The sequence below is a fragment of the Pseudaeromonas paramecii genome (assembly GCF_039540575.1).
Classification (GTDB): Bacteria; Pseudomonadota; Gammaproteobacteria; order Enterobacterales; family Aeromonadaceae; genus Pseudaeromonas; species Pseudaeromonas paramecii.
Window position 1 is genome coordinate 1 of the sequence record NZ_BAABFC010000017.1, and the last position, 56,527, is coordinate 56,527.

A 56,527-nucleotide genomic window follows, 5' to 3' on the forward strand; every position below is an offset into this window, starting at 1 on the left:
GGTAGATCAACCTGGCGCCAGCGAATATGCTGGCATTTTAAGGCCCCAATAGGCGCCGGTTATCTAAACGTTGTGCGGTGTTCAAGCAATAGTGGTTGTAGTGGCAAAAGCGGTTGCGATAGCAGGCAATATTGAATCCTGCTGGCCTTCAAGCTCGGTCGTTCGGGTTGGTTGAATCAGCCAAACCAATTCGTTACCCCCGGCATCTTGGTGGTTTATTTGAGTTCAGTTTGAATGGCAGCATTGGCGCTGTTCTCTTCTGTGGTGTTAGCGGTCCAGGTTAAACGTCGGCATCAGCGCCCTGCTCTTCTTAGTTCCAATTAGGGCCGTGAACCATGCCCACATTAGCGGCGGTTCTTTGCTTTATCAGGTTGGTCAGGTTCGGGTAAATCAGCGTTCTATTCTTCGTGACGCTGTTCAGGCCAATCCGTTTCGGCGGCTTTATTTCGTTGTTGCCCAAGAGGCTGGCGTTGCTGGTTCATCGCAACGGCACAACAAAAGTTTAAACACCGGACTGGCTATACGCAGCCGCTCCTTATTCAACACCGGTTTCAGCCAGCCGGTTAAACAGACGTTGTGCGGTGTTCAAGCAATAAAGGTTGTAGTGGCAAGAGCGGTTTAGATAGCAGGCAATATTGAATCCTGCAGGTCTTCGAGCTCGGTCGTTGGGGTTGGGTGAATCATCCAAACCAATGCGTTGTCAGCAGCATCTTGGCGGCCGATTTAAGTTCAGTTTGAATACCAGCAATGGCGCTGTTTTCTTCTGTGGTGTTAGCGGTCCAGGTTAAACATCAGCATCAGCGCCCTGCTCTTCTTTGTTCCAAATAAATCCGATAACCATGCCTGCATCAGCGGCAGTTCTTTGTGTTATCAGGTTCGCTTGGATTTGGTAAATCAGCGTTCTATTCTTCGTGACGCTGTTCAGGCCAATCTGTTTCATCGGCTTAATTTCGTTGTTGCCCAAGCGGCTGGCGTCGCTGGTTTCATCGCAACGGCACAACAAAAGTTTAAACTCCGGACTGGCTATACGCAGCCGCTCCTTATTCAACACCGGTTGCTGCCAGCCGGTTAAACAGACGTTATACGAAACCAATATGAAAGAATGGTGTGATGTAAAAAAAGATTTTGAGCCGGAAGGCTCGTTGAGAGATATCTATATTGAGGATATCAATGAGTCAGTCTGGAACCTGTTTTTAAGCGACCTGCTTGATTCGGGTTATAAGATATGTTTTACACATGGTCAGCAAGTTGTAGCTTTGCCAGAGTCCTTTGCCGAAATTAAGAAGCTACAAGAAACTGAACCAACAACGCTTGGAATTGCTATAGAAAATGGCATTTGGATAAATTGCCATTTTTTCATAGAATCGGAAATAGAGTTAGATCTATCACCGAAAGATATTGATACTGAAAGCAAATTTAAAAACCTTGTTGGCTTTTTGCACTGGCTGCATTTAGCTCTACGCAAACCTGTAAAACTAACTCACGAAAATTCTCAAACAGAGGTTATTCTATATTTAAGCTAAAATCGTATAACAAACCGCTGCACACCGACACATACTGCTACGCTCGTTTTTGTGTGTCGCTGCGCGCCACTTTACACAAAAACGCGCTCCGCAGTATGTGCGGGTGAGCGGGGCGTTATGTCTTGCAACTTGCAGCACCAAGGTTACAGCAAAAATGATTAAGTTAAATTTTATTTTTTACTTCGTAGGTGTTGTAGCATTCGCGATAGTTTATGAGCCAGTAAAACAATCCTTAGGTGGCGGGTCATTGTTTTATATTTCAGCCATAGCATACCTGTTCTCCCTAAGAGCTCTTGGATACCTATTGACAAATAGGTTTAATTAACCGGAAGGCATGAGCAATAAATGAAATATGCGATTGTTATTATTTCATGCTCCATTTGGTTGTTGGTTTTTAAACTCTCAGGGTGTGAACTACTTGATTCGCCGTTTGGTTTTGTTTCTGGGTGCAAGAATCATGGAGTGAATTGGAACTCATTTTTAGCACCAAGTGGCTTCATCCTTTTGATTATTATGCCAATGGCTCTTATCCATTTTGTGGTGACAGTAATTAGTGTGTTAATTAGTTACATCAAATCCATCATCAAAAAACAGAAAACATAACAAATAGTTTAAGTCGTTCGCTTCGCTCACTGGGACGCGCAAAAAGCCGCGCGCCCCATAACTAAAATGTTATAAGAACCAGAGTAATGAACAGACTCCGAGAATTGCCACTCCATGATGCATTACTTCACCAGATTAATATTGACTGGAAGAACCACATAACAACATTCGATCTTTCAGTATTCATGCATAACGGCAAAAGTGCAGAGCCTTGCACGTTGACCTTTTCTGGTGTTTCCAATGTCTCCGTACCCCATAATAATGTTTGGGGTGAATCACTATTCATCAACGAGGTGAACGTCATTGATGATGCGGTTGAAATTCATATGCAAAGTGGCGACACCATCAAGATATCTGCCGTGTCTTTCACTTTTGAAACAACCACCACTTATAACAAATAGTTTAAGTCGTTCGCTTCGCTCACGGGGACGCGCATAAAGCCGCGCGCCCCATAACTAAAATGTTATGCATCAGGAGAGTTTTGTGCAGAATCCAGACGACAAATTCTATGAACGAGCTGATGCACACATTCATCTCTCGAACGACCAGATTTCTGAGGTTGCCACAAAGGGAAAAGTCAGTGCATCTATGATGTACGCCACCGCAAGATTTAACTCTTGGGTGAGCGCATGCGGTTGGAGCAGCGCAGAGGAAATGGCATCGGCAAAAGAAGAAACGATCGAGTATTTCGTGGCGGAATATCGAAAGATGCTCGATGAAAACATGGATGACTACATCAATAACTTCCAGTCATATATGCAAGTGGGTCAAGATGCATAACCCGGCACTCAACCTCGCTCCTTTCAGTCGCTCGACGCTGCGCGATAAAGCCGCGCAGCGCCGGTTAGCTACACGTTAGAAGGCATAATGAGAAACCTCTACTTTATCTTTATTGTTATTTTTTTAGCTTCATGCGCTAGCGCTATCCCTCCCGGGGTTTATCAAAGAAGTGCAGATGGCATCACAGATAAGCTTTATGTGAATTCAGAAGGTCATGAATGCTTCTACGTTGTTGAATATCCAGTCGATGCGTTTGGAAGTGCCTGCCATTTGATTTCCAACGGAAATAAGATGTACAAAATGTTTGTTTTCGATATAACGAATGAAAGCTCCGAAGAAGTATACATTTTTGATATAACATACTTAGGTCAATCCCTAGTGCTTAATGAACACCAAAACATTAATGAACGCCCCATTACATTAAAATATGTTTTTGATTCATCTAACAAATAGTTTAAGTCGTTCGCTTCGCTCTCTGGGACGCGCATAAAAGCCGCGCGCCCCATAACTAAAATGTTATGTATCACAAGGGGGTTGATTTGGACTTGTTATTGCTGCTTGCCTTGCTCCTGTTTTTCATATCAGCATTACTTTCCGTTGTAATGGTGAGCCGCCTTAAAATAGCGCTTAAAAATCACTCTCAGTCAGAACTTCAAAAATTTGGTTTAGACACAACATCACAGCTCAGCTTTAAAAGCGGCATAAGGAATAAGCGAAAAGCTGAAGGTTTTATTTTTGGTGGCTATAAGAATCATCCCGATCCAACTATTGCTAAGTTAGGGAAGCAGGTGTTTATTGTTACGCTTGTGTTCTACACATCAATACTGCTATTTGCCATCTTAGCCTTCGTTGGTAGAAGCACATAACAAGTTGCTCAAGTTTAATGCGCCAGCTAAAGCTGGCACCGTGGGACCGCTACTGCGTAGCGGCCCCTTAGCAAAACGTTATACGTCAAATAAGAGTATTAGATGTGCCAGAGGTTAAAGATAAAGAAATTTCATTGCCCACGAACGACGAGAAAATGGTTCTTTCGCTAGAATGTACTTTTTATGTGGATGGATATTTCACATTTAGTGTAAAGATGTAGTCTGCCAAGTTCCGGGGAGATTCGTGCCTTTGTGTTAATACTGAGCAGCTAAACAACTTCATTGGCAGTCTAATTGAAATGGGAGATGCTTTGGACGGGGAAGCTAAATTATCGGATAACGATTCGGACGGTTATTTGTTATTCGCGCGTGTAGATCACGGACATGTCGAAGTCGGTGGTCAGGTCGGAGGTTCACACCAGGACGAGTTTGCGAAAATCATGTTCAAAACTGATCAAACGTGCCTTTTCCCATTCGCCAATCAATTATCAAATTTGGTTCGGCGATATGACGTATAACAAACACTTCAACTTCGTTCCCTCTGGTCGCCGGACGCTCCTGCCGTCGCGCCGGTTAAGTGGGTGTTATAAGGCAAACACATGAATCTTAGCGATCTCGAAGAATCGCATTTGCTGTCCCTTACTTATGACCACAATGGGTTATTTATTGAGTTTATCTTACTATCTAGTAAAGACATGAATGTAAAATTATTTGCACATAATAAAGACACCTCGCCGATTACCGTGAAATTTATTGGGTTAAATATTAGATCCAATTTCACAACTCCAAGTGGAGTTGCATCACTAGGTGAAGTCGAAGCTGTTCAGACCTCCAAAAATGGCTTCGACTTAGAAGGTGACATGGGCTTTATTCAAGTGGTAGCTGACACACTCATGATCAATGACATCTTATAAAAAATAGTTTAAGTCGTTTGCTTCGCTCACTGGGACGCGCATCAAGCCGCGCGCCCCATAATTAAAATGTTACACAGGAAGGTGATTTATATGTCTCTCATAACAGAACTAACAAAAGGATTCATGTGGGGAATTGGACTCTCTATAGCATTACTCAGTTCTGTAACAGCTTATGTGATGCATGTTTATGCTAATGCTGAGGTAACATTTAGGGATACCATAGGCCAGATCTATGAAGAACGAAGCACAATTCTTAGTCAGGAACTTCAAGCTGAAGTCATGAAATCGGAAGTCAAAGGAAATGAAATATTAATTTTCAGTAGGTACAAAAACATTAAGGTGCATTCTGCCGCAATATTAGGAATGAAAGTCAAATTCACAGTGTTTGATGCAGCAAACCGAGATGGTGCCCCGATTGCAATATGCAGTCAAGCAATTGCCAATGAAGAGTCTGAGTCTGTTTTTATATATGGGATTACGTCATGCAAAACAATGTTTGGTCAAAGTGCAGATGCAGTTGATGTAACAACCTCTATAGTCCGCTAATCATGTGTAGCAAATGGCTTAAAGATGTTCGCTTCGCTCACTTGTCCGTCCCGCCTTCGGCGGGCCGCCTTTTAACGAAATGTTAATTGTTTTTCTATGGCTAATGTTTACGAAAAATTAGCGATTATCTTGGCGGTGATTATGTGCTTGCCAGTTTGTGTTGCTATTTCAGGGGGTGTTGCTTTCCTCGATAAAAGTAATCCAGTTTATTATGAGGGACTACATGTGGTCGGTTACATGGTTATTTTATCCTCAGTAATTTGGATTCCGTATCTCATATTGAGTGCATTAAAGTGGAAAAAAATAAGTAGTAAAGTTCAGGCAGTAACATTTATACCTATTGGCTCAATGTTATCTTTAGCTCTTGTAGCTGAAATTAATGGTGTACCGTGGTAAAAACAATTAACAAACGCAGGCCCCCGAACCCTGCAAGCATTGGTCTTAGAACGCAGGCCAATGAACGCTTGCGTGTCCGGTGCTACGGGCGTTATGTTTCCGAGCGAATATGGACTCACATAAAGATAAAGCAATGAAGAAAAAATATTCTTCGGCATTAATGTCAAATCATAAGTGGCGTAAACTATTTACTGTTATGGCAGAGCATGGCTCGGACTTCTCAGGAATCGAGTACCATTTTACAGATACAGATAATGCATTCTACGGTCATGCTCCATCTTATGAGCAGGTTTGGGAAACAGCTATTGATGATCCTGTGAAAGGTGCAGGCGGGCCAGTCGAGTACAAACATATCGAATCGATATTGATCCCATATGTGTACTCATATCGTGCATATCAGAATGCACCTTTGTCAGAGCGGCCATTAAACATCGACGTGTTTCTGGCAGCGCTGGAAAAAGTAGGTTGTTTCCCAATAACTAAAACTAACAAAGGCATCATTTTCCATGGGTACAAAAAATAACAAACAGTTCAAGAGGAACATTTTCACGTCGCTTCATTGTGCGCTCAAATAGCACAAAATAAACCACTTCAAAAATGCCCCTTAGCTGGGCGTTATGAGTAAAAAGGAAAATCATGACTAATGAAGTTTCACCAGAATTCTGGCAAAGAGCTGATGAAATTATTGCTTTAGCAAATAAACAGGCGAAAGAGTGTGATGTTGGTAAAGTAAGCTCATCAACTTTATACGCTGCGGCCAGATACAATGCGTTTAATGTGATCGCTTCGGCAAACGACGTCGAAGAAATGAAAAATGACAAAGAAGAAGCGATTGGATATTTCGTGGATCAATATCAAAAAATGCTAACTGAAAACCTCGATGAATACATTAAAACCTACGTGAAATATAAACCTCATGCTAAGTAACAAAAATACTCATAACAAGTGCCTCAAGCGGACTCTGGAGCTGCCCCGCAAAAGTTGTCGCGCTTTTTTCTTTGGCAAAAAGGCACGCCAAATTTGCTCCACCGTATAGTCAGGCGTTATGCAATATTGAACATATGCAGATGCTGAAGAAAATTGTGTTGAGCTTGATTGTATTTGTCATAATGGCTATAGCTTTGTCCTGGCTTCTAGGCGAATTGGCCGTTGTTTACGAAATGTGGGCGACCGGGACGAAAGACAGGATCGAATTGGCGAATGACTTTGGTCTTGGAATGATCGGAATACTTATCGTATTGCCACTCGCATTTATAGGTGCATTGATCTCGGTTGTATTCGTCTGGCGAATTTCTGGCAAATGGTTTTTCAATGCAAACTGTTTGCATATCAAATAGTTTAAATCGTGCGCTTTGCTCACTGGGACGCGCATTAAAGCCGGCGCTCCATAACTAAAAGGTAAGGCCATGAGTGAACTATGTCTTCAAGTATGGAGCTCTTTGCAACACGCCTCGTTGAGCAAGTACTGCGGAGGTATGGCTCACAAGCGACAGGTGAGCGTGAAGAGGGTTTCTGAAATAACGATCCCTCATTTGTTAGAAGGCGCCTTTGGCGCCTTCTTGCTTTTGGGCGCAAGACAGTTGTCTTGCGCAATCCGGCGCTGATATTTGCGTTACCAAGCGGTGTGTTCTGGTGCCTTGCCCCATGCGGGCTTGGCTGCCCTGGCTGGCTAGGTGCAGATGGGTGTCAGTGGCATGCTTGACATTCCCACGATGGTAAGGTTTACGCTTGCAGCATCGCCTATCGCAACAACGAGACATCACCATGAGCATGCCAAGCACAACAGATAATCCTTTGGCCAACATCAGTCTGCCCATCGCGGGGATGTCCTGCGCCAGCTGTGTGGGGCGGGTCGAGGCGGCGCTGGCCAAGGTCGAGGGGGTCGGGCATGTGTCCGTCAACCTGGCTACCGAACGGGCGGAGATCTCGCCCTCCGGCCCCGTTGACCGGCTGGCGCTGATCCAGGCGGTGGAACAGGCGGGCTATCAGGTACCTGTCGGGACCATTGAGCTCATGGTCGAGGGCATGAGCTGTGCCTCCTGCGTAGGGCGGGTGGAGCGGGCGCTCAAGGCGGTGCCCGGGGTCTCGACGGCAACCGTGAACCTGGCCACCGAGCGGGCCACTGTGTCGGGGGTGGCTGGGCAGGAGGCCCTGGTGGCCGCCGTTGCCAAGGTGGGCTATGTGGCGCGGCCGCTGGCGCCGGTGGCCCGACGCGACGAGGAGGCGGAGGCCAACAAGGATGCGGAGCGGCTGGTTCTGAAACGAGACCTGCTGTTGGCATCTGTGCTGGCGCTGCCGCTGCTGGTGGTGGAGATGGGCTCGCACCTGATCCCCGGCCTGCATGAGTGGGTGATGTCGACCCTCGGCATGTCCTTAAGCTGGCAGTTGCAATGTGTGCTGGCCAGCCTGGTGCTGGCGATCCCGGGCCGGCGCTTTTACCTCAAGGGGCTGCCGGCCCTGGTGCGCCTGGCGCCGGACATGAACTCGCTGGTGGCGGTGGGCACGGCGGCGGCCTACGGCTATTCGGTGGTGGCCACCTTCGCCCCCGGCCTGCTGCCTGCCGGCACGGTGAATGTCTACTACGAGGCGGCGGCCGTGATAGTGGCGCTGATCCTGCTGGGTCGCTTTCTGGAGGCCCGGGCCAAGGGCCGCACCTCCGTGGCCATCAAGCGCCTGGTGGGCTTGCAGGCCAAGGTGGCCCACGTCTGGCGCGATGGCCGCCTCCTGGACATTCCGCTGGATGAGGTGCGACTGGACGATTCGGTGCTGGTGCGGCCGGGCGAGCGGGTGCCGGTGGACGGCGAGGTGACTGAGGGCCACAGCTTCGTGGACGAGTCGATGATCACCGGCGAGCCGATCCCGGTGGAGAAGACCGCCGGCAGCACTGTGGTGGGGGCCACCGTCAACCAGCAGGGAGCCTTGACGCTGCGGGCCACGGCGGTGGGCGGCCAGACCATGCTGGCCCAGATCATCCGGCTGGTGGAGCAGGCCCAGGGCGCCAAGCTGCCGATCCAGGCGGTGGTGGACAAGGTGACCCTGTGGTTTGTGCCGGCGGTGATGCTGGCGGCGGCCCTGACCTTCCTGATCTGGCTCATCCTGGGGCCGTCACCGGCGCTGACCTTTGCCCTGGTGAACGCAGTGGCCGTGCTCATCATCGCCTGTCCTTGTGCCATGGGGCTGGCGACACCCACCGCCATCATGGTGGGCACAGGTCGGGGCGCCGAGATCGGGGTGCTGTTTCGCAAGGGGGAGGCACTGCAGTTGCTCAAGGATGCCCGGGTGGTGGCGCTGGACAAGACCGGCACCCTGACCGAGGGCCGCCCTGTGCTGACCGATCTGGAGATTGTCGCCGGCTTGGCGCGCAATCAGGTGCTGGCCCAGATTGCGGCGGTGGAGTCCCATTCCGAGCATCCCATCGCCCGGGCCCTGGTCGCGTCGGCCGAGGAAGCGGGCATTGCGCTGCCGGAGATGACAGCGTTCGAGTCGGTCACCGGCATGGGCGTGCGGGCCAAGGTGGCCGGGGTTCGCGTGGCGGTGGGGGCCGAGCGCTTTATGGCGCAACTGGGTCTGGCGGTCGACGGCTTTGCCGACACGGCAGCACGCCTGGGGGACGAGGGTAAGTCGCCCCTGTATGCGGCCATCGATGGCCGGCTGGCCGCCATCATGGCGGTCGCCGATCCCATCAAGCCCAGCACCCCCGCCGCCATTGCCGCGCTGCATCGACTGGGCCTCAAGGTGGCCATGATCACCGGCGACAACGCCCGAACCGCCCAGGCTATCGCCAGGCAGCTGGGCATCGATGAGGTGGTGGCCGAGGTGCTGCCGGCGGGCAAGGTGGCGGCGGTGCGCCGGCTCAAGGCGACCCATGGCCAGCTGGCCTTTGTGGGGGACGGCATCAATGACGCCCCGGCGCTGGCCGAGGCCGACGTGGGGCTGGCCATCGGCACCGGCACCGAGGTGGCGATGGAGTCGGCCGAGGTGGTGCTGATGTCCGGCAACCTGCAGGGGGTGCCCAATGCCATCGCCCTGTCCAAGGCCACCCTGGGCAACATTCACCAGAACCTGTTTTGGGCCTTCGCCTACAACACGGCGCTGATCCCGGTGGCCGCCGGGGTTCTCTATCCCATCTGGGGGGTGCTGATGTCACCGGTCTTTGCGGCCGGCGCCATGGCCCTGTCGAGCCTGTTTGTGCTGGGTAACGCCCTGCGCCTGCGCCGCTTCCAGCCGCCGCTGGCCGCCGGCGTTCCGGCGAAGGAGAACCTCCATGAACATAGGTGATGCCGCCAAGGCCTCCGGGGTCTCGGCCAAGATGATCCGCTATTACGAGCAGATCGGCCTGATCCCGGCGGCGGCTCGCACCGATGCGGGCTACCGGGCCTACCACCAGCGCGATATCCAGCGGCTGCAGTTTATTCGCCGCGCCCGGGATCTGGGTTTTGCGGTGGCTGAGATCGGTGAGTTGCTGGGGTTGTGGGATGATCAGTCGCGCCAGAGTGCCGACGTCAAGCGCCTGGCCGAGCAGCACATCGCCGAACTGGACAGACGCATCGCCGACATGCGGCAGATGGCGGCCTCGCTGCGCGTGTTGATAGACGCCTGTGCCGGCGATGACAGGCCCGATTGCCCCATCCTGAACCAGCTGCAGCAGGCGCAAGACGAGGCCCCCTTGATGCCGGAGACGGGCCAGGGGCAGTGCCTCAGCGCCACCTCCGGGTGCCACGCGGGGAAAAAACGGCAGCCCTGAGCCGCACCAATCCGGGCTCCCCGGGGCAACCGTGGGCGGTATTACTCCGGCTGCCCCTGATGGCGAGGCGCCTTGCCCTTGAGCACCATGATGAAGTCCCGCAATGCCGGTTGCAGGGCATCAAAGGGCGGCATCTTGCGATGGGTCATGGCCACTTCCCCCAGCAGCTTGAGGCCCACCAGCATGGCGGCGGTCTCGTCCTGGGTCAGGCCGTCCCGGCAGCCAACCCGCGCCAGCAGACTGATGATCTCGTCGTGACTCTTGCCCGCGAAGCTCAGCGTCTGTCCGACGTTCTCCCCGTCCAGGGCCTCCAGTGTGACCCGATAGTGATGTTGGTTCATCTTGTCTCCTGATTAACAGCGTTCCAGATCCTGCGCCGCCTTATCCAGGACGGCGGCCAGGGCCAGCAGGGTCTCGTCGGACAGATCATCCTGAGCCAGCCGCAGGTGCAGGGCGGTCTTGAAGTTGTCCAGGGCCCGCTCCAGCGCCGGGTGCCGACGCCCCTGGGCGATGCGGGCGGTGGCGGAGAGGCGGGCCAGGATGCGCGCCAGTTCCTCGGCCTGCTTGTCCAGCAGGGCCTGACCGTCGGCCGTGATACCAAAGCGCTTCTTGCCGCCTTCCTCACTGGCCAGGGCGATGAGATCCATCTCCTCCAGCAGGCTCAGGGTGGGGTAGATGACCCCCGGGCTGGGGGTGTAGTCGCCGCCGGCCAGGTGCTGCAGCCCCTTGATCAGTTCGTAGCCGTGCTGTGGGCCGCTGGCCAGCAGGTGCAGCACCACCAGGCGCATCTCGCCTTGCTCGAACAAGCGATGACGGCGTCCGTGCCCCTTGAGGTCACCGAGGCGCCCGCCGTGATGCCCGGGGCCAGCCTGCCGGCTGCCCCGCGGGCCGCGGCCCCGGTGTGCCTCCCGCATCAGCTCGGCGTCATCCGCCGTCCTCTCGGCCTCCGGGCGGCCCTGGCCACCGGGTCCCCGCTGCCGGCCCCTGCCGTGACCGCGATGGCCCTGGCCATGGCTGCTGGGGGAGAGTTCATCAAAGTGGCGCATCATCATCGCCAGTAACATGCCATTTCTCATGGGATTACCTCTTGTCGTTGTTGTGCCGGGCCGCTGGGCGTGATCCGCCGTCCTGCCCGGGTAGGGTGCAGAAGACAGGGCGTCGCCTGTCTGACGAGAATTAAGATATATCTTAGTAATATCTTGATCAAGTTTTGCGCGCGATAATTTTCAGGCCACTCAGGGGGCCTGCAGGCGAAGAGGGGGTTGCACAACAGGAACGCACCCAGGGCTGCCTCTGTGTGCGGGTTTCAGAGGCGGCCTGGAGCGCGCTGGCCCTGGGCAGAGGGGGGCTTGGTGTTTACAGGGAATGTGGCAACCGCTCGACCTGCGCCAGCCAGCCTTGCCGGCGGGTCTCAGTGGCGGATTTCACCGGCCCCAGGCTGAGGACCTTCACCGGTTTGATGCCGCAAAAGCCCAGTACGGCCCGCTTCATCAGCTGATGGCCGGGTTGGCGGGTGAACCAGCGGTAGTACCAGGGGGGCGAGTCCATGGTGACGATCAGCTGGCCGCTGCGCCCGGTCAGCAGGCGATCCCACAGGGGATCCTGGGCGTGGTATTTGAAGGCGAAGCCAGGCAGCAGCAGGCGATCGATGAAGCCTTTGAGCAGCGCCGGCGGGCCGCCCCACCAGTTGGGATAGATCCAGACCAGGTGATCGGCCCACAGCAGATCGGCCTGGGCGCGTTGCAAGTCCGGCTCCAGGGGCTGCACCTGGCGGTAGCCCTCATGCAGCACGGGATCAAAATCCAGCTGCCCCAGATCCAGCCGCCGCACGGTGTGGCCCAGGGCCTCGGCGCTGCGCTGGTAACGGTCGGCCAGCTCGCCACACAGGCTCTGCCGGGCCGGGTGGCCCAGGATCACCACTATCTTTCTTGTCATCTTGCTCTCCTGCGATGAGATGAACTCAGTCTGCCCGCCGGCCATGACACTGCCATGTCGGCCTAGTAACGGCTCAGCCGCCAGTGGTGTGCGGTAAAGTCGTACTCCATGCGATTGAGGACAATCCAGGTGGCGGGGTAGGTGAGCCTGGGCAGGCCGGTGGGGTTGATATAGTGCAGCCGGAAGGCGCGCACTCCTTGCCACTGCTGCGGGCTCAGGCCCAGTTGATCCAGACCGGCTGGATAGCGGCCCTGGATCTGGCGGTACGCTTCTATCCGCTGCGAGACATCGCTGGCCGTCAGGTCGGCCTGGCTGGCCAGCCAGGCATGGCGGGCGAACAGGCAGCTAAAGCCCAGCAGCCAGAGCAAGCCGTGGCGCAGGGGCCCCCGCAGCGGCTGGTGGCGCCAGTAGAGCAGAGGCAGATTCAGGCCGTAATAAAACAGGCAGAACAGGGCCACCGGCAGGGCGATGAAGCCGGCGTGGCGCGGTAGGCAGCAGAGGGTCAGCAGCAGTATCAGGGTCGGCACCAGTTGGCGCAGCGGGCCGCGTCGGCAGGCGAACGCATCATGGTTCCGCGTTAGGCGCGGGCGCAACAGCAGGCTGGACATGGTCTCTCCCTGTCTCTCCCTTGGGGGGTGGCAGCCCATTGTGCCTAGGCCGGCATCGGCTGGCTCCTGGTCTGGTGCACAACTGTTGACCAGCTCGCAAAATGATTCATTTGAGTATTAAGTTTGCCACTTGTTAAGACCTTGCTGCGAGCTCGGGTGGGGATGTGAAAAAAACATGACCAAACAGCATCCGCGGCTTGATAAATAGTGGTTACAAGCGAATCTGATTGATACCATCATCTGGCTTAAACCCTGAAGAGGATCACATTATGCGTAACGCTCTCTGTTTTGCCGCGCTGGCCCTGGTCGGTTGCGGTGTGGCTCAGGCCGCCACCCCGGTACAGCTCTCGCTGCCGGGTATCAATCTGCCGGCGGCCGAGCAGGTCACAGGCGTGCGACTGGATCTGCTCTACGGCAAGACGCAACAGGTCAAGGGGCTGGATCTGCCCTTGTTTGCCCTCTCCGACACCAACAGCTTCACCGGCCTGCAGCTGGGGCTGGGCTTGGGGGCCGGCCGGGTGCGCAATCAGTTCAAGGGGGTGGCCTTTACCCTGTTCAACTGGCACGAAGGCCAGGATGTGGGGGGTAACGTCGGCTTCGTCAACTACACCCGCTCGGTCAGCGGGGTGAACCTGGGTGGCATCGCCAACGTCACCGGCGATGTCTACGGCATCAACGCCGCCGGACTGGTGAACTACACGGGGAACGTGCGGGGTCTGAACCTGGCGGCTCTGAACGTCTCCCGCGGCAAGGCACTGGCCAGCGTGGGCTTCGTCAACTATGCCGACAGCGCCACCTTCCAGCTGGGCTTCTTCAATGCCACCCAACACCTGGACGGCATCCAGATCGGCCTGGGCAACTACGCCCCCAACGGCATCTTGCCCGTGATGCCGCTGGTGAACTTCAGCAAGTCGCTTTGAGGCTTGCGACGGGAACAACAAGAAGGCGCCTGCGGGCGCCTTCTTGTTTTGGGGCGTTGCTTACGCCGTCCCGACCGGTGGCGGGGCGGCATCCCGGGCCGGGTCTACCTGTGGGTCCGGCGCCCGGGCGGGGGCCGGATACCAGTGCTCCGGCGGCACATGCTTGCTCTGAGCGGTATCGGCCATGTAATGGGGCGACATGATGGCCACGCCGTAGCGGTTGAACACATCCTGGATGTTGGCATGCAGCCGGCTCAGCAGATCCGCTCGAGGGGTGGGGACCTCTGGGACGGCATGGGCCACCAGGCGGTACTCGGGATAGAAGTCCGACAGGGCGGTCTGCAACACCCGGGGGGCCGGCTCGGTCTGAATCCCCGGGGTGAGGCGGGCGGCCTCCAGCAGCATGGCCTCCACCTGGCGCCAGGGGGTGTCGTAGCCGATGGTGACGCTGGTATCCAGCAGGTAGCCGGGGCCCTCCACCACGCGGGAGAAGTTCTTGGTCACCGAGCCCGTGATCAGGGTGTTGGGCAGGGTGAGTATCTCGCCGGCGCCGGTCTGGATCCGGGTGGTGAACATGCCCAACGCGATGACGGTGCCCTCATGCTCGCCGACTCGCACAAACTCGCCCACCCGCAGGGTGTGGGAGTAGGTGAGGATCAGCCCCGCCGCCGCCTGGCCCACCACGTTGGACGCCCCCAGGGAGATCATCAGACCGACGATCACCGACAGCCCCTTGAAGGCCTCGGTCTGGGCGCCAGGCAGGTAGGGATAGGCCATGGCCAGGGCGAACAGCCAGATGGCCAGGGACAGCAGTCGGCTGGTGGGCAGCAGGGTCTCCCGGGTCAACCAGCTGATGGTGCCGGGGGCGGCCAGCCGTTGCAGCAGGGCGGCCAGCAGGGCGATGGAGCCCTTGGCCAGCAGGAAGATCACCAGGGCCACCAGCAAATCGGGCAGGGCCGAGAGCATGGCGCTGGCGATGCCGGCGGCCAGATCGAACAGGTAGGCATCCAGCCCTTCGCCCCAGGGCCGGGTGAAGGGAAAGCGCTGCAACACGAAGCTCAGCCACTCGAACAGGCACAATAAGATGAGGCCGCCACACAGCAGGCCCACGCTGCGCCGCAGCAGGGGGTAGAGCAGGCCGGTATCCAGCACGCTGGTGTTGCCAATCTTGAAGCGGCTGGTCTGCTGACGCATCAGGGGCAGCAGGGCGGCCATCAACTTCTGGCGGACATACAGCAGCAGGCGCAGGGCGAGATAGAGCAGCAGCGTCGCCAGCAGACTCCAGCCGGCGGCCTGCAGCAGAAACTGCAGGCTGCGGCCCTCGTGGGCCTCCCGGATCACCTGGCGCAGGGCGGCGGCGGCCTGCTCTGCGGCCTGTTGCACCGTCTGTGCCTCGGGCCCCAGATCCCCCGGCGAGACGATGAAGGCCCGCTGGCCGCCCACCAGCAGCAGTATGCTGTTCTGGATCGGCTGCAGGTTGACCTCCAGCGGATTATCGGACCTGAGCAGCCCCTTGAGCAGGTACTCGGCCCGCTGCACCCGGGTCTGGGGGGATTCCCCCAGCAGGTTGGCCCTCAGGGTCACCACGGGGCGGTTGGCCAGCACCAGGGTGACGGGGGCGGCCTGGGTCTGTACCGAAGGATCATCGGCCTGTTCGGCTCGACTGGCGCCACAGAGGCCCAGCAGCAGGGCAACCAGGGGCAGGTAGGAGAGCAACACACGCCATAGGGTCATAGCGCCTCGCTTAGCGGTGGTGACCGCAAGATGGGGGACAATCAGGACTTGTTTGCCTCCCATCATTGGCCAGCCACAAGGCTAAATCCAGCCCCCACCCGCAAAAAGTCAGCTGGGGGCGCAGGGCAGGCTGGCCTAGATAAACAGCTCGGGCTCCAGGCGGGCTTGGCAATTGCTGCTCAGGCGGGCCGACAGGGCTTGCATGGCCGGATCCTGATAGGCGCGGGCCCCGAGATCGCAGGCCTTGATGCAGGCGGCACAACCGATGCACAGGGTCGAGTCCGTCTGGCCCGGTTCGTCCGCCGAGATGGCCCCCGTCGGGCAGACCGCCACACAGGCCAGGCAGCGCAGGCAGCGATCCCCATCGGTCTGGGGCACTATGCCGGAGGCGGGCTTGCGCTCCTTGTAGGGATACTGACCCGGCAGGGTTGGCGTGGCCAGCTGGCCGCTTTGCCAGCGCTGGGCCAGCTGACGGCCAAAGTCCCGGGCCTGGGCCAGATCCGCGGCGTCGGGTCTATGGGCGGCGGTGGGGTGGGCGGCGGTGGAGTAGGAGTGCTCGCCGATAAAGGCACCGGCAGCCACCAGCTGACAGCCCTTGGCGCTCAGCAGATCCGCCAGCTCCCGCAGGGCATCCTCGTAGGCCCGGTTGCCATAGAGCACCACGGCCACCGTCGGCATGCCCTGGCCGTCCAGGTCCGCCAGGCGCTCATAGACGATCTCCGGGATGCGGCCCCCATACACGGGCACCCCCACCAGCAGCAGCTGTCCGGCGGGCAAGGGCGGGGCCAGGGGGGCAAAGGTGAGATCCTGCGTGTTACAGCGGGCGGCGCCGAGGCCCTCGCCGATGGCGTCGAGTATCCGTTGGGTGGTGCGGGTCGGAGAGAAATAGAGCAGGCTGATGGCGTCCATGTTGTGTGCCTTAGGGGAGTGCGTCTTCCAGGGCGCCAGGATGCCGCAGCCGAGGCGGAGACACCTTGATATGCCTCATTGCTCGGTCAAGTAATTGGCATCCGCCATTTTCTGCGCCATCAGCAGAAACAAGGGGTAGCGGCGCGGCGTGCCGGCCTGGGTTTTTTCTATGGTGAAGTAGGGGGCGTGGCTGACGTTGGCAAAGCCCGCCGCCTGGGCCAGTTGCGTCAGCTCGACAGGATCCAGGCCGTGGTGGCCGTCAAAGTCGTTGTGATGCTGGTGAAAGGAGCCGTCTTCCGGGTAGAGATCCGCCACCAGCAGCTGGCCGCCGGGGGCCAGCAGGGCATGGGCCTGGGCAAAGAAGCCGGCCAGATCGGCCACATGGTGCAGCACCATCAAGCTGACCAGGGCATCCTGGCCCCCAGGCAGATCGGCTAGTCCGTCGGACTGGCAGGTCTGTACATGGGGCAGGGCAAGCCGCTCTAGCTTCTGCCGGGCCTGGGCCAGCATGGCGGCGGAGGCGTCCACCAGCAGCACGGCCTCGAAGTGGTCGGCCAGGATGAGCCCCAGCAGGCCGGTACCGCAGCCAAACTCCAGCAGACGACCGCCGGGTGCCGGCCGCAGGGCGAGCATCTGCTCGGCGGTGATCCTGGCCCGTTCCAGCTTGCCTGGATCCTCATCCCACTGGCTGGCCAACTGATCGAAGTAATTTGCCATGAGGCGGCTCCCTCGCGGATTGTGTTTCGCCGAGTGTGCCGCGTTTTTGCCCGGTGGGCCAGCCATGACATGGTCATGGGGCGGCAGGCCTGTGTTAGTCTGCCAGCCAGGATGCCCGTCAATTCGGAGACCCCATGGCCAGGACCAGCCAAAGCCACCCCCTCGAGATTGCCCAGTTGCCGGCCGGCCCCGGTCTGGGGCGTATCGGCATCACCTTCTGCCCGGGCAAGCAGGATCCCTTCGCCCTCTCCGGTGCCTGGGCGCGGGATCTGGCCACGGATCTGGATGTCATAGTCGCGTGGGGCGCCCGCCATGTGCTGACCCTGGTGGAGCCGGACGAGCTGCTGCTGCTCAAGGTGCCGCAACTGGGGCCGGCCATCCGCGCCCACGGCCTGCAGTGGCACCATCTGCCCATCGCCGATTACTCGGTCCCCGATGACGCCTTCGAGCGGCAGTGGTGCCACACGGGGCGATTGCTGCGCCAGGCCCTGCGTAACGGCGAGCCTGTGCTGGTGCACTGCAAGGGGGGCCTGGGACGGGCGGGCATGATGGCCGCCCGGCTGCTGGTGGAGTTGGGGATGCCGCCGGTGGAGGCCATCCGTGCCGTGCGCCGGGTGCGCCCCGGCGCCATCGAAACCCCGGCCCAGCTGGCCCTGGTGCGCCGCACTCAGCCGCTGGCTGATCAGGAGGCCGAATGCTGAGGGAGGGCCCTGTGCTGGATAGCCAGCGCCTGATCCGGGTGGGCGGCCAGCTGGGCAGCAACCCGGCGGGCCTGTATCAGGACGCCGACGGCCAGCGCTATTACATCAAGAGCCTGGAGAGCCGGGATCTGGCGCGCAACGAGTGGCTGGCCGCCCAGCTCTACCAGTTGGCCGGGGCCCCGACCCTGGAGTATGTGGCCACCCAGGATCCGCAGCAGATCGCCACCGTCTGGCGGACGCTGGACAAGTGCCGGCTCAGCCAGTTCAGTGACGACGAGCGCCGTCAGGCGCAAGCCTGGTTTGGCGTCCATGCCTGGACCGCCAACTGGGACGCCGCCGGACTGCTGGGGGATAACCAGGGGGTATGGCAAGGGCGGGTGCTGACCCTGGATGTGGGGGGCGCCCTGGCCTATCGCGCCTGCGGGGATCCCAAGGGCGGCGCCTTCGGCAATGGGGTGAACGAGATCGACCGGCTGCGCACCGACCCGGACAATCCCCAGGCGGTGCGCCTGTTTGGCGATATGGAGGCGGCGGCCTTGCACCAGGCCATAGCGCGGGTGCTGCGGATCCCGGCCGAGCAGATCCTGGCCTGCGTGCTGAACAACGGCGGCCGCGAGCGGCTGGCGGACAAGCTCATCGCCCGTCAGGCCGACATGGCTAGGCAGTTGGCGGCGGGGCTAAATGCCTAGGCGGCGGGGTTGGATTGCAGGCTGTGCAGCCACTCGCGCCACAGCGCCACCAGCAGGGCCATCAGCACAGGGCCGATAAACAACCCCACCAGCCCCATGGTGGTGACGCCGCCAATCAGACCAAAGAAGGTGGGCAGGAAGGGCAACTTGATGGGGCCACCGACCAACCTGGGCCGGATGGTTTTATCGACGATAAACAGCTCCAACACCCCCCATAGAAACAGGCCGGCGGCCATGGCCAGCTCGCCAGCGCCCGCCAGGTAGAGGGAGACGGCGGTAAAGGAGAGGGGGGCGCCGCCCGGGATCAGGGCCAGCAACCCGGTAAGCACCCCCAGGGCGACGGGGGAGGGCACGCCGGTGATCCAGTAGGCGATGCCCAGCACCATGCCTTCTCCCAGGGCCACCAGTCCCATGCCGGTGACCGTCGAGCTGACGGTGGCCGGCACCATGCGGGAAAAGCGCGCCCAATGGCCACCCAGTACCGACTCGCCGATCCTGTCCAGCTGGGCGGCCAATGGCTCGCCATCCTTGTAGACAAAAAACAGGGTGATCAGCATGAAGACCAGCATCAGCAGCAGGTGAAAGGCCTTGCTGCCCAACGCCAGCAGCCAGTGATAGAGGTTACCCAGCTGCTCACCGCTGAGCAGGGTGACCAGCTCGCTCAGGGCCAGGGGCTCTTGCAGGTATTCTTGCCAGTAAGGCGTCAGCCAGGGGCCCAGTATGGGCAGGGCCCGCAACCACTCCGGCATCACGGCCCCCTCGCGGTTGGCCTGGATCAGCCACTCCAGCCAACCCTTCACCTCACCAAAGGCATAGGAGAAGGCCAGCGACAGCGGCACTATCAGCACCAGCATGACCGTCAGCACGGCGATGCTGGCGGCCAGGATGGCCCGCTGGCCGCACGACTCGAACAAGCGGCGATACATGGGCCAGCTGGCAAAGCCGATGATCAAGGCGCCCAGCACAGGCACCAGGAAGCGATGGAAGAAATAGACAGCCACCAGCAGCAGCAAGATCAACAGCCAGCGTGATAGCAGGTTATCGGGGAGTGAATTCAAGGCGCGGGCTCCATCGGCGTGCCAGCAAGGGGCTTGGGGTGACTGGTCAGTGCTTGTCCCGGGTCAGCTTGTCCAGATAACCCATGGCAAAGGCTGACAGCACGAAGGTGATGTGGATCAGCAGATACCATTTGATCTTGTCGTTGGGGATATTCTCGGTGTTCATGAACACCTTGAGCAGGTGAATGGAGGAGATGGCGACGATGGAGGCGGCCACCTTGTTCTTGAGGGAGCCGGCGTCCAGCTTGCCGAGCCAGCCCAGCTTCTCTTCGTTCTCGTCCACATCCAGCCGGGAGACAAAATTCTCATAACCGGAGAACATCACCATCACGATCAGGCCCCCCACCAGGGAGATATCGATGAGTGACAGCGTGGTCAGGATCAGATCCACCTCCATGGTAGTGAGAATGTTGGGCAGGATATGGAACAACTCCTGGAAGAACTTGATGCCCAAGGCCACCAGTATCAGGCTCAGCCCCAGGTAAATCGGTGCCATCAGCCAGCGGGAGGAGTACATCAGGCGCTCAATGATCTTTTCCATCTTGTTATCTCGCTATCAAGGGCACGGCGTTGCACTGGCGTGCCAGTGAGGGTTGTGTTTGCGGCCATATTAAGGGGAGCCCAATCGGTTGTCAGCCCAGCGCCTCATTCGGTGCCGCCAGCGACACCTGGCACGCGCTGGGTACTGAAACGGGGCATGAGGGAAGACCGGCTGGTCACGAGGATGGCGCAGCGACATGACACAGTGCTGGAGAACACGGCGACTGCGTAAAATAGACGCATAAAGTCTTAATAAACCCCTGGTCATGGCCCGGCGCCATCTTATGCCGCGGCTTTTGGCCAAGGCAATAGAAATCATGGCGGCTGTGCTGTGGAGTCTGACTGCCGAAGAGTCACCATGACATTGGCCACCGGCTATGTCTTACTGCCGTACTTGTTGCCAAAACGCCTTGAGCGGGAATTGCTGCTGGATGATCTTCGCCAACTGCGCCTTGCCGCTGTCATCCAGGCTTAGCTGAGTGTCCTTGTGATATCTCAGCCCACTCAATGTGGCAAGCTGGTCATCCAAGTCGCGGATTTGCGCAATCACCTGCAAGGCCAGATTATTTAGCCCCGCCTCAGCATAAACTTTTGCAATATCTGCCAGTGAACTATCTGTCTTTCGGTTTTTGGCTAGCGCAAGCAATTCAGGCGGCAGCTCTTTAATCGCCGCGTATCCCTGAGCGATATCGTCAAAGGGGATGTTTAAGTCATAATCGATGAGATTAACCAGACTCAATGCATGGTTCAGGCGCGCTTTTGCTTTCTCAAGGTCGCCATGTTTGAGATAGCCCTTGGCAACATGCAGCCAGGCGGCGACCTGATATTCAGGGTCGAAGTTAACCCAGGCCGCCGCGCGCTCGGCAAGCGCAAACTCACCTGCGTCAGCATAAATATCGATCAGCGTGTTAGCATTATCGGCATTATCACTACCCCATTTCGCTGCAGACAACAAAAACCGCTGGGCGCGGTAAAAATCCCCGGCCCTGGCATATGCCACAGCAAACTCACTCTCTCTCCTCAGGGAGGGGCTATACGATTCCCCCTCAGCAGTGGTAATGGTCTCGGTATTGAGCCGTTCATTAATCAGCTCGGCCTGCTCGATTAGTCCGTTGTATAGCAATATATCTACCATCTTACCGCCGACATAATCTATTGCCTGATAATTGGATTTAAATAGAATGTTCAACCCTTGCTGACACATATCCACGCCAAGCTCAATTTGCCCTGCTTGAATGTAATTGTAAGCATAGTTAAATAATAAATCTGCTATGTGGATTGGCCGAGTCTCTGTGTTGATCCGCTGCCTTACGTACTGAACATAGACAGCGCTTTTATCATATTTTAACAGCCTAAACAGCATGGTTTCTGAGGTGTCGCCACTGTTGGATGAGATTCGATCATAGGCTGCCAAAGAAGCCTGAGGATCATTGGCTATCAAGTACCCAATGGCGAGTATTTCATTAAGCTTATTGCGCTGTGGCTCATTTAGATCTGCTTCCGATAACATCTGCATGAGTGCTGGTTCAACCAGATATACATCTCCTTTTAGCGCAACACGATAAGCCAACCGCCACCACGCCTCTGAATAGTGTTCAGGCACGCCAGCTATTTCTACCAACTCAGCCCATCGCTCCCGATATGGCAACTGATACTGCATCCGAGCAAGCGTCATAATCCTAAGCTCTTCAGGCTCAAACTGAGCCACAAGCCTTAAGCTTGTCTCGGCGAGAAGGGGGGATAAGTCTCTGTGACTCAGCAAAAATAAAATGGCTCTACGATCTTTGTCTTGCAGTTTATCTAGTTTGGAAAACCCCTTTATCAGGGTGTCAGCCGCCAGTTCCGGTTGGCCAATATGGTCATACGCTTCCACCAAATGTTTCATTTCCAATGCATAATATATAGGATGAAATGACTGTTTCTGGTTGCATATTTGTCTTAAGGCCATCAACTGGCCAAATAGCTCTGACTGCTCTTGGCTTAATACGGAGCTGGTCGCCACTGCCAACCATTGCGGGTCAATTCGACAATGTTCTGGAAACGGGCTTTGCTTAAATCTTTTCAGATTAAGCAGTAGCGCCGCATCAAAGGCAGAGGATTCAGCGATTGCCCGTTGCCTCAGCGTGTTGCCCATGGTCTGCCATTGTGTCGGGCTGACTCCTGGGAAAATGTCTTGCGTCGGATTGCCCTCGTCGGCCCGGGGGTTGGCGAGGGAGGACTGTAGCGCCTGATACTGGCGATAGGCCGCCGAATAGCTGTCAGCCTGATTGACCATGGCCTGAAAGTGCGCCAACGGACTTGCCTGCCCGTCAGCGGCGGCATCTAAGCCAACACAGCAAACGAAGAGTCCCGCCAAAAGCCACCGATGCATACCTGCTCCTTGTGTGAAATATAACCTTGTTATCCTAATCGCCACCGCGACAAGCTAGGTGCTGGCAGGCGCCAGCGGCAGCCTGCTGCGGCAGTGGGGGTAATGGCTGCAGCCCCAGAACCGCTCGCCGGCCCGCGCGCCCTGTTTTACCTGCCGCAGCACCATGGGATCGCCGCACTTGGGGCAGGCGGGGGTGGCCGTCTCGGCGGTATGGGGCGAGGTGGCGTGAGGCAGGGTGGTGTGGGGAACGGAAGCCTTAGTCCCCGGGGGCGGCTCGGGCACCATGTCGCTATCGGCCGGACGGGCCTGGACCCTGGGTTTGGTCTGGCTCGCCATGATAGGCTTGGCCTGACTGGGGGCCGCGGGCTTGCCATGCTTCTGCCTGAGGTGCGCCACATGGGCCCGGTTGGTCTTAAAGCCCGGAGCCAGCCGCTGGGCTTCTATCTGGGTCAGGATCTCCGCCACCCGGGCTTCGCTCAGCACAGTCGCTTGATGGCGCAGGATGTAACGCAGATAACCGGCACCCGTGGTGACGTTCTCCGGCATCGGCGTCTTGAAACTGGCGTCCCCCACAAAGGCGATGACCGAGAACAGCTGGCCGTCCTCCAGCCCCAGCAACGTCTGGAGCGTCTTGGTGTGCTTGTAGTTTTGAAACAGCGGGTTCTGGAACTTGTGGGTCTGTTTGTAGATCTTCTGCGTCCAGGTGCGCTGCTGCTCGCCACCGAAGATCCAGCCGCGCATATTCTTGGTCTCCACCACAAACACCCCGTAGACAGAGACGATCAGATGGTCGATCTGCGTGCTGCCATCCTCGGTGGGCAGGGTGACATCCTTCACCAGGTGATAAACGTCCTTATCGAGCCGCCACCGCACCGCCGTATTGACAAAAAACTCCCCCAGCTTGCCCTTAAACCAGGGAGATTTAATCACCAACACCAGCAGGAATGCCGGCAGCAGGATATAGAGCTGGCTAAGCAGGGGGTTAAGGAGCAGGGTAAGGTCCATGATATGTTTCCAAGATGGATGGATTTAAATAGATGCGATGACCATTAAGATAGTCTTCCGCTACTTGCATGATTCATTCAAAGTCACCGATCGCACATCTGTTTTAGTTTTTTCCTTTCTATCCCAATTTTAAATTCATTGATGGTGTCTTGCGGCAGTATGTGCTCACTTCCTTTTATGACTTGCAGTGCATGATGACAGTCATTGCCGTTTATCAGCTTGTGAGCATAAAGGTTAGATGCTACGACATACATTTCTTTGATTTGCCAGAGCAATGGGTAGGGTTCATTATTATCATCGCTTTCAATAAATTCGGACATATCTTCAAGCAGTTTCTCTGAGAAACTGCCGCCGCCAGCAGGGTCCAGGTTGAATTCAATCTGCTGAAGGATTATCGCCATGGCAAATCTTAGCTTCATGCCATCGTAGAGTGTTCTCTCATAGGGCTCTAGGATGCGGGAGGCCTCTAATGCTTCTTCCTTTGCTAAATGGTTTTTGCCTAACTTGGCATGTGCATAGGCTTTCATCATTAAAACATTGACAACTGAGTCAATGCACTCAATATCCCCTTGTTGCTTATTTCCAGTTGAGAGCTTTAATTCATCGATTTCTGCGTAATTGTGAGCGTTTAGCAAGGCTTCAATTTTGCTTTGAAGGCTGAGGGCATCAGTGCAAGCAACTAGTCTGTTGCTTATGGATAGGCTGGATGCCAGCACTAAGAGTGAGATTATTTTAGTCACGACAATCTCTTGCGACAAGGTTTAATAATGACTGATGGGCGCCGTTGTGCTTTTTTGAGTGGTTCGCTACTAATAAGCCCGTAGGTTTGGCTGAGCATGCGAAGCCAAACGTGTACAAAGTAACCGACTTTAAGGCCGCCGCGGCTTTATCAGTTCAGAAGTGGATTATTAATAATCACGACTGGCCTGCCGCATATAATCACCCCCGCGGTAACCGATGGGCTTCATTATATTCAGCCCAACCTACGAGCTGCTCGAGGATACGCTGGACAAGAAGCTGTCGACCAGAGACGGTTAATCGGGAATTTTTATGGTTGTTCACTCGGGCACCTCGGATGATTGGTTTGGTGGCGCCTCCAATTTTCCGTAAATGCCCCGAGTGAACAACCTACAGAGAGATCACAGCTAGGTGTCCATAGGAACCTCATCCCAGTTTTCCTCCACACCATAAGCCCAATCTATAGCCTTCCGTCGTTTCGAAATTATGCTTTCACTAAGGTCGCAATGTTGCCCAATCAGTCGGCAGTTTTTCGTGTACCAGTGCATTCTATAAAGAAGGTCTGATTGTTCTTGAATTTCATAAATTGGACGCAGTATGGCGCTTCGGATGAAATTATTAGGATCTATTTTGAATGGAATCTTATGCGCCAAGTCGTCATCACAGTGCTTAAAGTGGTCAAGCTCAACAAGTCCAATACACCATGCTAGAGCTTGGGCACATTCTTTTTGCCAAAACATATCTTCTTTGTCTTGATCACCAAGAACCACTGCGCCTAGTAGCTTTTTCTCATGCTCGCTCACAAACTGCATCAGATCGAATTTTTGAAGCAGGGCACAAAGATCGCTGCCTTTGGCACCAAAACCAAGTCCAATGACATAAGCAAGAGCACAGAGTCTGCCTGCTACGTCTGTTGCACTTTTTGGCACTACCTCATCCAACCCCTCGATCACTGGCAGCTGCGAAGGCACTTCGATACCAACCGAAGCGAGATAGTTTGTGGTATTTGTTTTTAGATCTTCCATGTTCATTTCTCAAAGAACCCTAACACCTGGCATAAGTTGCACCAACGCTGAACTAACAAAGTGCTCAGTAGCCATAGGTTGGGCTGAGCTTGCGAAGCCCAACGTTTACCGAGAACCGACTTTAAGACCGTCGCGGCTTTATCTGTTAAGAAGTGGATAATAAAATAACGATTGACCTGTCGCGTATAACCTCCTCGCGGTAAACGTTGGGCTTCATTATATTCTGTCAAACCTACTTGCCAATATTGATTTAATTTATACATGGTGATGGGGATGTCATAAAGTGCGATTACTAATCGCACCTACGGGCTAGATCTGTATAATCTGTACAGCTTATGCAACTGGTGCGGAATTAGGCAAAGCCATTTAAATCTGTAAACATAAGTAATGGGATTTTATTCTAATTTGTTTTTTGAATGGAAGCCGAATTTTTTTAGACCTCTAAGTTTTTGCTTTATTCTCCCAAGTGTTTTGTTAACTTTGAGTTGGACATGGTTGATTTTTTTTCCATCACAAGCATTAACCACTTCCAGTTTACCGCCAATGTAGAATATATTGTGAATAATTAGACTTTTCCTGAATTTTCTAAAGCATGGGATTTCTTTGCATGATGATGTGTCGAAGTCAACATCTAAAATTTCAAGTGTCGCGCTGCCATTCATTTTCATTGGGAACTTAAAATTCAATCTTGGGAAGTGACACCATCGATCCCAGGTATTTATTTCCTCGGTATGCATTTCAGATTTAACTCGTACAATTCCACTATGATTTCCTATTGTCAGTAAAAAACCAATGATAGAGCAATTCCCGGTAAGCACTACCTTTTCATCGAAGCATTTTTCAACATTAAGTTTTTTTATGGACAGGTACTTTGTTTCATTAACAGCATTGACTGCGGGTATAATGCTTCTGTAATAATCGCCTAATATTATTTCAGAATAGATCCGACTGCCGTGTGCTGTAGTGTGAATATTATCTCTCAGAATGGTTTCAATGTTTGAGTTTGTTATTTTTTCATCTAAGGGAATATAGTGAATGTTTCGCTCTATCAGTGCTGCTTTACAGTATTGATAAAAATCACTTTTTTCTGGTGAACGTGAAGGAAAAAACAAGAAAATCACTTTACATTGAATGCTAGTTAATTTATTTATAATTGTGTCAATATAGGAAATAGTATTATCACCTATATCGTTGTAGGATGTACTAAACCAATCGACATAACAATGTGTTGGTTTTGCTTTTACCACTTCATCGATAAAGCAGATGCCTGCATCACATAGATGCATTCCTCCATAACCATATTTTTTTACTTCGATGTTGTCAACCGCAAGGGAAAAGTGATCAACATATCCATTTTTTTGCTCTGTCACACTTGCCCCAAAAAAAGCAATCATTTTTTCTTTCCTTTCGTTGGCACCAATGGTGTATCTTATGCTGAAGTATTATCTACATAGTATGATGGCTTATTTATCGCTTAACATATTTTCTATCGAATTTAACTGATCACTTGCCACAAGTTTAACTGCGTTTTTGAAAACATACCCAAGTCTCCGCTAGCCGGTGGGTGTTGTAATATAGGTGATGTTCTAAAATTTAAGGTGCCTCTCCTAACTTGTGTAATAGAAACTTATCACTGGTTCAATGATATGAGTATATTTTGTTTTCATAAACACTTTAATCTCGATGATAACTTTAATGATGGTGTTTGATGCATGACGTTACTTTCAAAATATACTCTTGTCGTTTAGAAGCACTGACTATGATCCAGGGCGTGAACATAAAATTTATTGAATAAACACACCACACTTTGACCTGGGTATTGGGTTGTGATCTGATACTCCCTTTTGGGAGCGCACCTATGTATTTTAATGCATCTTCACAAGTTTTCACCTATCTCCATGAGATGCGCTAAGTAGCAAAAATGCCTACCCCTTCTTCAACATCTAATTCACTGAAAGAGAATACCATCTCCATACAATCTGTCATGCAACCCATTGTGCCGACAGTGAAAATTTCGCCACTGTTTTTTGCGTCTGTGGATAGGCGGCAAATAGGCCACCTATCCCGCAGTGGGGCCTGATCGTAACCTTTACGATCATTGATACAGTGGTTTCCCGACGGGGTTTGGCTGGTTTCTGACCCGACACAGACGCTACCGCCCCTGGGTTCCAGCCCCCACGCTGCTGCTTGCACTACATCCTTGTGAGTCCCTATCCTAACCGGCCTTTACCGGTTTTGACACTCGGGTAGGTCACATTTGGCAATCTGTCAACGTGGCGGGCTGGGGGCAATGTTGGGCTTCGCTTGTGCTCAGCGCCAACCTACGGGTCTGTGGTTTCGCTGGGGCTGGCTAACGGGATCTGGCTCCCCTCTGTCTGGCCGAGGAGTGCGCGGCGGGCGGGGAGGCGAGGCAGGGATGCCGAGCCAGTCATCACCACGCAGGAGGCGTGTTGATGACGTTCCCCAAGCCCGGCGTGGACGACGAGGGAAGCCGCAGGCCCGGACAGCGGGGAGTGCCGGGTTCGCCAAGGGGGCGGCATGAGCCCCCTTGGCACGCCCCCGCGCCAGCGGAGAAGGTAAAGGCACCATTGCTGACAAAGGGCGGAACGGCCCAGGCGATCAGACGATTGCGACAGCCAAGCTGACCCCACCCCAGCCCTCCCCTTGGCAGGGGAGGGAGCCAAAGCGACCTGGCACGCCCCCGCGCCAGCGGAGAAGGTAAAGGCACCATTGCTGACAAAGGGCGGAGCGGCCCAGGCGATCAGACGATTGCGACAGCCAAGCTGACCCCACCCCAGCCCTCCCCTTGGCAGGGGAGGGAGCCAAAGCGCCCAGGTCTCGCCAGCGGCCAAAACAAAGGGCGGCCTCAGCCGCCCTATCAACCCCAAGGGATAACCGCTACTGCGGGCCATCCCCTTCCACGGGTTCCACGGTCAAACAGATGGAGTCCGCCGCCACCACCTTCACCAGGGCGCCATCGGCCAGGGCCTGCTCGCAGCGCACCGGCCAGACGGTGTCGTCGAGCTTGATGCGGCTGCTGCCGTTCTCCACCGCCTGCAGCAGCCGGGTCTGACGGCCAATATAGCGGCTCATGCGCTGATTGAGGGTGCGCTGGCTGTCGTCCTGGCTGTCCTTACCGTGCTGGATGCGCCACCAGATAAAGGTGGTGACGCTGGCGGCGACGGCAAACAGCAGCCACTGGGCCGTGGTGCCCAGGGGCAGCACCCAGCTGATGAGGCCGACCAGCAGGGCCGCCAGGCCCGTCCACAGCAGCAGGCCGGCGGTGCCCAAGAGCTCCAGCACCAGCAGCAGGCAGCCGAGGATCAACCAGTGCCAATGGCTCCAGCCGTGCAGCAGCTCGCTCATCATGCCTTGTTACCCTTGAGGTCTTTGAACAGCTCGCCGATGCCGGCCACCGAGCCGATGATCTGGCTGGCTTCCAGCGGCATCATGATGAGCTTGCTGTTGGGGCTGTCGCCGATGCGGGTCAGGGCTTCGGTGTACTTTTGCGCCACGAAGTACTGGATGGCCTGGGCGTTACCGCCGGCGATGGCGTCGGACACCATCTGGGTGGCCTTGGCTTCGGCCTCGGCCTGGCGCTCCCGCGCCTCGGAGGCCAGGAAGGCGGCCTGCCGCTCCCCTTCGGCCTTGAGGATCTGGGACTGCTTCTCCCCCTCGGCCTTCAGGATCTTGGACTGACGGATGCCTTCGGCTTCGAGGATCTCGGCGCGCTTCTGCCGTTCGGCCTTCATCTGGGCGTTCATGGAGGAGACCAGATCGGCGGGGGGCCGCACGTCCTTGATCTCGATGCGGGTCACCTTGACCCCCCAGGGGTTGGTGGCGGCGTCCACCGTCAGCAGCAGCTTCTCGTTGATGGCGTCCCGCTGGGAGAGCATCTGATCCAGCTCCATGGCCCCCAACACGGTACGGATGTTGGTCATGGTGAGGTTCTTGATGGAGAGCATCAGATCCGTCACCTCGTAGGCGGCCTTGTGGGCCTCGATCACCTGCACGAAGCTCACCGCATCTATGGTGACGTTGGCGTTATCCCGGGAGATGACCTCCTGGGGCGGGATATCCAGCACCTGCTCCATCATGTTGATGCGGCGGCCGATGCGATCCACGAAGGGGATCAGGATGTTGAGGCCGGGGCGCAGGGTGCGGGTGTAGCGGCCGAAGCGTTCCACCGTCCAGTTGAAGCCCTGGGGCACCACCTTGATGGCGCCTTTGAGGGTCATCACCACCAAAAAGACGAAGATCGCCAACACCACGGTACTGGGGTTGATAGGCAGCATGAATACTCTCCTGTAATGGTTTCAAACAGATACGCTGGGCATCTTACGCTGGCGGCTGGCCTAGCTCCAGTGTAGGGCAACAAAAACGCGGGCGGACGCAAGCTCGGCATCGCGGTCGTGGATCGCGGTTTTTAATAGCTCTTCGTTATAAAAAGTTCGTTTTTATTATTTTATGCCGGATTTGGCGCCGCCTATAGTCGCTGCTAAGCAATGGCGCCGCTGGGCGTCACCCCATATGCAAGGCGACAAGCGGCATCGGCAAGAGGCCGGCCTGAGGAGTAGGCAGTGATCGATAAGGCGAGATTGACCCATTTGAAGCAGCTCGAGGCAGAGAGCATTCACATCATCCGGGAAGTGGCGGCGGAGTTTGAGAACCCCGTGATGCTCTACTCCATCGGCAAGGACTCCTCCGTGATGCTGCACCTGGCCCTCAAGGCCTTCTATCCGGGAACCCTGCCGTTTCCGCTGTTGCACGTGGACACCAACTGGAAGTTCAAGGAGATGATCGCCTTCCGCGATTACACCGCCCAGAAGTACGGCCTGAACCTGCTGGTGCACAAGAACCCCGAGGGGCTGGCCATGAACATCAGCCCGTTCGAACACGGCAGCGCCAAGCACACCGACATCATGAAGACCCAGGGCCTCAAGCAGGCGCTGAACCAGTACGGCTTCGACGCCGCCTTCGGTGGTGCCCGCCGTGACGAGGAGAAGTCACGTGCCAAGGAGCGGGTCTACTCCTTCCGCGACAAGAACCACGCCTGGGATCCCAAGAACCAGCGCCCCGAACTGTGGCGCCTGTACAACGGTCAGGTGAACAAGGGCGAGAGCATCCGCGTCTTCCCCCTGTCCAACTGGACCGAGCTGGACATCTGGCAATACATCTACCTGGAAAACATCGAGCTGGTCCCCCTCTACTTCGCCAAGCCCCGCCCCGTGGTGGAGCGTGACGGCGTCAAGATCATGGTGGATGACGAGCGGATGCCCCTGGCCGAAGGCGAGGTGCCGCAGCAGGAGTGGGTGCGCTTCCGTACCCTGGGTTGTTACCCCCTGACCGGTGCCATCGACTCCCACGCCACCACGCTGCCGGAGATCATCGAGGAGATGCTGGTCTCCACCACCTCGGAGCGGCAGGGGCGGGTCATCGACAACGACAGCGCCGGCTCCATGGAGCTGAAGAAACGCCAGGGTTATTTCTAAGGATTAGGGGACAGACAAGATGAACAGCATTATCGCCGACGAAATCAAGCAAAGCGGCAGCATCGAGGCCTATCTGGAACAGCAGCAGCACAAGAGCCTGCTGCGCCTGCTGACCTGCGGCAGCGTGGACGACGGCAAGAGCACCCTGATCGGCCGCCTGCTGCACGACTCCCGCCAGGTGTATGAAGATCAGTTGAAGACCCTGCAATCCGACAGCCAGAAGGTGGGCACCACCGGCGAGAAGCTGGACTTCGCCCTGCTGGTGGACGGCCTGCAGGCGGAGCGTGAGCAGGGCATCACCATAGACGTGGCCTATCGCTACTTCTCCACCGCCAAGCGCAAGTTCATCATCGCCGACACCCCGGGCCATGAGCAGTACACCCGCAACATGGCCACCGGTGCCTCCACCTGCGAGCTGGCCATCATTCTGATCGACGCCCGCAAGGGGGTGCTGGAGCAGACCCGACGTCACAGCTTCATCGCCAGCCTGCTGGGGATCCGCCAGTTCGTGGTGGCCATCAACAAGATGGATCTGGTGGGCTTCGATCAAGGCATCTTCGAGCGTATCCAGGCCGATTACCTGGAGTTCGCCCGCCTGCTGCCCCCCACCAACATCAAGCTGGTGCCGCTCTCTGCCATCGACGGTGACAACCTGGTGACCAAGAGCGCCAACACCCCCTGGTACCAAGGTGAGCCCTTACTCACCCTGCTGGAAAACGCCGAGGTCGGTGAGCACAAGGATCACCTGCCGCTGCGCCTGCCGGTGCAGCTCGTCAGCCGCCCCAACCTGGACTTTCGCGGTTACATGGGCACCCTGGCGGCCGGCACCGTGCGCCCCGGCGACACCGTCACAGTGCTGCCGTCCGGCAAGCAGAGTGTGGTGGAGCGCATCGTCACCTTCGACGGCGATCTGGACGAGGCGGTAGCGGGTCAGGCCGTGACCCTCACCCTGAAGGATGAAATCGACATCAGCCGGGGTGACCTGCTGGTGGCGGCCAATGCCCCCACCCAGGTGGCCCGCCGCCTGCTGGCCAATCTGGTGTGGATGACCGAGGCGCCGCTACAGCCCGGTCGCCAGTACGACATCAAGCTGGCCACCAAGAAGACCCAAGGCCAGGTGGAGCTGATCCGCCACCGCATCGACGTCAACACCCTGGCTAAGCACGATGCCAGCGAGCTGGCCCTCAACGAGATCGGCCTGGTGGAGTTGGCACTCACTAATGCCGTGGCCGTGGATCCCTACACCGATGTGCGGGATACCGGCAGCTTCATCGTCATCGATCGCCTCACCAATGTGACCATAGGTGCCGGCATGGTGGTGGAAGCCCTCAGCGAAGGCAGCCGGCCCAAGGCGCACTACAGCGACTACGAGCTGGAATTGAACGCCTGGGTGCGCAAGCACTTCCCCCACTGGCAAGCCATCGACATCAGCAAGGAGTAACCCCTTATGACCTGGCAGCAGTTTCTGGTGCTGGGTCTGCTGGTTAGCCTCATCGTCTTGCTCGTACAGGGCAAGGTGCGCCCCGCCATGCTCTTTAGCGGGGCCGTGCTGGTGACTTACCTGGCAGGCCTGGCCGATATCGAAGAGGTGGTCAGCGGCTACACCAACAGCTCCTTGCTGACCCTGGTGCTGCTGCTGCTGGTCTCGGTGGCGGTGGAGAAGACCCGTATCATGAGCTGGTTCGCCAGCCTGATGGGGCGGGGCTCCTTCAACCTGGTGCTGGTGAAGCTGTGGTTCTCCACCGCCTTCCTCTCCGCCTTCGTCAACAATACCGCCGTGGTGGCCTCCTTGCTGGGCGCCATCAAGCGCAACCCCAATCACAGCGCCAGCCGCTTGCTGCTGCCCATGTGCTTTGCCGCCACCTTCGGCGGTGTGCTGACCCTGATCGGCACCTCCACCAACCTGATCGTCAACAGCTTCCTGGAGAAGCTGGGGGTGCCCCCCTTGGGTATGTTTGACTTCTTCATGGTGGGGGCGGGGACCCTGCTGACCGGCCTCATCGCCGTGCTGCTGTTCGCCCGTTACCTGCCGGAAGAGGAGAAGCGCGAGGAGATTCAGGACACCGCCTATTTTCTGGAGGCCAAGGTGCCGGCGGGCTCCCACATGATAGGCCGCTCGGTGAAGGACAACGGCCTGCGGGCCCTCAAGAGCCTGTTTCTGGCGGAGATCATCCGTGGCGATCAGGTGATCTGCCCGGTGGAGCCGAGCCAGGAGCTGCACGAAGGGGACGTGCTGCTGTTTGCCGGCGACGTGGAGAGCGTGGGCCTGCTGCAGGAGATGAAGGGGCTGGATCTGTACGGCGAGCATCGCCTGAAGGGCCAGCACCTGGTGGAGGTGATAGTGAGCCCTGGTTCGCACCTGGTGGGCCGTACCATCAAGGCGGCGCAATTCCGTCACCATTTTGATGCCGTGGTGCTGGCGGTGCGCCGTGGTAACAGCCGGCTCACCGGCGGTCTGGGCAAGATAGAGCTGCGCGGTGGCGACACCCTGCTGCTGGCACCGGGCTCCGGCTTTGCCCACAAGAAGTCCCTGTCCCGGGAGTTTGTGGTGGTGAGCGGCCTGGAGGCCTCCACTCGGCTGGACGGACGGCGCAGCGCCGCCGTGGTTGCGGGTTTTCTGGCCGTGCTGACCCTGTCGGTGCTTGGCTGGGTGCCCCTGTTCAAGGGCCTGCTGATCATGCTGGTGGGGCTGCTGCTCTCCGGTATCCTGACCCTGGCGGAGCTGCGCCGCCGCTTCCCGCTGGAGATCTGGCTGGTGGTGGGTGGGGCCCTGGCCCTGTCGGATCAGCTGCAGGCCACCGGCCTGGCCCAGGCCCTGGTGAGCTTTCTGCAGGCGCACTTCAACGGTGCCAGCCCTCTGCTGGCCTTCGTGGCGGTCTACCTGTTCACCCTGGTGCTCACCGAGCTGATGAGCAACAATGCCGCCGCGGCCCTGGCCTTCCCCCTGGCCTATCAGCTCTCCTTGAGCCTGGGGGTGGCCAGCATGCCCTTTATTCTGGCGGTACTGTTTGGCGCCAGCGCCAGCTTCCTGCTGCCCTATGGCTACCAGACCAACCTGATGGTCTATGCCGCCGGTAACTACCGGATGAAGAGTTACCTGACCCTGGCCCTGCCGGTCTCCCTGGCCTATTCGTTGGGAGTGCTGGTGATGGTGCCCCTGTTGTTTCCGTTTTAAGGAGTGCGTGTGAGCAATATCGTCTGGCACAGCCACCATATCGACAAGGCGGCCCGCGCCGCCCAGAAGGGCCACCAGCCGGCCCTGCTCTGGTTCACCGGCCTCTCCGGCTCCGGCAAGTCTACCCTGGCGGGCGCCCTGGAGGCGGCCTTGGTGGCGCGGGGCATCCACACCTACTTGCTGGATGGCGACAACGTGCGCCACGGCCTCTGCTCGGATCTGGGCTTCACCCCAAGCGATCGCCAGGAGAACCTGCGGCGCATCGGCGAGGTGGCCAAGCTGATGGTGGATGCGGGCCTCGTCGTGCTGGCGGCCTTCGTCTCGCCCTATCGAGCCGAGCGGCAGGCCATCCGCGAGCGCTTCGCCGAGGGCGAGTTCATCGAGGTGTTTGTGGACGTACCCCTGGCCGAGTGCGAGGCGCGGGATCCCAAGGGGCTCTACCAGAAGGCGCGGGCCGGCGAGATCAAGCACTTCACCGGCATCGACGACCCTTACGAGGCACCGGAGTCCGCCGAGGTGCACCTGCACAACCACGGTGTCGACATCAATACCGGCGTCGAGCAGCTGCTGGCCCAGCTGCAGGCACGGGGCCTGTTGCCGGCGTAACGGCGCAGTGCCCTGGGTGCCCGTCGGGCAGAGGGTTTCATTCGAGTGACAATCGTCCTCAGGCCGTTCCAATTAGGCCTTACCGAGACAGGGTTTTTGTGAGCTAAGCCCGGGAGAATCTGGTGAGTCACACACTTGTTGTGATAATGTTAACCAGGTTGCTGTCTTGTTTTGGGATGTAGTCATGAAGAGAGCCACTCCTCGGCCCATCAAGTGGGGCCTGCTGTTCACCTATCTCGCCGTCCTGGCCCTGTTGGCCGTTTATCTGTACCACTGAGTCTCCCCGGCCTGGCCGGGTGAGCTCTGTTTCTGCCTTTCCCCCTGCGAATTTTCCAGCACAGTTCAGCACAAATCTGCTTATGCCCAAGGCATGACTCCCTATACTAGTAGCCAAGACGCACACACAAGAAAGAGCACAGGGAGCGGTTATGGCATTGGTATGGGTTTATGGCACCCTGCGGCGGGGCGAGGGTAATCATGGTCTGCTGACCGATTGTGCCTATCTGGGACAGTGGTGGAGTCCGCCCTGTTTTTACCTGCTGGATCTGGGGGAGTACCCGGGTGTGATCACCGGGCAGCAGGCGGTGCTGGGGGAGATCTACGTGGTGGACGAGCCCACCCTGGCGCGGCTCGATCGGCTGGAGGAAGTGCCGGTGGAGTATGATCATGGCCGCTTGCGCACCCCCTGGGGCGAGGCGCTGTACTACCACTATCGCGGCCCCACCCGGGGGCTGGCGGCCATCGCCTCGGGGGATTGGCGGGCCCGCTACGTCTGCTAGCGTGCCCTACCGCCAGGCAGGCACAAAAAAGCCGACCCTCGGGTCGGCTTTTTGCTGGGGGCTTGCCCCCTGTTGGGCTATTAACCCTTGTAACGGGCCGCAGAGGCCAGGATTTCGGCTTCGGCTTCGGCCTTGTCGCCCCAACCATCAACCTTCACCCACTTGCCGGCTTCCAGTTCCTTGTAGCGCTCGAAGAAGTGCTGGATCTGGCCCTTGAGCAGCTCCGGCAGATCTTGTACGTCCTGGATGTGGTCATACAGCTTGGTCAGCTTGGAGTGGGGCACGGCCACTACCTTGGCGTCCTGACCGGATTCGTCGGTCATCTTCAGCACGCCCACCGGACGGCAGCGGATCACGGCGCCCGGCACCAGGGGGTAGGGGGTCGGCACCAGCACGTCCACCGGATCCCCGTCCAGAGACAGGGTGTGGTTCACGTAGCCGTAGTTGCAGGGGTAGAACATGGGAGTGGCCATGAAGCGGTCAACGAAGATGGCACCGGAGTCCTTGTCCACTTCATACTTGATGGGGTCGGCGTTTTGCGGGATCTCGATGACCACATAGATGTCTTCGGGCAGGCTCTTGCCGGCCGGCACATTGTTCAGGCTCATGGCGGTTCCTTGAAAGAAAAATAAAGGGATAAATCGAGCCCGTATTATAGCCACCGGCGACCAAATGGCTACACTGCTGCCCAAACGAAGGGCGGATTGATAAACTGCCCGGGACTATTTGCAAGAGGATGCGGTATGCACATTCATATTCTGGGGATCTGTGGCACCTTCATGGGCGGCATTGCGGTGCTGGCCAAACAGCTGGGCCACAGGGTCACCGGCTCCGATGCCAACGTCTACCCGCCCATGAGCACCCAGCTGCGGGAGCAGGGCATCGAGCTCATTGAGGGCTATGATCCCGCCCAGCTGGAGCCGGCACCGGACATGGTGGTGATCGGCAACGCCATGAGCCGTGGCAACCCCTGTGTGGAATATGTCCTGAATCGCAACCTGCCCTATACCTCAGGCCCCGAGTGGCTAAGGGATCAGGTGCTGGCCTCCCGCTGGGTGCTGGGGGTGGCCGGCACCCATGGCAAAACCAGTACCGCCAGCATGCTGGCCTGGATCCTGGAAGACAATGGCATGCAGCCGGGTTTTCTCATCGGCGGCGTGCCGGGTAACTTCCCGGTGTCCGCTCGGCTGGGGGCGGATCCCTTCTTCGTCATCGAGGCCGACGAGTATGACTGCGCCTTCTTCGACAAGCGCTCCAAGTTCGTCCACTACCGGCCGCGGACCCTGATCCTCAACAACCTGGAGTACGATCACGCGGACATCTTCCCGGATCTGGCGGCCATCCAGCGGCAGTTCCACCATCTGATCCGCACCGTACCCGGCACCGGCCGTCTGTTGATGGCGGGGGATGACGTGGCCCTGGCGGAGGTGCAGCGCATGGGCTGCTGGAGCGAGCTGGAACAGGTGGATGGCGCTGAGGCCCCCTGGCAGGCCCAGTTGCTCAGCGACGATGGTTCCGCCTTCCGTGTGCTGCTGGACGGGGAAGCCATCGGCGAGGTGCACTGGCCGGTCATCGGTCGGCACAACGTGCACAACGGCCTGATGGCCATCGCCGCCGCCCGTCATGCCGGCATCAAGCCGGCGGATGCCATCGCCGCCCTGGCGCGCTTCGTGCTGCCCCGCCGACGCATGGAGCTCAAGGGGGTGGTGAACGGCATCAGCGTGTATGACGACTTCGCCCACCACCCCACGGCGATTGCCACCACCATCGCCGGCCTGCGGGCCAAGGTGGGGGCGGCCCGCATCCTGGCGGTGCTGGAGCCGCGCTCCAACACCATGAAGCTGGGGGTGCATCAGGCCGAGCTGGCCAACTCCCTGGTGCAGGCGGATCTGGCCTACCTCTCCACCTCGCCCAACCTGGGCTGGGATATCCATCAGGTGGCGGCCACGGCCCCGCTGCCTTGCAGCGTGCATCTGGACATCGATCAGCTGGTGGAGACCCTGGCCCTGGAGGCCAAGCCCGGCGATCACCTACTGCTGATGAGCAACGGCGGCTTCGGTGGCATCCACGACAAGCTGTTGACTCGCCTGGCCCAGCAGGAGGCCTTGGCGTGCAACGCCTGACCCTGGCCATCACCGGGGCCTCCGGCGCCCCTTATGCGTTGCGCCTGCTGGCCTGCCTGCTGCAGGCCGGGGTGCAGGTACATCTGCTGCTATCGGATGCCGCCCGGGTGGTGCTGGCCACCGAGCTGGGGGAGACCTGGCCGGCGGAGGCTGACGCTTGCCGCGACTATCTGGCCCAGCGCTTTGGCTGTTCAGCCGAGCAGCTCAAGTTGCCTGGCCGGCATGACTGGTTCTCGCCGGTGGCCTCCGGCTCGGCAGCCCCCAAGCAGATGGTGGTGCTGCCCTGCTCCATGGGCACCCTATCGGCCATCGCCCATGGTGCCTCGGACAACCTGATAGAGCGGGCGGCGGATGTGGTGATCAAGGAGCGGGGGCAGCTCATCCTGGTGCCGCGGGAGACGCCCTATTCCAGCCTGCATCTGGAGAACATGCTCAAGCTCAGCCGGCTGGGGGTGACCATACTGCCGGCCTCACCGGGCTTCTATCATCAGCCCGCCTCGGTGCAGGATCTGGTGGATTTCGTGGTGGCGCGGCTGCTGGATCACCTGGGGTTGCCCCAGGCGCTGATGACCCCCTGGGGGCAATAGATCGCGGGGGCGGGCTTTGTGATAGACTCGCCGCCAGTTTGAATGTGAGTGCCCGCTGGGGCAGGAGAGAGACATGAAACACAGAGTCGATGTGATGATCCCCGAAGACGAGGTGCAGGCGCGCATCGCCGAGATGGGCCGGGAGATCAACGAGCGGTATCGCGACAGCGAGGAGCTGGTGATGGTGGGGCTGCTGCGCGGCTCCTGCGTCTTCTTGTCCGATCTGTGCCGTCATATTACCAGCACGGACGTCTGCCTGGATTTCATGACGGCGTCCAGCTACGGCAGCAGCATGACCAGCAGCCGTGAGGTGCGGATCATCAAGGACCTGGATGACGAGATCAAGGGCAAGGATGTGCTGATCGTCGAGGACATCATCGACACCGGTCATACCTTGAGCAAGGTGCGGGAGATCATGCGCCTGCGGGAGCCCAAGTCCCTGGCCATCTGCACCCTGCTGGACAAGCCGTCCCGCCGCGAGGTGGACGTGCCGGTGGACTGGGTGGGCTTCGCCATCCCCGACGAGTTCGTGGTGGGAGTGGGCATCGACTATGCTCAGCGCTATCGCAACCTGCGTTACATCGCCAAGGTGGTGCCGCTGGAGTAAGCCGGCGCAGCCTGAGCGGGATTGTCCTGATAGGTGGCACAATGCCACCTTTTTTTTGCCATTTTTTTGTCCGTCGGGCTGGCTATAATGCGGGTCGGTTTTCGCTGCCTTTTGGCGGCAAGCAGGATGAGGCAGTATGCAGGCACTCACTATTACAGGATTACGCAAGACCTATCGCGGCGGCGTCGAGGCCCTAAAGGGCATAAATCTGACGGTGCAGCAGGGGGACTTCTACGCCCTGCTGGGTCCAAACGGCGCAGGCAAGTCCACCACCATCGGCATCATCAGCTCCCTGGTGAACAAGAGCGCCGGCCAGGTGTCGGTGTTTGGCTTCGATCTCGATAGCCAGCTGGAGCAGGCCAAGGCCCAGATCGGTCTGGTGCCCCAGGAGTTCAACTTCAGCCAGTTCGAGAAGGTGCGCCAGATCGTCATCAATCAGGCGGGCTTCTATGGCGTGCCGCGCAAGGAGGCCGAGGTACGGGCCGAGCGCTATCTCAAGGCGCTGGATCTGTGGGATAAGCGGGAGGTGCAGGCCCGCACCCTGTCCGGCGGCATGAAGCGCCGGCTGATGATAGCCCGGGCCCTGATGCACGAACCCAAGCTGCTGATCCTGGATGAACCCACCGCCGGGGTGGATATCGAGATCCGCCGCTCCATGTGGACCTTCCTGCGGGAGCTCAACGCCCAGGGGGTCACCATCATACTCACCACTCACTATCTGGAAGAGGCCGAGATGTTGTGCCGCAACATCGGCATCATCGACAAGGGACGCATCATAGAGAACACCAGCATGGCGGCCCTGCTGGGCAAGCTGCGGGTGGAGACCTTTGTGCTGGATCTGGACTGTCCCGCCGCCGACCTGCAGTTGACCGGCTATGCCCATCACCCGGTGAACAGCCACAGCCTGGCGGTGCAGGTGGAGAAGCAGCAGGGGCTCAACCCCTTGTTCGAACAATTGACGGCCCAGGGGGCCAAGGTGCTCAGCCTGCGCAACAAGGCCAACCGGCTCGAAGAGCTGTTCGTGCAACTGGTGGAGGAGGGCCGTCGCCAATGAGCCAGATCTATTGGATTGCCTTCAAGAGCATGCTGGTCAAGGAGATCAGCCGCTTCATGCGCATCTGGGTGCAGACCCTGGTGCCGCCGGCCATCACCATGAGTCTCTACTTCATCATCTTCGGCAACCTGATCGGCAGCCGAATTGGCCAGATGCACGGCTTCAGCTACATGGAGTTCATCGTGCCGGGCCTCATCATGATGTCGGTGATCACCAACTCCTATGCCAACGTGGCCTCGTCCTTCTACAGCGCCAAGTTCCAGCACTATATCGAGGAGATGCTGGTGGCGCCGGTGCCCAACTATGTGATCATCGCCGGCTATGTGGCCGGTGGGGTGGCCCGCGGCCTGTGTGTGGGAGCCATAGTCACCGCCGTGTCCCTGTTCTTCGTGCCCTTGCAGATCCACGATCCTGTGAGTCTGGTGTTGACCCTGCTGCTCACCGCCATCCTGTTCTCCCTGGCGGGGTTGCTCAACGCCATCTTCGCCAAGAGCTTCGATGACATCAGCCTGATCCCCACCTTCGTGCTGACCCCGCTCACCTACCTGGGTGGCGTCTTCTACAGCATCAGCCTGTTGCCACCCTTCTGGCAGGGCGCCTCTCAGCTCAATCCCATCCTCTACATGGTCAATACCTTCCGCTATGGCTTCCTGGGGGTGTCGGATGTGTCGCTGTGGCTGGCCTATGGCCTGATCGGTGGCTGCATCCTGCTGCTCTACGCCCTGGTGTGGGTGTTGATCCAGCGGGGCATAGGCCTGCGCAGTTGAGATGCACATGAGCAACGAACGGGCCTGCGGGCCCGTTTTTTATCGGGCGCAAAGCGGATGAGGGAAAACGCAGGCAAAAAAAAGACCCTCTCGGGTCGTCTTGTGTACAGCAGATAGGGTGTTGCGTTGGGCCCTGATCGGGCAATGTCTCTGGATAATCGTAACTTACTGTGTTGTTGGCTGTGTTGTTGGCCGTACCTTAGCGGTACAGATCCTTTTGCACGCGGCTCTTGAAGAACAGGTTGCTAACGGCAGCCAGGGCAAGCAGGTCGTAGTTGTACATGGTGAACTCCTTGGTTGAGGTTTTTGTTTTGTGGCCCTTTCGTTTGACCACGGTCTCACTTTAGCAAAAAGCGTGAGCCATGCAACAAAAAAGTGAAATTAAATTACCCAAATTTCTTGAAAATGGTTTCCTGATGGCGACCTGACAGGGATGTTTATGTAATTTTATTACGAGATGATGACGGCGCCGGGTCCAGACGGTGACAGAGGCGGCGCGCCAGGGCCTCGGCCTCGTGCTCCAGCGGGTGTTGCTCATAGCCGTGGCGCAGCAGGGCTTGCAGATAAAGGTGGGTGAAGCCTTCCTGCCCGAGCCGTTCATACTGGGCCACATGCACCAGTTCATGGGCCAGTATGCCGGGATCGCCCCAGGCATCCGGATGCAGCACCATGGCGTAGCCCAGGGTAAAGCCCCACAGCCGCTCGGCAGCGAGGCCGTGCCGCACCAGGGTGGCGCGCAGCGGCAGGGGATAGGCGCGAGGCAGGTGACGACGCCACAGCAGCCGTACCCGCTGCGGGCTGTGAACCCCCATCCGGCGGGCCAGCTGGCGTTGCTGGGGCGACAGCGGACGCCCCTGTCGTCGCAGGTGCCAGCCCTGGTAATGGGCAAAATAGAGGGATTGGCACAGCAGCCGGTGTTCATTGGGGGTCAAGGGAAAGCGCCGACGGCGCCGGCGCCACCAAGGGATGACCTGCGTCGGCGCGAAGGCGGCATGTTGAAGCAGGCATTGATAGGGCATGGACCACTCCCGGCGGATTTGCCAAGAGGGTGACAACTTTGTCACCCCCCTGCAACCGACGGTTGTTGGCGTTGTGACTAGAGGCTAAAGGTGGGCAATGACAGGTGGCGGAAGATGGCGGTGATCCGCAGCGCCAGCAGGCCCACCATGGAGATCAGCATGGCGGGCAGGGCGCCCAGCCCCAGCTCCAGGCTGCCGGTGTACAGGATACCGCCGACGATACAGGCGGTGGCGTAGATCTCCTTTTGCAGCACCAGGGGTACCTCTCGCGCCAGCATGTCCCGGATCATGCCCCCCGCCACCCCCGTGATGACCCCCATGACCACGGCCACCATGTTGGAGGTGCCGAAGCTCAACGCCTTCTGGGCACCGATCACCACAAACAGTGCCAGTCCCAGGGCATCGGCCAGGGGCAGGGTATACCAGGGCAGTCGCTTGGGCAGCCGGGTCAGCAGCATGCCCAGGCCGGCGGTGCCCAGGATCACCCAGAGGTAGGTGGTGTTTTGGATCCAGAAGGGGCGGGCGCCGATCAGCAGATCCCGTATGGTGCCGCCGCCGATGGCCGTCACCGCCGCCAGAACGATGACGCCGATGGCGTCCATGCGCAGGCGGCCGGCCATCAGCACGCCGGAGAGGGCGAAGATGGCGGTGCCAAAAAGATCCAGACCGTAGATCAGGTGTTCGATCAGATTGTTCATGATGGTCGAGCCAAGGTCGAAAGTGGCGGGATTGTAAAAGTTGTGTTGCTTGGGTGCCAGAGGGGGGCAGAAAAATAGCCCGGCCTGGTGGCCGGGCGTGACAGCCTAGATGCGGAATTGAGCCACCAGAGCATGTTGCCGTTCGGCCAGGCTGCTCAACTCTTCGGCCAGACTGGCGGAACTGTTGGCGCCGGCGATGATGTCGTGGCTGACCTCGCGGATGTTGGTGATGTTGCGGCTGATCTCGTCACTGGCCTGACTCTGCTCCGTGATGGCCTGGGAGATGTGCTCATTCATCTGATGGATGGTGGCGATGGCCGTGGTGATCCGCTCCAGCACGGCAATGGACTCGCCGGACTGTTGTTCGGTCAGGCTGGCCTGCTCATGGCCACGCAGTATGGCGTTGACCACCTCGGCGGTGTCCTGTTGCAGTTGGCCGATCACCTGCTCAATTTCACCGATGGAGTCCTGGGTTCGGCGGGCCAGGCTGCGGACCTCATCGGCCACCACCGCGAAGCCGCGGCCCTGTTCACCGGCGCGGGCGGCCTCGATGGCGGCATTGAGGGCCAGCAGGTTGGTCTGCTCGGCGATCTGGGTGATCACCGCCAATATCTGGGCGATGTTACTGCTGCTGCGGGACAGGTTCTCGGCCCTGGGTTTGGCATCGCGCATCTCCGCCATCAGGCCCTGCATGTTTTGCCCGGTTTGTAGCACTACCTCGCGGCCTTGCTGGGCGGCGGCCTCCGCCTGGCGGGTGGCCAGCAGGGCCTGCTGGGCGCTTTCGTCTATTTCGGCCGCCGTGGCATGCATCTGGGTGCAGGCGGTGGCCACCTGGTCGATCTCAGCCGATTGAGTCTGCAGTATGGCCCGGGTACGGCTGGCCAGGGTGGAGGCTTCCTGCACACCGTGGCGGGTGCCGGCCGAGGTATCCACCACCTCGGCGATGGTGTTGCGCAGCCGCTCCAAAAAACCGTTGAAGCGGTGGGCCAAGAGTCCCACCTCGTCCCGTTGGGGCAGATGGATCCGCTGGGTCAGATCCCCCTCGCCGTGGGCTATCTCCTTGAGGCGATCCGCCACCGTCCGAATGGGGGAGGCGATGCGGCGTGCCAGCAGGGCGATCAGCAGCAGGGTGATCAGGGTCAGGCCCAGACCACCGGCCAGCTGACGCCGCATGTTCAGGCTAAATGCCTGCTGCATCTGTTGCTCCAGCTGTTGGGTGATGGCAAAGACGGCGGCTTGGGGCATGCGCACCAGCAGGGTCCAGGCTTGCCCATTATCGCCGATGGCGATGGGCACCATGAGCTCAAACTGCTCCCCCTGCCAGCGTGACTGGCTCTGTGGCTGGCGTAACCAGTTGGCCAATTCGGTCTGCGAAGACAGGTCGAACGGTCGGCTGCCCATGGTCCATTGCGGGCTGCTGCTGGCGGCCACCGTACCCTGCTGGCTCAGCAGCAGCACAGTGCCTTGACCGTCATAGAGCTGGGCGTCCATTCGGGTGATCAGTTGCTGTAAGGGGGCCAGCGCCAGATCCATGCCCACAACGCCCAGCCGCTGTGCCCCGTCCTGTAGCGGCAAGACCACGGACGTCATGGGGAGCGACAGGCTGCCCACCTCGTCCACGTAGGGCTCCATGATGCACAGACCCGACTGGCGCAAGGCGCAGCGAGCCCACTCATTGGCCGGCACTCCGTATTCGTCCGGGGTGGCATCGCTGAGCTCATCCTCTTCGATGGCTTCGACCAGCGCCTGCTGTTGCTCATCCCGGGACCAGTAGAAGGCCAGACGACCCGCCTGGTTGCTGCCACTGGCCGTGACCGGGCTGTGGGTGAAACGACTATCCGCCTGATCCAGGGCATTGGGCTCCATCACCACAAAGATGCCCAGGGTGGCCGGCGTCAGAGCCAGGGCGGCCTGGCCCTTGTCCAGCAGGATACGGCGCAGCAGGGTGGGGTCCTGAGGCTGCTGCTGACTGAGGCGACGCAAGAACAGCAACTCATCGGTCAGCAGTTGGGCGCGCACCAGGGTCTCATTGAGATAGTTGCGGATCACCGCCGCCTCCGCCGAGGTGCGGGCCTGTAACAGCTGCTCCGCCTGATGACGCGCCTCGTGTCTGGTCTGCTGCAAGGTCTGTTGCTGACTTTGGTTACTGGAGAACAGCGTCATGGCGGATAGCAGACAGACCACCAGCAGCAGGCTGCCGCCGGCCAACAGCCCAATCTTGAGCTGAATAGATTGTAAGCGCATGAGGATCCCGTCTCGTTAGTTGTTATGGGGATCAAGATAGTTGACAGGTCGGATCAGTGCGAATGAGGGGCGCGAGCGTCTGCGATGACCTGGCACAGCTCACGAATGCCGTCCAGGGTCCTGGGGGTGAGGCGTTGCAGGCGATCCGGATTGATGCGCACCAACTGGTGTCGGCGCACGGCGGCCAGGTTCGGCCAGGGCTGCCAGATGGCCAGCTGGCTGGCATCCTGGGGGGTGAGGATCAGGACGGGATCGGCTTGCAGCACCGCCTCCTGGTTGATCTGCGGATAGGGCGTGGGGCTGTCGGCGAAGGGATTGTCGCCACCACACAGCTCGATGGCCTCCTGGATCCAGCTGCCTTTGGCCACCGTGGTCAGGGGCGGTGTCCACAGCTGAAACAACAGCCGCACCGGGGGCTGTTGCTGATACTGCTGGCGCAGGGCATTCAACTGTTGCGTCAGCTGCTGGGCCAGGGCGTCGGCCCTGTCAGGGTGACCGGTGGCCTGGCCCAGCTGCCGCAGGTTGGCCGGCAGATCCGCCAGGTGCTCTGATTGCACCGTGAGCGTGGGGATCTGCAGGGCCTGCAGCTGGGCCACCTGGCGCTCGCTGCCGCTGGCCCACAGCACCACGAGATCGGGCTTGAGGGCCAGCAGGCGCTCCAGATTGATGCTCTGAAAATTGGCCACCTTGGGGAGTTGCGCGGTTTGTGCCGGCCAGTCGCTGGCCTCATCCACCGCCACCAGTTGCGCTCCGGCGCCGATGGCGAACAGCTGCTCGGTGAGGTGAGGGGTCAGGCTGACGATGCGCTGGGGGGCCGCCGGTAACGGCAGGCTCAGCAGCAGGAACAGCAGACTAGAGAGCGTTGTGGTGATGCGCATAGAAATAGAGGGCGTTAAAGCCGGCCAGCAACAGGATAAAACTCCAGGCAGCAAGGGTCAGACGACGACGTACCCGGCCTATGTCCTGTGGTCCGGGTTCCCCTTGGCCACCGAGCCGTGCCTGGCGCACCTTCTGGCCATGGTAGAAGCGTGGGCCGCCCAGCTGCAGATTGAGACTGGCCCCCAGGGCGGCCAGCAGGGCGCCGCTGCCGAAGGCGGGCCAGTGCCGAGCTTGTTTCCACAAGGCCAGGGCGGCGGCACCGCCACCGGGGAACAAGAGCTGCCACCAGGCCAGCACCAGGCCGGGTACGCTCAGCAGGGCGCGATAGAGGCGGGCGCTGAATTCGCCAAACAGCCGGTTCTGCGGCCGCTTGGGGCTGAAGGCCTGGCTCATCAGCTGCAGCAGCCGAAACGCCAGGGCACCGGGGAGGCCCAGCAACAGGTACCAGATGGCGACGCCGAACCATTGACCCAGCAGGCGCAAGGCCACCATCTCGGCGGCGGCCTTGCAGGCGCCCATCTGACTGAGATTGCCGGTCTCCCGCTGGCACCAGCGGCCCAGCTGCAGGCGGGCCATGGAGAGCTTGCCGGCCTTGAGCAACTGGGTCAGGGCCAGTTGCTCGCCCTTGATGGGGCGGGATTCCAGCAGCCAGATCAATACCAGTAGCTCCAGCGCCGGCTCATACACCGCCAGGTTGCTCATGGACCAGTAGGCCAGCAGGGCCGGCAGCAGGATCACCAGGGGGGTGAGCAGACCGGCCACCTGCTGTTGGCTACTGGCGCGCCCTTTGGGATTGACCTTGCGGGCCAGGCGCCCCAGCAGCGGCACCAGCGCCGAGGGGCGCCAGCTTACCGGAATGGGCAGCCACCACTCCAGCAGCATGGCCAGCAGCAGCAGGCTTAAGGGTTGCTCCAGGGCTTCCCAGAACAGGCTCTCGTTCATGCGCCCAGCCGTTTGAGCATGGCCAGCACCATGGCGGAGGAGTGGCGGGAGGCGGTTTCCAGGTAGGCATCGAAGGATTCAGGGGACTCCTTTCCGGCGATGTCCGACAGGGACCGGGTCACCACGAAGGGCACATTGAACTGGTGACACACCTGGGCAATGGCGGCCCCTTCCATCTCCACCGCGGCCATCTGCGGGAAGTCGGCCCGGGCCTTGGCGATGCGGGCCGGGTCGCACATGAACTGATCGCCGGTGCACACCAGCCCCAGCTTGCACTGGATGCCATCGGCCAGGTCGGCTACCGCCTGCTGCGCCACCGCAATAAGACCGGCATCACAGACGAAGGCCGCCGGCAGGCGCGGCACCTGGCCCATCTCGTAACCGAAGGCAGTGACATCCACATCGTGATGGCGCACCTCGCTGGAGATCACCACATCGCCGATGTGCAGCTCGGGATCGAAGCCGCCGGCAGAGCCGGTGTTGATCACGCAATCCGGGGCGAAACGCTCCAGCAGCAAGGTGGTGGCCACCGCCGCGGCCACCTTGCCGATCCCCGACCGGGTCAGCACGACCGTTTTGCCGGCCAGGGTGCCGGAATAGAATTCGCAACCGGCCAGTTGCAAGGTTTCCAGGTTGCTCATCTGTTCGCGCAGCAGGGTCACTTCCTGCTCCATGGCGCCGATAATGCCGACTCTCATAGGGATCTCTTCTTCTATATAAGGGGTGGAGAAACAAGGCCCGCATCATAGCATTGCTGAGGCGGGGACTCTAAGCCCAGGCATCGGAAAGTCTATTGGGCTCAATTGACCCGTGCTGGCAGGTCCGACCGTAGGCACAAGCGGCTGTTGTTTGACTCTCCCTTGGCTTAAAAGGCTGTTTTGCTCGGTTTTTTCACGTCAGCTCAGTGCGATATGCCGCCAAAAAATAATAATCTAAAAATTATGCATATTTCATCTGTAGGTGTTTTGCTCTGTTTTTTATTGGTAGAGCAAACGTTTCATCTGTTGTTGTCAGAAATGTTAGAGAGTTTGTTAACGATCTCTGGCTTAAGGTGGTGATGCGCCATGCCGGGGCGGCGCGCACCAATTTGGCATAACCAGTATAACCAATTGAAAAATAATCAAATTAACCTTGATTTTATCGATTGTTCGCCCCGGTGGCCTGCCTTGAATTGGGGCGGGAATCACAGTATATTCGCCAGTTACAAACCCTCAGAGTGATTGCCGAAGCTGGCCCCGCCAGCTTTTTTTGCCCTCTGCGGATGGACCCGAGTACAGATTGAGAGGAATCAAGCGTGATGGAATCGGCGGTACCCGAGCGCCAGGGCCTATATGACCCTGCCAACGAACACGACGCCTGTGGTGTAGGCTTCATCGCCCACATGAAGGGCCAGAAGAGCCACAGTATCGTTGAACAAGGATTGTTGATCCTGAAAAACCTGGATCACCGGGGTGCCGTGGGTGCCGATCCTCTGCAAGGGGACGGCGCCGGTATTCTGATCCAGATTCCGGATGAACTCTATCGCGCCGAGATGGCCAAGCAGGGTGTGGAGCTGCCGCCTTACGGTGAATATGGCGTCGGCATGCTGTTCCTGCCCCGGGAAACCGCCTCTCGCATGGCCTGCGAAGAAGAATTCGAGCGCGTGGTGCGTGCCGAAGGTCAGGTGGTGCTGGGCTGGCGGGATGTGCCGGTCAACGCCGACATGCCCATGTCCCCCGTGGTGCGGGCCAAGGAGCCGGTGATCCGCCAGATCTTCGTTGGTCGTGGTCCCGATGTACTGGTGACCGACGCCCTGGAGCGCAAGCTGTATATCATCCGCAAGCGCGCCTCCCACGCCATCCGTGCCCTCAAGCTCAAGCACGGTGGCGAGTTCTACGTGCCGTCGTTCTCCGCTCGCACCGTCAACTACAAGGGCCTGCTGCTGGCCGACCAGGTCGGGGTTTACTACAACGATCTGGCCGATGGCCGCTGCGTCTCCGCCCTGGCCCTGGTGCACCAGCGCTTCTCCACTAACACCTTCCCCACCTGGGATCTGTCTCACCCCTTCCGCATGATTGCCCACAACGGGGAAATCAACACGGTGCGCGGCAACGTCAACTGGATGCGTGCCCGTGAGCGGGCCATCAGCTCGCCGGTGCTGGGTGCCGATCTGGAGAAGGTGTGGCCGCTGATCTACCCGGGTCAGTCTGACTCTGCCTCCTTCGACAACGCCCTGGAACTCATGGTGATGGGCGGCTACTCCCTGGCCCATGCGGTGATGATGATGATCCCGGAAGCCTGGGAAAAGCACACCCTGATGGACGAGAAGCGTCGCGCCTTCTACGAATACCATGCCGCCATGATGGAGCCCTGGGATGGTCCGGCTGCCGTGGCCTTCACCGACGGTCGCCAGATCGGTGCCACCCTGGACCGTAACGGTCTGCGTCCGGCCCGCTATCTGGTGACCAAGGATGACCTGGTGGTCATGGCCTCCGAGTCTGGTGTGCTGCCCATCGAAGATTCCCGCATCGCCCAGAAGTGGCGTCTGCAACCGGGCAAGATGTTCCTCATCGACATGGAACAGGGCCGCATCATCGACGACAAGGAGTTGAAGGACTCCCTGGCCCACGCCAAGCCCTATGCCGAGTGGATCGAGAAGATCCGCATCAAGCTGGACGAGATCGAAGCCGAATACCAACCGGTGGAGCACAAGGCCGATCTGCTGGAGCTGCAGCAGGCGTTCGGTTACACCCAGGAAGACACCAAGGTGCTGATGACCCCCATGGCCGAAAATGGCGAGGAAGCCATCGGTTCCATGGGTAACGACGCAGCCCTGACCGTGCTGTCCAAGAAGTCCAAGCCGCTGTACAACTACTTCCGTCAGCTGTTTGCCCAGGTGACCAACCCGCCCATCGACCCCATCCGGGAAGAGCTGGTGATGTCCCTGGTCTCCTTCATCGGACCCAAGCCTAACCTGCTGAACAATGTCGACATCAATCCGCCGATCCGCCTGGAAGTCAGCCAGCCTGTGCTGGGTGCCAAGCAGATGGAGAAGATCCGCAACATAGAGCAGTTCACCGGCAACAAGTTCCGCTCCCATGAGCTGGACATCACCTATCCGGTGGCCTGGGGCAAGGAGGGCATCGAGGCCCGTCTGGCTTCCCTGTGTGCCGAAGCCGAAGATGCGGTGCGCCATGGCGCCAACATCCTCATCATCTCCGACCGCAACGTGGATCCGGAGACGCTGGCCATTCCGGCCCTGCTGGCCACCTCCGCCGTGCACCTGCGTCTGGTGAAGCGCGGCCTGCGTACCAGCACGGGTCTGGTGGTGGAAACCGGCTCCGCCCGTGAGGTGCATCACTTCGCCCTGCTGGGTGGCTACGGCGCCGAAGCCGTGCACCCTTGGCTGGCGGTGGAAACCCTGCGCCAGATGGCCGCCGGCGATGCCGAGAAGGCCGACAAGTACATCAAGAACTTCACCAAGGCCGTGGGCAAGGGCCTGTGCAAGGTCATGTCCAAGATGGGTATCTCCACCTACATGTCCTACACAGGTGCCCAGATCTTCGAAGCCGTGGGGCTGCAGAAGGCCTTCGTGGAGAAGTACTTCAGCGGCACTCCCTCCAACGTGGAAGGGATTGGCCTGTTCGAAGTGGCCGAGGAAGCCATCCGTCTGCACCAGGACGCCTTCAGCAAGGATCCCGTGCTGGCCGAGATGCTGGATGCCGGCGGTGAATATGCCTTCCGCATCCGCGGTGAAGACCACATGTGGACCCCGGACGCCATTGCCAAGCTGCAACACGCCACCCGTGGCAACAAGTACGAGAACTACAAGGAATACGCCCAGATCATCAATGACCAAACCAAGCGTCATCTGACCCTGCGCGGCCTGTTCGAGTTCAAGTACGCGGCCGAACCTGTGCCGCTGGACGAAGTTGAGTCCGCCAAGGAGATCGTCAAGCGGTTTGCCACCGGCGCCATGTCCATGGGCTCCATCTCCACCGAGGCCCACACCACCCTGGCGGTGGCCATGAACCGCATCGGCGGCAAGTCCAATACCGGTGAAGGTGGTGAAGACGCCAAGCGCTTCATCCCGGTGAGCCAGCCGACCCTGCTGTCCGAGCTCATTGGCAAGGCCAACATAGAGCGGGATCTGGAGCTGCAAGCCGGCGACAGCCTGCGTTCCGCCATCAAGCAGGTTGCCTCCGGCCGCTTCGGCGTCACCGCCGAATACCTGGTGAACGCCGATCAGATCCAGATCAAGATGGCCCAAGGCGCCAAGCCCGGTGAGGGCGGTCAGCTGCCCGGCCACAAGGTGTCCGAATACATCGGCTACCTGCGCCACTCAGTGCCGGGTGTGGGTCTCATCTCCCCGCCGCCGCACCACGACATCTACTCCATCGAGGACTTGGCCCAGCTGATCCACGATCTGAAGAACGTCAACCCGGCCGCTTCCATCTCCGTGAAGCTGGTGTCTGAGGTGGGCGTGGGTACCGTAGCCGCCGGGGTTTCCAAGGCCAAGGCGGATCACGTGGTGATCGCCGGTCACGATGGTGGCACCGGGGCCTCCCCGCTCTCCTCCATCAAGCATGCCGGTACTGCCTGGGAACTGGGCCTGGCCGAGACCCAGCAGACCCTGGTGCTGAACCAGCTGCGTAGCCGGATCCGCGTTCAGGTGGACGGTCAGATGAAGACCGGCCGCGACGTGGTCATCGGCGCCCTGCTGGGGGCTGACGAGTTCGGCTTCGCCACCGCCCCCCTGGTGGTGGAAGGCTGCATCATGATGCGTAAGTGTCACCTGAACACCTGTCCGGTGGGGGTGGCCACCCAGGATCCGGAGCTGCGCAAGCGCTTCACCGGTCAGCCGGAGCACGTGGTCAACTACTTCTTCTTCGTGGCCGAAGAAGTGCGGGAGATCATGGCCAAGCTGGGTATCCGCAAGTTCGATGACCTCATCGGTCGTGCCGACCTGCTGGACAAGCGTGCCGGTGTCGAGCACTGGAAGGCCAAGGGGCTGGACTTCTCCAAGATCTTCTTCCAGCCGGCGGTGGATGCCTCCGTGGGTCGTCTGCACACCGAGCTGCAGGATCATGCCCTGCACAAGGCCCTGGACAACAAGATGATCGAGCTGGCCATGCCGGCACTGGAGCGGGGCGAGAAGGTGGCCTTCGAGCTGCCCATCAAGAACATCAACCGCACCGCGGGCACCATGCTCTCCGGTCAGGTGGCCAAGCGTTACGGCTATGCCGGCCTGCCGGATGACAGCATCCACGTGACCCTCAAGGGCACCGCCGGTCAGAGCTTCGCCGCCTTCCTGGCCAAGGGCATCACCCTGGATCTGCAGGGCGAAGGCAACGACTACGTGGGCAAGGGGCTCTCCGGCGGCCGTATCATCATCCGGCCGAATGACAGCTTTGACTGCGAACCGTCCCAGAACATCATCTGTGGCAACACCGTCATGTACGGTGCCACCAGTGGTGAGGCCTTCCTGAGCGGTGTGGGTGGCGAGCGCTTCTGCGTCCGCAACTCCGGTGGTACCGCCGTGGTGGAAGGGGTGGGCGACCACGGTTGTGAATACATGACCGGTGGCACCGTCGTGGTGCTGGGTCAGACCGGCCGTAACTTCGCCGCCGGTATGTCCGGTGGTATCGCCTACGTGCTGGACGAGCAGGATCAGTTCAGCGAGCTGTGCAACACCGCCCAGGTAACCCTGGAGCGGGTGCTGCCGGCCGCCGAACAGCCGGCCGATGAGCCCCATCACCTGGGTCAGAAGGATGAGGAACTGCTGCAGTCCCTGATCGCCAAGCATGCCGAATACACCGGCAGCCCGAAGGCCAAGGCCATCCTGGCCGACTGGGACAGCTACCGTGGCAAGTTCGTCAAGGTATACCCGAATGAGTATCGCCGTGCGCTCAAGGAGCTGGCGGCCAAGCAACAAGAGCAGAAGGAGATTGCGTAATGGGTAAGCCAACCGGTTTTCTCGAGTTTGAGCGTGTCAAAGAGACCTACGCACCGGTTGAGGAACGCGTCAAACACTATGGCGAGTTCGTCCCGACCCTGACGCTGGATGAGGCCAAGCAACAAGGGGCCCGCTGCATGGACTGCGGCATCCCCTTCTGCAACAACGGTTGCCCGGTGAACAACATCATTCCTGACTGGAACGATCTGGTTTACCGCGGTAACTGGGAACAGGCCATCCGGGTGCTGCACTCCACCAACAACTTCCCCGAGTTCACGGGCCGGATCTGTCCGGCCCCCTGTGAGTCGGCCTGTACTCTGGGCATCAATGCCGCCCCCGTGGGCATCAAGAGCATTGAGCGCGCCATCATCGACCGTGCCTGGGAACATGGCTGGGTCAAGCCGCAACCGGCTGCCGTCAAGAGTGGCAAGCAGGTGGCCGTGGTGGGTTCCGGTCCTGCCGGCCTGGCCGCTGCCCAGCAGCTGGCGCGGGCCGGTCACGACGTGACCGTGTTCGAGAAGAATGGCCGGGTGGGTGGTCTGCTGCGTTACGGTATCCCCGACTTCAAGCTGGACAAGTCCATCATCGATCGCCGCATGGCCCAGATGACTGCCGAAGGGGTGACCTTCAAGGTCAATACTCTGGTGTCGTCCGACCAGGATCTGCCTAAGGGCGTGGTGAACGATGCCACTACCGTGGTGACCCCTGCCGAGCTGGATGCCCAGTTTGACGCTGTGATCCTGGCCGGTGGCTCCGAGACCCCGCGGGATCTGCCGGTGCCGGGCCGCGAGCTGTCCGGTATCCACTTCGCGCTGGAGTTTCTGATCCCGCAGAACAAGGCGGTGGCCGGCGATGGCGCCAACGCCATCAACGCCCAGGGCAAGCATGTGGTGGTGATCGGCGGTGGTGACACCGGCTCCGACTGCGTGGGCACCTCCAACCGGCACGGCGCCCTGTCCGTGACCCAGCTGGAAGTGATGCCCAAGCCGCCGGTGCAGGAAGACAAGCCAATGACCTGGCCCTACTGGCCGATGAAGCTGCGCACCTCCAGCTCCCACGAGGAAGGTTGTGTGCGGGAATTCGCCGTCTCCACCAAGGAGTTCATCGGCGAAAACGGCAAGCTCACCGCCCTCAAGCTGGTGAAGGTGGAGTTCAAGGACGGCAAGCTCACCGAGATCCCCGGCTCCGAGTTCGAGCTGAAGGCCGATCTGGTGTTCCTGGCCATGGGCTTCACCCAGCCCCTGGCCAAGGTGCTGGACAGCTTCGGCGTGGAGAAGGATGGCCGTGGCAACATCAAGGCCACCACAGACGGCGCCGGCTGCTACGCCACCTCAGTACCCAAGGTGTTTGCCGCCGGCGACATGCGCCGTGGTCAGTCCCTGGTGGTCTGGGCCATCCGCGAAGGTCGTCAGTGCGCCCGGGAAGTGGATCAGTTCCTGATGGGCAGCACGGTTCTGCCGCGCTAAGCGGGTTTCACCTGCCATAAAAAAACCCCCGCCAAGCTGCGGGGGTTTTTGTTGTTAGCGCCCGGCACTTTCGCCGGCGCGTCTAGATATCTGGTCTCTGGCGAACCGGCCTAGCAGGGCTGGCGGGCGATCAGCCCCTCGACCCGCTCCTCCAGGCACTCCTCACCGCCCATGGCGAACTCCCGGCAGATGAGCGGCCGCTGCTCGTAGATGCTGCAGCGCAGGCTGTTGCGATCCAATGCCGCGCACCAGCCATCTTCCCCCCGGCGCATCACCGCCACCTGGCCCGGCACCTCGCGGATGAAGCGCGCCGGCACCCCGGTGTCGGTGAACAGCATCACCTCCAGGCGACAGCAGCAGGCCTCGCAGTTGCTGCAATCGATGGCGGCGGGCTGGGCCTTGGCAATCTTAGCGGTCACAGTTCAGGCCAGACGGCGCACGCGGTAGCTGCGGCCCTTGATCTTGCCATCCTGCAGCCGCTGCAGGGCCTGCTTGGCCACCGCACGGGTCACCGCCACGTAGGAGAACTGCTCGGTGATCTGAATTTTGCCCACCTGGTTGCCGGCCAAGCCACCGTCACCGGTCAGGGCGCCGAGAATGTCGCCGGCGCGCACCTTGGTCTTGCGACCGGCGGCGATGGAGAGGGTCACCATGGCCGGTTGCAACGGCTTGAGCTCTTGCGTCAGGTCCGCCAGTTCGTGCCCCGGCAGCGGAGCCTGCTGGTACTCCTCGATGAGGTTCACCCGCTGGGCCTCGTTGGCCTGGTACAGGCTCAGGGCCAGACCGGATTGGCCGGCCCGCCCGGTGCGGCCGATGCGGTGGATGTGGATCTCGGGATCCTGGGGCAGCTCATAGTTGATCACCGCCTCCAGCTCCTTGATGTCCAGGCCGCGGGCCGCCACGTCGGTGGCCACCAGTATCGCGGTGGAACCGTTGGCGAAGCGCACCAGCACCTGATCCCGCTCCCGCTGTTCCAGATCGCCGTTGAGGGCCAGGGCGCTGAAGCCCTGGGCCGCCAGGTGGTCGGCCACCTCGCCGCAGGCCCGCTTGGTGTTGCAGAACACCACGCAGGAGGCCGGCTGATAGTGGCTCAGCAGCCGGGTGAGGGCGGACAGCCGCTGGCCCGGTGCCACCTCGAACAACCGCTGGTCGATGGCGCCGGCCTGGTGCAGGGCCTCCACGGTGACGCTCACCGGATCCCGCTGAATGCCACGGCTGAGCTGGGCAATGCCGTCGGGATAGGTGGCGGAGAACAGCAGGGTCTGGCGCTGGGGCGGCGTCTGGCGGATCACCTGGCCTATGTCCTCGCCAAAGCCCATGTCCAGCATGCGATCCGCTTCGTCCAGCACCAGCGTATTCAGGGCCTTGAGGCTGAGGCTGCCCTGCTCCAGGTGCTTGAGTACCCGGCCGGGGGTGCCCACCACGATATGGGCGCCAAAGCCCAGGGTCGCGGTCTGGGGCGCCGTGGGGGTGCCGCCGCACAGGGTCACCAGCTTGACGTTGGCCAGGCCGCGGGCCAGCTGGCGGATGGCCTGGGCCACCTGGTCGGCCAGCTCCCGGGTCGGGCAGAGGATCAGGGACTGCACCTGCAACTGGCCCACATCCAGCCGCGACAGCAGCCCCAGGCCGAAGGCGGCGGTCTTGCCGCTGCCGGTCTTGGCCTTGGCAATCAGATCCCGGCCGGCCAGTACCAGTGGCAGGCTCTGGGCCTGGATGGGGGTCATCTGCTGATAACCCAGGCTGGCCAGGTTCTCCTGCAGGGCGGGGGCAAGCCCAAGCTGGGCAAATTCGGTGTTGTTCACGTGGGGACTCTTGTATGGCAGACAGACGCTAGGGTGCGCGAGGGGGCGCATGATAACAGAGTGCAGGGGGGATGTGCCGATTATTTCACCATGGGGCGGATGGACAGCGGGGCCATGAAAGAAGCCACCGGGATTCCGGTGGCTGTCTCGTTATGCTCGGCGGGGGGCTTAGCTGCCGTGGTAGTTGGTATCGCGCCAGCCCTGGATGTGGACGTCCACCTCACTCTGGTCATCAACGAACAGGAAGATGCGGTTGCCGGTCCAGTTGCCCTCCACATCCGTCTCGCTGTTGGCCCAGGAGCCGCGGAAGAATTTGTACTCCAGACGGGTGCCGCGGGGCCGGGTGACGCGGATGAAGTAGGTATGGGCATCCAGTTGCTGCAGTGTGGTGTCCGGGTCCACCGTGATGCTGGTGGGATCCCAGCCGTCATCCGAGTTGGGCATGTAGAGCTGAGCATCGGCGGGGGTGTTGTCCGGCACATGGACGCGGATATCCAGGGTGACGTCACTGGTATCCATGGCATCGTCCGGGATGGCACCTGTCTCCACCGGTATAGTGTCGGCGGCGCTGCGCAGGATCACGGAGGTGTAGGCCGGGATGTCGAGCCGATCGCCGGCCTGGTAGTGCTGGCCACTGAGCAGCTCGTCGGCATCGGCGGTCAGCACCAGGCTGTTGGCCTGTTGCGCGTCCAGGTTATGCACCACCAGCAGGCTGTAATCCGCATTGGCGCCTCTGATCTGGTAGCCGTAGGTGCCCTCTGGAGTGCCGACCCGCTGGTAGTCGCCGGTGAACAGCAAGGGGTTGGCCTTACGGATCTGGATCAGCTTGCGGTAGTACTGATAGAGGGAGTCGGGATCCTCCTGCTCCTCTTCCAATGAGATGCCGTCAAATGGCTGCAGGTTTTTGGCTTCGGCACCATAGATGTCCGCATCCATCTTGGCCTGGCCTTGTCCGTCGGCGCTGGCGTACCAGTCGAAGGGTTCCCGTTTCTGGGGATCGCCCTGCAGATCGTGGCCGCCACGCATGCCG

The 56,527-nt window shown here is 59.2% G+C and carries 57 protein-coding genes and 2 pseudogenes (1 of these 59 cut by a window edge); 30 read left to right on the forward strand and 29 right to left on the reverse strand.

Annotation, left to right across the window (positions count from 1 at the left end):
* Positions 1-784: 784 nt before the first annotated feature.
* Complete coding sequence (locus tag ABD847_RS12535; RefSeq protein ID WP_345013512.1) at positions 785-1,051, reverse strand: hypothetical protein; 267 nt, start codon at positions 1,049-1,051, stop codon at positions 785-787.
* Between the two features lie 43 nt (positions 1,052-1,094).
* Between ABD847_RS12535 and ABD847_RS12540 the strand changes: the two genes are divergently transcribed.
* The 15 genes and pseudogenes from ABD847_RS12540 (at position 1,095) to cueR (ending at position 10,372) form a co-directional block, all read left to right on the forward strand.
* A complete protein-coding gene (locus ABD847_RS12540) occupies positions 1,095-1,523 on the forward strand; it encodes a hypothetical protein (protein ID WP_345013514.1) in 429 nt (142 codons plus the stop codon).
* 345 nt (positions 1,524-1,868) lie between these two features.
* The gene (locus ABD847_RS12545) at positions 1,869-2,126 is read left to right on the forward strand and encodes a hypothetical protein (RefSeq protein ID WP_345013516.1); all 258 of its coding nucleotides are present in this window, start codon (positions 1,869-1,871) and stop codon (positions 2,124-2,126) included.
* 86 nt (positions 2,127-2,212) lie between these two features.
* A complete protein-coding gene (locus ABD847_RS12550) occupies positions 2,213-2,527 on the forward strand; it encodes a hypothetical protein (protein WP_345013518.1) in 315 nt (104 codons plus the stop codon).
* Between the two features lie 82 nt (positions 2,528-2,609).
* Entirely contained in the window at positions 2,610-2,906 is a 297-nt protein-coding gene (locus tag ABD847_RS12555) for a DUF3144 domain-containing protein (protein ID WP_345013520.1), read from the forward strand.
* 87 nt (positions 2,907-2,993) lie between these two features.
* Positions 2,994-3,359 (forward strand): hypothetical protein, encoded by a 366-nt coding sequence (locus ABD847_RS12560; protein WP_345013522.1) that lies wholly within the window; start codon positions 2,994-2,996, stop codon positions 3,357-3,359.
* An 86-nt stretch (positions 3,360-3,445) separates the two neighbouring features.
* Positions 3,446-3,772 carry a hypothetical protein gene (locus ABD847_RS12565; protein WP_345013524.1) on the forward strand — a complete coding sequence of 109 codons (327 nt, stop codon included), beginning with the start codon at positions 3,446-3,448 and terminating at the stop codon, positions 3,770-3,772.
* 251 nt (positions 3,773-4,023) lie between these two features.
* Positions 4,024-4,290, forward strand: a pseudogene (locus ABD847_RS16870) (WapI family immunity protein); the annotation flags it as partial.
* 81 nt (positions 4,291-4,371) lie between these two features.
* The gene (locus ABD847_RS12570) at positions 4,372-4,686 is read left to right on the forward strand and encodes a hypothetical protein (RefSeq protein ID WP_345013526.1); all 315 of its coding nucleotides are present in this window, start codon (positions 4,372-4,374) and stop codon (positions 4,684-4,686) included.
* A 90-nt stretch (positions 4,687-4,776) separates the two neighbouring features.
* The gene (locus ABD847_RS12575; RefSeq protein ID WP_345013528.1) at positions 4,777-5,232 is read left to right on the forward strand and encodes a hypothetical protein; all 456 of its coding nucleotides are present in this window, start codon (positions 4,777-4,779) and stop codon (positions 5,230-5,232) included.
* Between the two features lie 96 nt (positions 5,233-5,328).
* Complete coding sequence (locus ABD847_RS12580) at positions 5,329-5,628, forward strand: hypothetical protein (RefSeq protein WP_345013530.1); 300 nt, start codon at positions 5,329-5,331, stop codon at positions 5,626-5,628.
* 133 nt (positions 5,629-5,761) lie between these two features.
* The gene (locus tag ABD847_RS12585; protein WP_345013532.1) at positions 5,762-6,151 is read left to right on the forward strand and encodes a hypothetical protein; all 390 of its coding nucleotides are present in this window, start codon (positions 5,762-5,764) and stop codon (positions 6,149-6,151) included.
* Between the two features lie 113 nt (positions 6,152-6,264).
* Positions 6,265-6,555 carry a DUF3144 domain-containing protein gene (locus tag ABD847_RS12590; RefSeq protein WP_345013534.1) on the forward strand — a complete coding sequence of 97 codons (291 nt, stop codon included), beginning with the start codon at positions 6,265-6,267 and terminating at the stop codon, positions 6,553-6,555.
* Positions 6,556-6,695: 140 nt separating this feature from the next.
* Positions 6,696-6,965, forward strand: coding sequence for a hypothetical protein (locus ABD847_RS12595; RefSeq protein ID WP_345013536.1), 270 nt, complete (start codon positions 6,696-6,698; stop codon positions 6,963-6,965).
* Positions 6,966-7,422: 457 nt separating this feature from the next.
* A complete protein-coding gene (locus tag ABD847_RS12600) occupies positions 7,423-9,906 on the forward strand; it encodes a heavy metal translocating P-type ATPase (protein WP_425568464.1) in 2,484 nt (827 codons plus the stop codon).
* Positions 9,893-10,372, forward strand: coding sequence for a Cu(I)-responsive transcriptional regulator (gene cueR / locus ABD847_RS12605; protein WP_345013540.1), 480 nt, complete (start codon positions 9,893-9,895; stop codon positions 10,370-10,372). The genes ABD847_RS12600 and cueR overlap by 14 nt, the downstream gene beginning before the upstream one ends.
* A gap of 41 nt (positions 10,373-10,413) precedes the next feature.
* On the opposite strand, the gene ABD847_RS12610 is transcribed toward cueR, so the two are convergent.
* The 4 genes from ABD847_RS12610 to ABD847_RS12625 form a co-directional block, all read right to left on the reverse strand.
* Positions 10,414-10,713, reverse strand: a complete 300-nt coding sequence (locus tag ABD847_RS12610; protein WP_345013542.1) for a DUF3861 domain-containing protein — start codon at positions 10,711-10,713, stop codon at positions 10,414-10,416.
* A 12-nt stretch (positions 10,714-10,725) separates the two neighbouring features.
* Entirely contained in the window at positions 10,726-11,436 is a 711-nt protein-coding gene (locus ABD847_RS12615; protein WP_345013544.1) for a PadR family transcriptional regulator, read from the reverse strand.
* A gap of 292 nt (positions 11,437-11,728) precedes the next feature.
* A complete protein-coding gene (locus tag ABD847_RS12620; protein ID WP_345013546.1) occupies positions 11,729-12,307 on the reverse strand; it encodes an NAD(P)H-dependent oxidoreductase in 579 nt (192 codons plus the stop codon).
* A gap of 62 nt (positions 12,308-12,369) precedes the next feature.
* Positions 12,370-12,915 (reverse strand): hypothetical protein, encoded by a 546-nt coding sequence (locus ABD847_RS12625; protein ID WP_345013548.1) that lies wholly within the window; start codon positions 12,913-12,915, stop codon positions 12,370-12,372.
* Positions 12,916-13,184: 269 nt separating this feature from the next.
* Between ABD847_RS12625 and ABD847_RS12630 the strand changes: the two genes are divergently transcribed.
* Complete coding sequence (locus tag ABD847_RS12630) at positions 13,185-13,835, forward strand: phaC PHA synthase (RefSeq protein WP_345013550.1); 651 nt, start codon at positions 13,185-13,187, stop codon at positions 13,833-13,835.
* 60 nt (positions 13,836-13,895) lie between these two features.
* On the opposite strand, the gene ABD847_RS12635 is transcribed toward ABD847_RS12630, so the two are convergent.
* The 3 genes from ABD847_RS12635 to ABD847_RS12645 form a co-directional block, all read right to left on the reverse strand.
* Positions 13,896-15,569 carry a mechanosensitive ion channel family protein gene (locus ABD847_RS12635; RefSeq protein WP_345013552.1) on the reverse strand — a complete coding sequence of 558 codons (1,674 nt, stop codon included), beginning with the start codon at positions 15,567-15,569 and terminating at the stop codon, positions 13,896-13,898.
* A 135-nt stretch (positions 15,570-15,704) separates the two neighbouring features.
* Positions 15,705-16,478, reverse strand: coding sequence for a 4Fe-4S binding protein (locus ABD847_RS12640; RefSeq protein ID WP_345013554.1), 774 nt, complete (start codon positions 16,476-16,478; stop codon positions 15,705-15,707).
* A gap of 75 nt (positions 16,479-16,553) precedes the next feature.
* Entirely contained in the window at positions 16,554-17,195 is a 642-nt protein-coding gene (locus ABD847_RS12645) for a class I SAM-dependent DNA methyltransferase (RefSeq protein ID WP_345013556.1), read from the reverse strand.
* A 134-nt stretch (positions 17,196-17,329) separates the two neighbouring features.
* On the opposite strand from ABD847_RS12645, the gene ABD847_RS12650 reads away from it, so the two are divergent.
* Entirely contained in the window at positions 17,330-17,896 is a 567-nt protein-coding gene (locus tag ABD847_RS12650) for a cyclin-dependent kinase inhibitor 3 family protein (RefSeq protein WP_345013558.1), read from the forward strand.
* The gene (locus ABD847_RS12655; RefSeq protein ID WP_345013560.1) at positions 17,890-18,585 is read left to right on the forward strand and encodes a hypothetical protein; all 696 of its coding nucleotides are present in this window, start codon (positions 17,890-17,892) and stop codon (positions 18,583-18,585) included. The genes ABD847_RS12650 and ABD847_RS12655 overlap by 7 nt, the downstream gene beginning before the upstream one ends.
* Here ABD847_RS12655 and ABD847_RS12660 read toward each other — a convergent pair.
* From ABD847_RS12660 to ABD847_RS12705, 10 genes and pseudogenes are all read right to left on the reverse strand, one after another.
* Positions 18,582-19,643, reverse strand: coding sequence for an AI-2E family transporter (locus tag ABD847_RS12660; RefSeq protein ID WP_345013562.1), 1,062 nt, complete (start codon positions 19,641-19,643; stop codon positions 18,582-18,584). The two genes, ABD847_RS12655 and ABD847_RS12660, sit on opposite strands and share 4 nt — an antisense overlap.
* 46 nt (positions 19,644-19,689) lie before the next feature.
* Positions 19,690-20,184, reverse strand: coding sequence for a TIGR00645 family protein (locus tag ABD847_RS12665; protein WP_345013564.1), 495 nt, complete (start codon positions 20,182-20,184; stop codon positions 19,690-19,692).
* 381 nt (positions 20,185-20,565) lie between these two features.
* Entirely contained in the window at positions 20,566-22,554 is a 1,989-nt protein-coding gene (locus ABD847_RS12670) for a tetratricopeptide repeat protein (RefSeq protein ID WP_345013566.1), read from the reverse strand.
* A 54-nt stretch (positions 22,555-22,608) separates the two neighbouring features.
* Positions 22,609-23,559: an NERD domain-containing protein gene (locus tag ABD847_RS12675; protein ID WP_345013568.1), complete on the reverse strand. Its 951-nt coding sequence runs from the start codon at positions 23,557-23,559 to the stop codon at positions 22,609-22,611.
* 83 nt (positions 23,560-23,642) lie between these two features.
* Positions 23,643-24,299: a hypothetical protein gene (locus ABD847_RS12680; protein WP_345013570.1), complete on the reverse strand. Its 657-nt coding sequence runs from the start codon at positions 24,297-24,299 to the stop codon at positions 23,643-23,645.
* Between the two features lie 250 nt (positions 24,300-24,549).
* A pseudogene (locus ABD847_RS12685) lies at positions 24,550-24,621 on the reverse strand (leucine zipper domain-containing protein); the annotation flags it as partial.
* An 83-nt stretch (positions 24,622-24,704) separates the two neighbouring features.
* Positions 24,705-25,322 carry a DUF4272 domain-containing protein gene (locus ABD847_RS12690; protein WP_345013572.1) on the reverse strand — a complete coding sequence of 206 codons (618 nt, stop codon included), beginning with the start codon at positions 25,320-25,322 and terminating at the stop codon, positions 24,705-24,707.
* 395 nt (positions 25,323-25,717) lie between these two features.
* Entirely contained in the window at positions 25,718-26,716 is a 999-nt protein-coding gene (locus ABD847_RS12695) for an SGNH/GDSL hydrolase family protein (RefSeq protein ID WP_345013573.1), read from the reverse strand.
* 1,504 nt (positions 26,717-28,220) lie between these two features.
* On the reverse strand, positions 28,221-28,691 hold the full coding sequence (locus tag ABD847_RS12700; RefSeq protein WP_425568465.1) for an NfeD family protein: 471 nt from the start codon (positions 28,689-28,691) through the stop codon (positions 28,221-28,223).
* A complete protein-coding gene (locus ABD847_RS12705) occupies positions 28,688-29,608 on the reverse strand; it encodes an SPFH domain-containing protein (RefSeq protein ID WP_345013760.1) in 921 nt (306 codons plus the stop codon). Before ABD847_RS12705 ends, ABD847_RS12700 begins: the two co-directional genes overlap by 4 nt.
* 297 nt (positions 29,609-29,905) lie before the next feature.
* Here ABD847_RS12705 and cysD point away from each other — a divergent pair, with 297 nt between their 5' ends.
* From cysD to ABD847_RS12730, 5 genes are all read left to right on the forward strand, one after another.
* Complete coding sequence (gene cysD / locus ABD847_RS12710; RefSeq protein ID WP_425568466.1) at positions 29,906-30,814, forward strand: sulfate adenylyltransferase subunit CysD; 909 nt, start codon at positions 29,906-29,908, stop codon at positions 30,812-30,814.
* Positions 30,815-30,833: 19 nt separating this feature from the next.
* Positions 30,834-32,255 carry a sulfate adenylyltransferase subunit CysN gene (gene cysN / locus ABD847_RS12715; protein WP_345013577.1) on the forward strand — a complete coding sequence of 474 codons (1,422 nt, stop codon included), beginning with the start codon at positions 30,834-30,836 and terminating at the stop codon, positions 32,253-32,255.
* Positions 32,256-32,261: 6 nt separating this feature from the next.
* Positions 32,262-33,989, forward strand: coding sequence for an SLC13 family permease (locus ABD847_RS12720; protein WP_345013579.1), 1,728 nt, complete (start codon positions 32,262-32,264; stop codon positions 33,987-33,989).
* A 9-nt stretch (positions 33,990-33,998) separates the two neighbouring features.
* Positions 33,999-34,595, forward strand: a complete 597-nt coding sequence (gene cysC, locus ABD847_RS12725) for an adenylyl-sulfate kinase (RefSeq protein WP_345013581.1) — start codon at positions 33,999-34,001, stop codon at positions 34,593-34,595.
* A gap of 428 nt (positions 34,596-35,023) precedes the next feature.
* Entirely contained in the window at positions 35,024-35,374 is a 351-nt protein-coding gene (locus tag ABD847_RS12730; RefSeq protein ID WP_345013584.1) for a gamma-glutamylcyclotransferase family protein, read from the forward strand.
* Between the two features lie 80 nt (positions 35,375-35,454).
* On the opposite strand, the gene ppa is transcribed toward ABD847_RS12730, so the two are convergent.
* Complete coding sequence (gene ppa / locus ABD847_RS12735; protein ID WP_345013586.1) at positions 35,455-35,982, reverse strand: inorganic diphosphatase; 528 nt, start codon at positions 35,980-35,982, stop codon at positions 35,455-35,457.
* Between the two features lie 135 nt (positions 35,983-36,117).
* Here ppa and mpl point away from each other — a divergent pair, with 135 nt between their 5' ends.
* From mpl to ABD847_RS12760, 5 genes are all read left to right on the forward strand, one after another.
* On the forward strand, positions 36,118-37,497 hold the full coding sequence (gene mpl / locus ABD847_RS12740) for a UDP-N-acetylmuramate:L-alanyl-gamma-D-glutamyl-meso-diaminopimelate ligase (RefSeq protein ID WP_345013588.1): 1,380 nt from the start codon (positions 36,118-36,120) through the stop codon (positions 37,495-37,497).
* Entirely contained in the window at positions 37,485-38,084 is a 600-nt protein-coding gene (locus ABD847_RS12745; RefSeq protein WP_345013591.1) for a flavin prenyltransferase UbiX, read from the forward strand. Before mpl ends, ABD847_RS12745 begins: the two co-directional genes overlap by 13 nt.
* A 73-nt stretch (positions 38,085-38,157) precedes the next feature.
* Positions 38,158-38,691, forward strand: a complete 534-nt coding sequence (gene hpt, locus ABD847_RS12750; protein ID WP_345013593.1) for a hypoxanthine phosphoribosyltransferase — start codon at positions 38,158-38,160, stop codon at positions 38,689-38,691.
* Positions 38,692-38,827: 136 nt separating this feature from the next.
* Positions 38,828-39,745 carry an ABC transporter ATP-binding protein gene (locus ABD847_RS12755; RefSeq protein ID WP_345013595.1) on the forward strand — a complete coding sequence of 306 codons (918 nt, stop codon included), beginning with the start codon at positions 38,828-38,830 and terminating at the stop codon, positions 39,743-39,745.
* Entirely contained in the window at positions 39,742-40,512 is a 771-nt protein-coding gene (locus ABD847_RS12760) for an ABC transporter permease (protein ID WP_345013597.1), read from the forward strand. Before ABD847_RS12755 ends, ABD847_RS12760 begins: the two co-directional genes overlap by 4 nt.
* A gap of 199 nt (positions 40,513-40,711) precedes the next feature.
* Here the strand turns inward: ABD847_RS12760 and ABD847_RS12765 are convergent, their stop codons facing one another.
* The 7 genes from ABD847_RS12765 to mtnN all read right to left on the reverse strand — a co-directional run bounded on the left by ABD847_RS12765 (position 40,712) and on the right by mtnN (position 46,992).
* Positions 40,712-40,846: a hypothetical protein gene (locus ABD847_RS12765; RefSeq protein WP_345013599.1), complete on the reverse strand. Its 135-nt coding sequence runs from the start codon at positions 40,844-40,846 to the stop codon at positions 40,712-40,714.
* Positions 40,847-40,949: 103 nt separating this feature from the next.
* Positions 40,950-41,531: a hypothetical protein gene (locus tag ABD847_RS12770; RefSeq protein WP_345013601.1), complete on the reverse strand. Its 582-nt coding sequence runs from the start codon at positions 41,529-41,531 to the stop codon at positions 40,950-40,952.
* Between the two features lie 77 nt (positions 41,532-41,608).
* Positions 41,609-42,229: a trimeric intracellular cation channel family protein gene (locus ABD847_RS12775; RefSeq protein ID WP_345013604.1), complete on the reverse strand. Its 621-nt coding sequence runs from the start codon at positions 42,227-42,229 to the stop codon at positions 41,609-41,611.
* 105 nt (positions 42,230-42,334) lie between these two features.
* Positions 42,335-44,473, reverse strand: coding sequence for a methyl-accepting chemotaxis protein (locus ABD847_RS12780; protein ID WP_345013606.1), 2,139 nt, complete (start codon positions 44,471-44,473; stop codon positions 42,335-42,337).
* Positions 44,474-44,526: 53 nt separating this feature from the next.
* Positions 44,527-45,351 carry a cobalamin-binding protein gene (locus ABD847_RS12785; protein ID WP_345013608.1) on the reverse strand — a complete coding sequence of 275 codons (825 nt, stop codon included), beginning with the start codon at positions 45,349-45,351 and terminating at the stop codon, positions 44,527-44,529.
* Positions 45,326-46,294, reverse strand: a complete 969-nt coding sequence (locus ABD847_RS12790; protein WP_345013610.1) for a cobalamin biosynthesis protein — start codon at positions 46,292-46,294, stop codon at positions 45,326-45,328. Before ABD847_RS12790 ends, ABD847_RS12785 begins: the two co-directional genes overlap by 26 nt.
* On the reverse strand, positions 46,291-46,992 hold the full coding sequence (mtnN, locus tag ABD847_RS12795; RefSeq protein ID WP_345013612.1) for a 5'-methylthioadenosine/S-adenosylhomocysteine nucleosidase: 702 nt from the start codon (positions 46,990-46,992) through the stop codon (positions 46,291-46,293). The genes ABD847_RS12790 and mtnN overlap by 4 nt, the downstream gene beginning before the upstream one ends.
* A gap of 599 nt (positions 46,993-47,591) precedes the next feature.
* Between mtnN and ABD847_RS12800 the strand changes: the two genes are divergently transcribed.
* Together ABD847_RS12800 and ABD847_RS12805 are read left to right on the forward strand one after the other, a co-directional pair.
* Positions 47,592-52,229, forward strand: coding sequence for a glutamate synthase-related protein (locus ABD847_RS12800; RefSeq protein WP_345013762.1), 4,638 nt, complete (start codon positions 47,592-47,594; stop codon positions 52,227-52,229).
* Entirely contained in the window at positions 52,229-53,695 is a 1,467-nt protein-coding gene (locus ABD847_RS12805; RefSeq protein ID WP_345013614.1) for a glutamate synthase subunit beta, read from the forward strand. Before ABD847_RS12800 ends, ABD847_RS12805 begins: the two co-directional genes overlap by 1 nt.
* Positions 53,696-53,805: 110 nt before the next feature.
* Here ABD847_RS12805 and ABD847_RS12810 read toward each other — a convergent pair whose 3' ends face one another.
* The 3 genes from ABD847_RS12810 to ABD847_RS12820 all read right to left on the reverse strand — a co-directional run.
* The gene (locus tag ABD847_RS12810) at positions 53,806-54,102 is read right to left on the reverse strand and encodes a YkgJ family cysteine cluster protein (protein ID WP_425568467.1); all 297 of its coding nucleotides are present in this window, start codon (positions 54,100-54,102) and stop codon (positions 53,806-53,808) included.
* A gap of 15 nt (positions 54,103-54,117) precedes the next feature.
* Positions 54,118-55,497 (reverse strand): ATP-dependent RNA helicase DbpA, encoded by a 1,380-nt coding sequence (dbpA, locus tag ABD847_RS12815; protein ID WP_345013618.1) that lies wholly within the window; start codon positions 55,495-55,497, stop codon positions 54,118-54,120.
* Positions 55,498-55,665: 168 nt separating this feature from the next.
* Positions 55,666-56,527 carry the end of an alpha-amylase family glycosyl hydrolase gene (locus ABD847_RS12820; protein WP_345013621.1) on the reverse strand. It continues 1,076 nt past the right edge of the window, so 862 of the gene's 1,938 nt are visible here — the last part of the coding sequence; the start codon falls outside the window, past its right edge; the stop codon is at positions 55,666-55,668.

What these genes read in the sequence shown, in the direction of transcription:
- ABD847_RS12585 (WP_345013532.1), top strand. Translation starts at nt 5,762, where the DNA reads ATGAAGAAAAAATATTCTTCGGCATTAATGTCAAATCATAAGTGGCGT.
- ABD847_RS12790 (WP_345013610.1), bottom strand. Translation starts at nt 46,294, where the DNA reads ATGAACGAGAGCCTGTTCTGGGAAGCCCTGGAGCAACCCTTAAGCCTG.
- ABD847_RS12670 (WP_345013566.1), bottom strand. Translation starts at nt 22,554, where the DNA reads ATGCATCGGTGGCTTTTGGCGGGACTCTTCGTTTGCTGTGTTGGCTTA.
- ABD847_RS12755 (WP_345013595.1), top strand. Translation starts at nt 38,828, where the DNA reads ATGCAGGCACTCACTATTACAGGATTACGCAAGACCTATCGCGGCGGC.
- ABD847_RS12780 (WP_345013606.1), bottom strand. Translation starts at nt 44,473, where the DNA reads ATGCGCTTACAATCTATTCAGCTCAAGATTGGGCTGTTGGCCGGCGGC.
- ABD847_RS12560 (WP_345013522.1), top strand. Translation starts at nt 2,994, where the DNA reads ATGAGAAACCTCTACTTTATCTTTATTGTTATTTTTTTAGCTTCATGC.
- ABD847_RS12800 (WP_345013762.1), top strand. Translation starts at nt 47,592, where the DNA reads ATGGAATCGGCGGTACCCGAGCGCCAGGGCCTATATGACCCTGCCAAC.
- ABD847_RS12580 (WP_345013530.1), top strand. Translation starts at nt 5,329, where the DNA reads ATGGCTAATGTTTACGAAAAATTAGCGATTATCTTGGCGGTGATTATG.
- mtnN (WP_345013612.1), bottom strand. Translation starts at nt 46,992, where the DNA reads ATGAGAGTCGGCATTATCGGCGCCATGGAGCAGGAAGTGACCCTGCTG.
- ABD847_RS12620 (WP_345013546.1), bottom strand. Translation starts at nt 12,307, where the DNA reads ATGACAAGAAAGATAGTGGTGATCCTGGGCCACCCGGCCCGGCAGAGC.
- ABD847_RS12695 (WP_345013573.1), bottom strand. Translation starts at nt 26,716, where the DNA reads ATGATTGCTTTTTTTGGGGCAAGTGTGACAGAGCAAAAAAATGGATAT.
- ABD847_RS12595 (WP_345013536.1), top strand. Translation starts at nt 6,696, where the DNA reads ATGCTGAAGAAAATTGTGTTGAGCTTGATTGTATTTGTCATAATGGCT.
- ABD847_RS12615 (WP_345013544.1), bottom strand. Translation starts at nt 11,436, where the DNA reads ATGTTACTGGCGATGATGATGCGCCACTTTGATGAACTCTCCCCCAGC.
- ABD847_RS12550 (WP_345013518.1), top strand. Translation starts at nt 2,213, where the DNA reads ATGAACAGACTCCGAGAATTGCCACTCCATGATGCATTACTTCACCAG.
- cueR (WP_345013540.1), top strand. Translation starts at nt 9,893, where the DNA reads ATGAACATAGGTGATGCCGCCAAGGCCTCCGGGGTCTCGGCCAAGATG.
- ABD847_RS12760 (WP_345013597.1), top strand. Translation starts at nt 39,742, where the DNA reads ATGAGCCAGATCTATTGGATTGCCTTCAAGAGCATGCTGGTCAAGGAG.
- ABD847_RS12665 (WP_345013564.1), bottom strand. Translation starts at nt 20,184, where the DNA reads ATGGAAAAGATCATTGAGCGCCTGATGTACTCCTCCCGCTGGCTGATG.
- ABD847_RS12625 (WP_345013548.1), bottom strand. Translation starts at nt 12,915, where the DNA reads ATGTCCAGCCTGCTGTTGCGCCCGCGCCTAACGCGGAACCATGATGCG.
- ABD847_RS12545 (WP_345013516.1), top strand. Translation starts at nt 1,869, where the DNA reads ATGAAATATGCGATTGTTATTATTTCATGCTCCATTTGGTTGTTGGTT.
- ABD847_RS12650 (WP_345013558.1), top strand. Translation starts at nt 17,330, where the DNA reads ATGGCCAGGACCAGCCAAAGCCACCCCCTCGAGATTGCCCAGTTGCCG.
- ABD847_RS12630 (WP_345013550.1), top strand. Translation starts at nt 13,185, where the DNA reads ATGCGTAACGCTCTCTGTTTTGCCGCGCTGGCCCTGGTCGGTTGCGGT.
- ABD847_RS12575 (WP_345013528.1), top strand. Translation starts at nt 4,777, where the DNA reads ATGTCTCTCATAACAGAACTAACAAAAGGATTCATGTGGGGAATTGGA.
- ABD847_RS12590 (WP_345013534.1), top strand. Translation starts at nt 6,265, where the DNA reads ATGACTAATGAAGTTTCACCAGAATTCTGGCAAAGAGCTGATGAAATT.
- ABD847_RS12690 (WP_345013572.1), bottom strand. Translation starts at nt 25,322, where the DNA reads ATGGAAGATCTAAAAACAAATACCACAAACTATCTCGCTTCGGTTGGT.
- ABD847_RS12645 (WP_345013556.1), bottom strand. Translation starts at nt 17,195, where the DNA reads ATGGCAAATTACTTCGATCAGTTGGCCAGCCAGTGGGATGAGGATCCA.
- hpt (WP_345013593.1), top strand. Translation starts at nt 38,158, where the DNA reads ATGAAACACAGAGTCGATGTGATGATCCCCGAAGACGAGGTGCAGGCG.
- ABD847_RS12700 (WP_425568465.1), bottom strand. Translation starts at nt 28,691, where the DNA reads ATGATGAGCGAGCTGCTGCACGGCTGGAGCCATTGGCACTGGTTGATC.
- cysN (WP_345013577.1), top strand. Translation starts at nt 30,834, where the DNA reads ATGAACAGCATTATCGCCGACGAAATCAAGCAAAGCGGCAGCATCGAG.
- ABD847_RS12540 (WP_345013514.1), top strand. Translation starts at nt 1,095, where the DNA reads ATGAAAGAATGGTGTGATGTAAAAAAAGATTTTGAGCCGGAAGGCTCG.
- ABD847_RS12570 (WP_345013526.1), top strand. Translation starts at nt 4,372, where the DNA reads ATGAATCTTAGCGATCTCGAAGAATCGCATTTGCTGTCCCTTACTTAT.
- ppa (WP_345013586.1), bottom strand. Translation starts at nt 35,982, where the DNA reads ATGAGCCTGAACAATGTGCCGGCCGGCAAGAGCCTGCCCGAAGACATC.
- mpl (WP_345013588.1), top strand. Translation starts at nt 36,118, where the DNA reads ATGCACATTCATATTCTGGGGATCTGTGGCACCTTCATGGGCGGCATT.
- ABD847_RS12720 (WP_345013579.1), top strand. Translation starts at nt 32,262, where the DNA reads ATGACCTGGCAGCAGTTTCTGGTGCTGGGTCTGCTGGTTAGCCTCATC.
- ABD847_RS12775 (WP_345013604.1), bottom strand. Translation starts at nt 42,229, where the DNA reads ATGAACAATCTGATCGAACACCTGATCTACGGTCTGGATCTTTTTGGC.
- ABD847_RS12640 (WP_345013554.1), bottom strand. Translation starts at nt 16,478, where the DNA reads ATGGACGCCATCAGCCTGCTCTATTTCTCTCCGACCCGCACCACCCAA.
- ABD847_RS12805 (WP_345013614.1), top strand. Translation starts at nt 52,229, where the DNA reads ATGGGTAAGCCAACCGGTTTTCTCGAGTTTGAGCGTGTCAAAGAGACC.
- ABD847_RS12785 (WP_345013608.1), bottom strand. Translation starts at nt 45,351, where the DNA reads ATGCGCATCACCACAACGCTCTCTAGTCTGCTGTTCCTGCTGCTGAGC.
- ABD847_RS12770 (WP_345013601.1), bottom strand. Translation starts at nt 41,531, where the DNA reads ATGCCCTATCAATGCCTGCTTCAACATGCCGCCTTCGCGCCGACGCAG.
- ABD847_RS12635 (WP_345013552.1), bottom strand. Translation starts at nt 15,569, where the DNA reads ATGACCCTATGGCGTGTGTTGCTCTCCTACCTGCCCCTGGTTGCCCTG.
- ABD847_RS12675 (WP_345013568.1), bottom strand. Translation starts at nt 23,559, where the DNA reads ATGGACCTTACCCTGCTCCTTAACCCCCTGCTTAGCCAGCTCTATATC.
- ABD847_RS12610 (WP_345013542.1), bottom strand. Translation starts at nt 10,713, where the DNA reads ATGAACCAACATCACTATCGGGTCACACTGGAGGCCCTGGACGGGGAG.
- ABD847_RS12655 (WP_345013560.1), top strand. Translation starts at nt 17,890, where the DNA reads ATGCTGAGGGAGGGCCCTGTGCTGGATAGCCAGCGCCTGATCCGGGTG.
- ABD847_RS12730 (WP_345013584.1), top strand. Translation starts at nt 35,024, where the DNA reads ATGGCATTGGTATGGGTTTATGGCACCCTGCGGCGGGGCGAGGGTAAT.